General features: G+C 60.7%; 54 protein-coding genes and 1 tRNA gene (2 of these 55 running past the window's edge). 19 read left to right on the forward strand and 36 right to left on the reverse strand.

Features of this window, described 5'->3' with window-relative positions; all coding sequences use genetic code 11:
- Positions 1 to 27, forward strand: the 3' portion of a protein-coding gene (locus AB4874_RS12015) for a YitT family protein (protein ID WP_368392158.1). Its footprint begins 594 nt before the window's first position; only the last 27 of its 621 coding nucleotides appear in the window; its start codon lies off the left edge, out of view; it ends in the stop codon at positions 25 to 27.
- A gap of 69 nt (positions 28 to 96) precedes the next feature.
- On the forward strand, positions 97 to 1917 hold the full coding sequence (gene typA, locus AB4874_RS12020; protein WP_368392159.1) for a translational GTPase TypA: 1821 nt from the start codon (positions 97 to 99) through the stop codon (positions 1915 to 1917).
- Positions 1918 to 1991: 74 nt separating this feature from the next.
- Here typA and lpdA read toward each other — a convergent pair whose 3' ends face one another.
- The 5 genes from lpdA to AB4874_RS12045 all read right to left on the reverse strand — a co-directional run bounded on the left by lpdA (position 1992) and on the right by AB4874_RS12045 (position 9866).
- On the reverse strand, positions 1992 to 3386 hold the full coding sequence (gene lpdA, locus AB4874_RS12025; RefSeq protein ID WP_368392160.1) for a dihydrolipoyl dehydrogenase: 1395 nt from the start codon (positions 3384 to 3386) through the stop codon (positions 1992 to 1994).
- A gap of 36 nt (positions 3387 to 3422) precedes the next feature.
- Positions 3423 to 4007, reverse strand: a complete 585-nt coding sequence (locus AB4874_RS12030; RefSeq protein WP_295531287.1) for a DUF924 family protein — start codon at positions 4005 to 4007, stop codon at positions 3423 to 3425.
- A 66-nt stretch (positions 4008 to 4073) separates the two neighbouring features.
- The gene (locus AB4874_RS12035) at positions 4074 to 5372 is read right to left on the reverse strand and encodes an MFS transporter (RefSeq protein ID WP_295531290.1); all 1299 of its coding nucleotides are present in this window, start codon (positions 5370 to 5372) and stop codon (positions 4074 to 4076) included.
- Between the two features lie 91 nt (positions 5373 to 5463).
- A complete protein-coding gene (gene queA, locus AB4874_RS12040) occupies positions 5464 to 6525 on the reverse strand; it encodes a tRNA preQ1(34) S-adenosylmethionine ribosyltransferase-isomerase QueA (RefSeq protein ID WP_368392161.1) in 1062 nt (353 codons plus the stop codon).
- 5 nt (positions 6526 to 6530) lie between these two features.
- Positions 6531 to 9866 (reverse strand): YhdP family protein, encoded by a 3336-nt coding sequence (locus tag AB4874_RS12045; protein WP_368392162.1) that lies wholly within the window; start codon positions 9864 to 9866, stop codon positions 6531 to 6533.
- A 239-nt stretch (positions 9867 to 10105) separates the two neighbouring features.
- Here AB4874_RS12045 and AB4874_RS12050 point away from each other — a divergent pair, with 239 nt between their 5' ends.
- From AB4874_RS12050 to AB4874_RS12060, 3 genes are all read left to right on the forward strand, one after another.
- Positions 10106 to 10606: a peroxiredoxin gene (locus tag AB4874_RS12050; RefSeq protein WP_368392163.1), complete on the forward strand. Its 501-nt coding sequence runs from the start codon at positions 10106 to 10108 to the stop codon at positions 10604 to 10606.
- Positions 10607 to 10899: 293 nt separating this feature from the next.
- Entirely contained in the window at positions 10900 to 12216 is a 1317-nt protein-coding gene (locus AB4874_RS12055) for a M23 family metallopeptidase (RefSeq protein ID WP_295531301.1), read from the forward strand.
- Positions 12206 to 12739 (forward strand): bactofilin family protein, encoded by a 534-nt coding sequence (locus AB4874_RS12060; protein WP_295531333.1) that lies wholly within the window; start codon positions 12206 to 12208, stop codon positions 12737 to 12739. Before AB4874_RS12055 ends, AB4874_RS12060 begins: the two co-directional genes overlap by 11 nt.
- A 72-nt stretch (positions 12740 to 12811) precedes the next feature.
- Here AB4874_RS12060 and AB4874_RS12065 read toward each other — a convergent pair whose 3' ends face one another.
- The 7 genes from AB4874_RS12065 to AB4874_RS12095 form a co-directional block, all read right to left on the reverse strand.
- Positions 12812 to 13585, reverse strand: coding sequence for a DUF2189 domain-containing protein (locus tag AB4874_RS12065; protein WP_295531336.1), 774 nt, complete (start codon positions 13583 to 13585; stop codon positions 12812 to 12814).
- 103 nt (positions 13586 to 13688) lie between these two features.
- Positions 13689 to 14420: an SDR family NAD(P)-dependent oxidoreductase gene (locus tag AB4874_RS12070; protein WP_368392164.1), complete on the reverse strand. Its 732-nt coding sequence runs from the start codon at positions 14418 to 14420 to the stop codon at positions 13689 to 13691.
- A 52-nt stretch (positions 14421 to 14472) separates the two neighbouring features.
- Positions 14473 to 15021, reverse strand: coding sequence for an AAA family ATPase (locus AB4874_RS12075; protein ID WP_368392165.1), 549 nt, complete (start codon positions 15019 to 15021; stop codon positions 14473 to 14475).
- Positions 15022 to 15025: 4 nt separating this feature from the next.
- On the reverse strand, positions 15026 to 16153 hold the full coding sequence (gene prfB, locus AB4874_RS12080) for a peptide chain release factor 2 (RefSeq protein ID WP_295531345.1): 1128 nt from the start codon (positions 16151 to 16153) through the stop codon (positions 15026 to 15028).
- A 287-nt stretch (positions 16154 to 16440) separates the two neighbouring features.
- Entirely contained in the window at positions 16441 to 19002 is a 2562-nt protein-coding gene (locus AB4874_RS12085) for a penicillin-binding protein 1A (protein WP_368392166.1), read from the reverse strand.
- Positions 19003 to 19168: 166 nt separating this feature from the next.
- Complete coding sequence (locus AB4874_RS12090; RefSeq protein WP_368392167.1) at positions 19169 to 20395, reverse strand: N-acetylmuramoyl-L-alanine amidase; 1227 nt, start codon at positions 20393 to 20395, stop codon at positions 19169 to 19171.
- 59 nt (positions 20396 to 20454) lie between these two features.
- Entirely contained in the window at positions 20455 to 21594 is a 1140-nt protein-coding gene (locus tag AB4874_RS12095) for a pyridoxal phosphate-dependent aminotransferase (protein WP_368392168.1), read from the reverse strand.
- Positions 21595 to 21753: 159 nt separating this feature from the next.
- Between AB4874_RS12095 and AB4874_RS12100 the strand changes: the two genes are divergently transcribed.
- The gene (locus AB4874_RS12100) at positions 21754 to 22518 is read left to right on the forward strand and encodes a DsbA family protein (RefSeq protein WP_368392169.1); all 765 of its coding nucleotides are present in this window, start codon (positions 21754 to 21756) and stop codon (positions 22516 to 22518) included.
- Between the two features lie 85 nt (positions 22519 to 22603).
- Here the strand turns inward: AB4874_RS12100 and ispG are convergent, their stop codons facing one another.
- The 3 genes from ispG to hemA form a co-directional block, all read right to left on the reverse strand.
- Complete coding sequence (ispG, locus tag AB4874_RS12105) at positions 22604 to 23725, reverse strand: flavodoxin-dependent (E)-4-hydroxy-3-methylbut-2-enyl-diphosphate synthase (protein WP_368392170.1); 1122 nt, start codon at positions 23723 to 23725, stop codon at positions 22604 to 22606.
- An 85-nt stretch (positions 23726 to 23810) separates the two neighbouring features.
- Positions 23811 to 25058, reverse strand: coding sequence for a helix-turn-helix domain-containing protein (locus AB4874_RS12110; RefSeq protein ID WP_295531361.1), 1248 nt, complete (start codon positions 25056 to 25058; stop codon positions 23811 to 23813).
- A gap of 110 nt (positions 25059 to 25168) precedes the next feature.
- Complete coding sequence (gene hemA / locus AB4874_RS12115) at positions 25169 to 26398, reverse strand: 5-aminolevulinate synthase (RefSeq protein WP_295531363.1); 1230 nt, start codon at positions 26396 to 26398, stop codon at positions 25169 to 25171.
- Positions 26399 to 26619: 221 nt separating this feature from the next.
- Between hemA and AB4874_RS12120 the strand changes: the two genes are divergently transcribed.
- Complete coding sequence (locus AB4874_RS12120; RefSeq protein ID WP_295531366.1) at positions 26620 to 27996, forward strand: dipeptidase; 1377 nt, start codon at positions 26620 to 26622, stop codon at positions 27994 to 27996.
- Positions 27997 to 28054: 58 nt separating this feature from the next.
- Here AB4874_RS12120 and AB4874_RS12125 read toward each other — a convergent pair whose 3' ends face one another.
- From AB4874_RS12125 to AB4874_RS12170, 10 genes are all read right to left on the reverse strand, one after another.
- Positions 28055 to 28321 (reverse strand): DUF1344 domain-containing protein, encoded by a 267-nt coding sequence (locus tag AB4874_RS12125; protein WP_295531369.1) that lies wholly within the window; start codon positions 28319 to 28321, stop codon positions 28055 to 28057.
- Positions 28322 to 28694: 373 nt separating this feature from the next.
- Positions 28695 to 29813, reverse strand: a complete 1119-nt coding sequence (gene proB / locus AB4874_RS12130; protein WP_368392171.1) for a glutamate 5-kinase — start codon at positions 29811 to 29813, stop codon at positions 28695 to 28697.
- Positions 29801 to 30826 carry a GTPase ObgE gene (obgE, locus tag AB4874_RS12135; protein ID WP_295531375.1) on the reverse strand — a complete coding sequence of 342 codons (1026 nt, stop codon included), beginning with the start codon at positions 30824 to 30826 and terminating at the stop codon, positions 29801 to 29803. Before obgE ends, proB begins: the two co-directional genes overlap by 13 nt.
- Positions 30827 to 31061: 235 nt before the next feature.
- Positions 31062 to 31598 carry a GNAT family N-acetyltransferase gene (locus tag AB4874_RS12140; RefSeq protein ID WP_368392172.1) on the reverse strand — a complete coding sequence of 179 codons (537 nt, stop codon included), beginning with the start codon at positions 31596 to 31598 and terminating at the stop codon, positions 31062 to 31064.
- A 193-nt stretch (positions 31599 to 31791) separates the two neighbouring features.
- On the reverse strand, positions 31792 to 32061 hold the full coding sequence (gene rpmA / locus AB4874_RS12145; RefSeq protein WP_295531381.1) for a 50S ribosomal protein L27: 270 nt from the start codon (positions 32059 to 32061) through the stop codon (positions 31792 to 31794).
- Positions 32062 to 32073: 12 nt separating this feature from the next.
- The gene (rplU, locus tag AB4874_RS12150) at positions 32074 to 32721 is read right to left on the reverse strand and encodes a 50S ribosomal protein L21 (protein WP_368392173.1); all 648 of its coding nucleotides are present in this window, start codon (positions 32719 to 32721) and stop codon (positions 32074 to 32076) included.
- 200 nt (positions 32722 to 32921) lie between these two features.
- Positions 32922 to 34022, reverse strand: coding sequence for a CaiB/BaiF CoA transferase family protein (locus tag AB4874_RS12155; RefSeq protein ID WP_368392174.1), 1101 nt, complete (start codon positions 34020 to 34022; stop codon positions 32922 to 32924).
- Between the two features lie 99 nt (positions 34023 to 34121).
- Positions 34122 to 35942 (reverse strand): ABC-F family ATP-binding cassette domain-containing protein, encoded by a 1821-nt coding sequence (locus tag AB4874_RS12160; protein ID WP_295531390.1) that lies wholly within the window; start codon positions 35940 to 35942, stop codon positions 34122 to 34124.
- A gap of 48 nt (positions 35943 to 35990) precedes the next feature.
- A complete protein-coding gene (locus tag AB4874_RS12165) occupies positions 35991 to 36719 on the reverse strand; it encodes a GNAT family N-acetyltransferase (protein ID WP_368392175.1) in 729 nt (242 codons plus the stop codon).
- A 69-nt stretch (positions 36720 to 36788) separates the two neighbouring features.
- On the reverse strand, positions 36789 to 37241 hold the full coding sequence (locus tag AB4874_RS12170; RefSeq protein ID WP_295531396.1) for an outer membrane protein assembly factor BamE: 453 nt from the start codon (positions 37239 to 37241) through the stop codon (positions 36789 to 36791).
- A 134-nt stretch (positions 37242 to 37375) separates the two neighbouring features.
- On the opposite strand from AB4874_RS12170, the gene AB4874_RS12175 reads away from it, so the two are divergent.
- The 8 genes from AB4874_RS12175 to AB4874_RS12210 all read left to right on the forward strand — a co-directional run bounded on the left by AB4874_RS12175 (position 37376) and on the right by AB4874_RS12210 (position 43070).
- Positions 37376 to 37951, forward strand: coding sequence for a YceD family protein (locus tag AB4874_RS12175; protein WP_368392176.1), 576 nt, complete (start codon positions 37376 to 37378; stop codon positions 37949 to 37951).
- A gap of 235 nt (positions 37952 to 38186) precedes the next feature.
- Entirely contained in the window at positions 38187 to 38393 is a 207-nt protein-coding gene (gene rpmF, locus AB4874_RS12180; RefSeq protein WP_038131392.1) for a 50S ribosomal protein L32, read from the forward strand.
- Between the two features lie 27 nt (positions 38394 to 38420).
- On the forward strand, positions 38421 to 39593 hold the full coding sequence (plsX, locus tag AB4874_RS12185) for a phosphate acyltransferase PlsX (RefSeq protein WP_438273475.1): 1173 nt from the start codon (positions 38421 to 38423) through the stop codon (positions 39591 to 39593).
- Positions 39590 to 40564 carry a beta-ketoacyl-ACP synthase III gene (locus tag AB4874_RS12190; RefSeq protein WP_368392178.1) on the forward strand — a complete coding sequence of 325 codons (975 nt, stop codon included), beginning with the start codon at positions 39590 to 39592 and terminating at the stop codon, positions 40562 to 40564. Before plsX ends, AB4874_RS12190 begins: the two co-directional genes overlap by 4 nt.
- A 112-nt stretch (positions 40565 to 40676) precedes the next feature.
- Complete coding sequence (gene ihfA, locus AB4874_RS12195) at positions 40677 to 40976, forward strand: integration host factor subunit alpha (protein ID WP_295531409.1); 300 nt, start codon at positions 40677 to 40679, stop codon at positions 40974 to 40976.
- An 11-nt stretch (positions 40977 to 40987) separates the two neighbouring features.
- Entirely contained in the window at positions 40988 to 41761 is a 774-nt protein-coding gene (locus AB4874_RS12200) for a MerR family transcriptional regulator (protein WP_368392179.1), read from the forward strand.
- A 90-nt stretch (positions 41762 to 41851) separates the two neighbouring features.
- Positions 41852 to 41929, forward strand: a tRNA-Pro gene (locus tag AB4874_RS12205).
- Between the two features lie 61 nt (positions 41930 to 41990).
- A complete protein-coding gene (locus AB4874_RS12210) occupies positions 41991 to 43070 on the forward strand; it encodes a 2'-deoxycytidine 5'-triphosphate deaminase (RefSeq protein ID WP_368392180.1) in 1080 nt (359 codons plus the stop codon).
- 6 nt (positions 43071 to 43076) lie between these two features.
- Here the strand turns inward: AB4874_RS12210 and AB4874_RS12215 are convergent, their stop codons facing one another.
- Positions 43077 to 44261, reverse strand: coding sequence for an FAD-dependent monooxygenase (locus AB4874_RS12215; RefSeq protein ID WP_368392181.1), 1185 nt, complete (start codon positions 44259 to 44261; stop codon positions 43077 to 43079).
- Positions 44262 to 44355: 94 nt separating this feature from the next.
- Positions 44356 to 44778, reverse strand: coding sequence for an RNA polymerase-binding protein DksA (gene dksA, locus AB4874_RS12220; protein ID WP_295531518.1), 423 nt, complete (start codon positions 44776 to 44778; stop codon positions 44356 to 44358).
- 237 nt (positions 44779 to 45015) lie between these two features.
- Here dksA and AB4874_RS12225 point away from each other — a divergent pair, with 237 nt between their 5' ends.
- The gene (locus AB4874_RS12225; protein WP_368392182.1) at positions 45016 to 45870 is read left to right on the forward strand and encodes an AAA family ATPase; all 855 of its coding nucleotides are present in this window, start codon (positions 45016 to 45018) and stop codon (positions 45868 to 45870) included.
- A 12-nt stretch (positions 45871 to 45882) separates the two neighbouring features.
- Here the strand turns inward: AB4874_RS12225 and AB4874_RS12230 are convergent, their stop codons facing one another.
- From AB4874_RS12230 to AB4874_RS12270, 9 genes are all read right to left on the reverse strand, one after another.
- Positions 45883 to 46089, reverse strand: a complete 207-nt coding sequence (locus AB4874_RS12230; protein WP_368392183.1) for a hypothetical protein — start codon at positions 46087 to 46089, stop codon at positions 45883 to 45885.
- Positions 46090 to 46103: 14 nt separating this feature from the next.
- Positions 46104 to 46760, reverse strand: a complete 657-nt coding sequence (gene scpB, locus AB4874_RS12235) for an SMC-Scp complex subunit ScpB (protein ID WP_295531427.1) — start codon at positions 46758 to 46760, stop codon at positions 46104 to 46106.
- On the reverse strand, positions 46757 to 47539 hold the full coding sequence (locus AB4874_RS12240; RefSeq protein ID WP_295531430.1) for a segregation and condensation protein A: 783 nt from the start codon (positions 47537 to 47539) through the stop codon (positions 46757 to 46759). Before AB4874_RS12240 ends, scpB begins: the two co-directional genes overlap by 4 nt.
- The gene (gene nagZ / locus AB4874_RS12245) at positions 47532 to 48533 is read right to left on the reverse strand and encodes a beta-N-acetylhexosaminidase (RefSeq protein ID WP_368392184.1); all 1002 of its coding nucleotides are present in this window, start codon (positions 48531 to 48533) and stop codon (positions 47532 to 47534) included. Before nagZ ends, AB4874_RS12240 begins: the two co-directional genes overlap by 8 nt.
- Entirely contained in the window at positions 48533 to 49576 is a 1044-nt protein-coding gene (locus tag AB4874_RS12250; protein ID WP_368392185.1) for an SPOR domain-containing protein, read from the reverse strand. Before AB4874_RS12250 ends, nagZ begins: the two co-directional genes overlap by 1 nt.
- A 56-nt stretch (positions 49577 to 49632) precedes the next feature.
- Positions 49633 to 51378, reverse strand: coding sequence for an arginine--tRNA ligase (argS, locus tag AB4874_RS12255; protein WP_368392186.1), 1746 nt, complete (start codon positions 51376 to 51378; stop codon positions 49633 to 49635).
- A gap of 245 nt (positions 51379 to 51623) precedes the next feature.
- On the reverse strand, positions 51624 to 51938 hold the full coding sequence (locus tag AB4874_RS12260) for a hypothetical protein (RefSeq protein WP_295531442.1): 315 nt from the start codon (positions 51936 to 51938) through the stop codon (positions 51624 to 51626).
- Between the two features lie 153 nt (positions 51939 to 52091).
- Positions 52092 to 52208, reverse strand: a complete 117-nt coding sequence (locus tag AB4874_RS12265; protein ID WP_295531445.1) for a lipoprotein — start codon at positions 52206 to 52208, stop codon at positions 52092 to 52094.
- A gap of 10 nt (positions 52209 to 52218) precedes the next feature.
- A complete protein-coding gene (locus AB4874_RS12270) occupies positions 52219 to 54042 on the reverse strand; it encodes an extracellular solute-binding protein (RefSeq protein ID WP_368392187.1) in 1824 nt (607 codons plus the stop codon).
- Positions 54043 to 54353: 311 nt separating this feature from the next.
- Here AB4874_RS12270 and AB4874_RS12275 point away from each other — a divergent pair, with 311 nt between their 5' ends.
- The 3 genes from AB4874_RS12275 to AB4874_RS12285 form a co-directional block, all read left to right on the forward strand.
- Positions 54354 to 55127, forward strand: coding sequence for a 3-hydroxybutyrate dehydrogenase (locus tag AB4874_RS12275; RefSeq protein WP_368392188.1), 774 nt, complete (start codon positions 54354 to 54356; stop codon positions 55125 to 55127).
- Positions 55128 to 55235: 108 nt separating this feature from the next.
- Positions 55236 to 56753, forward strand: a complete 1518-nt coding sequence (locus AB4874_RS12280) for a class I adenylate-forming enzyme family protein (protein ID WP_368392189.1) — start codon at positions 55236 to 55238, stop codon at positions 56751 to 56753.
- Positions 56753 to 57318 carry the 5' portion of a DsbA family oxidoreductase gene (locus AB4874_RS12285; protein WP_368392190.1) on the forward strand. The gene runs 82 nt beyond the window's last position, so the window shows 566 of its 648 coding nt (coding positions 1-566); the start codon lies at positions 56753 to 56755; the stop codon falls past the right edge of the window. Before AB4874_RS12280 ends, AB4874_RS12285 begins: the two co-directional genes overlap by 1 nt.

Genomic DNA, 57318 nt, shown 5'->3' on the forward strand with positions numbered 1-57318 from the left:
CGGCGCGATTGGTATGTCGCGAACTGATCACCGGGACTAGCCAAGCCAACGCTTTTCCCTTATGGGCGGGGCAACTCTGAAAACAGGCGGTTTCTCATGGACCTTCGCAATATTGCGATCATTGCACACGTTGACCACGGCAAGACGACTCTGGTTGACCAACTTCTGCGCCAATCCGGCGCGTTTCGGGAAAATCAGGCTGTCGCGGAACGCGCGATGGACAGCAACGATATCGAACGCGAACGCGGTATCACCATTCTCGCCAAGGCGACCTCGGTGGAATGGAAAGGCACGCGCATCAATATCGTCGACACTCCCGGCCACGCCGATTTCGGCGGCGAGGTGGAGCGTATCCTCAGCATGGTGGACGGGGTTTGTCTGCTGGTGGACGCGGCCGAAGGCCCGATGCCGCAAACCAAATTCGTGACCTCCAAGGCGCTGGCGCTGGGTCTCAAGCCGATCGTCGTTCTCAACAAGGTGGACAAGCCCGCCGCTGAACCCGATCGCGCGCTGGATGAAGTGTTTGATCTATTCGCCAACCTCGGCGCAGATGATCAGCAGCTGGATTTCCCCCATGTCTATGCTTCGGGCATCGGCGGCTGGGCGGATCTGGAACTCGACGGGCCGCGCAAGAATCTCGATGCTCTGTTTGATCTGATCGTGAAACATGTCGAGGCGCCCAAGCAACTGGCCAACGAAGACAAACCGTTCCGCATGCTGGCGACCACGCTGGGCGCGGACCCGTTCATCGGGCGCATCCTGACCGGGCGCGTTGAGGCAGGACGCCTGAAAGTCGGTGATACGCTTAAGGCGCTGTCGCGCGAAGGCGACAAGATTGAGCAATTCCGTTGCACGAAAATCCTCGCCTTCCGTGGTCTTGGTCAACAACCCATCGACGAGGCCGTGGCTGGCGATATCGTGACCGTGGCGGGCATGTCCAAAGCCACTGTGGCCGATACGCTTTGCGCGCTTGAGGTCGAAGACGCGATCTTCTCGCAACCCATCGATCCGCCCACCATCTCAGTGACGTTTGGCATCAATGACAGCCCGCTCGCTGGCAAGGACGGCTCGAAAGTGCAATCGCGCGTGATCCGTGAACGCCTGATGAAAGAGGCCGAAACCAACGTCGCGATCAAGATCGAAGACACACCCGGTGGCGAGGCGTTCGTCGTTTCGGGACGTGGCGAATTGCAGATGGGCGTCTTGATCGAAAACATGCGCCGCGAAGGGTTCGAACTGTCGATCTCGCGCCCGCGGGTGATTTTCCGCGAGGAAGACGGCCAGCGACTGGAGCCGATCGAAGAGGTCATCGTTGATGTTGATGACGAATATTCCGGCGTCGTGATCGAAAAGCTGACCTCGTCGCGCAAGGGCGAGTTGACCGAGATGCGCCCCGCTGGCGTCGGCAAGACCCGCATCGTGGCACTGGTGCCTTCGCGCGGTCTGATCGGCTATCAGGGCGAGTTCATGACCGATACGCGCGGCAATGGCGTGCTCAACCGCATTTTCCATTCCTGGGCACCTTACAAGGGTCAGATCGACGGGCGTCGTCAGGGCGTGCTGATCTCGATGGATAACGGGATTTCGGTGGCCTACGCGCTGTGGAACCTCGAAGAACGCGGCAAGATGTTCATCGGCGCACAAGAGCAGGTCTATACCGGCATGATCATTGGCGAGCATTCGCGCGACAACGATCTTGAGGTGAACCCGCTCAAGGGCAAGAAACTGACCAACGTGCGCGCAAGTGGCACCGATGAGGCCGTGCGCCTGACCACGCCGGTGCGTCTCAGCCTTGAAGAGGCAATCGCCTATATCAACGATGACGAACTGGTCGAAGTAACGCCCAAGGCGATCCGCCTGCGCAAGCGCCACCTTGACCCGCATGAGCGCAAACGCGCCACGCGCGCCGGGGCGTAACGCCCCTGCCAATGGGACATGAAAAAGGGGCGCTTGCGAGCGCCCCTTTTTGCTATTTCGCGATGCGATCTGCCTTAGAAATGCAGCGCGCGCCCATAGGCATCCAGCACCGATTCATGCATCATCTCGGACAGCGTCGGGTGCGGGAAGACGGTGTTCATCAGGTCTTCTTCGGTGGTCTCAAGTTGGCGGCCGATCACATAGCCCTGAATCAACTCGGTCACCTCAGCGCCAATCATATGCGCGCCCAGCAACTCGCCGGTCTTGGCATCAAACACGGTTTTCACCAAGCCCTCGGGTTCGCCCAATGCAATCGCCTTGCCGTTGCCGATGAACGGGAAACGTCCGACCTTGACCTCAAAGCCCGCCTCTTTGGCTTTGGCCTCGGTCATGCCGACGCTCGCCACTTGCGGCTGGCAATAGGTGCAACCTGCAATCGAGCCGGGCTTAATCGGATGGGCGTGTTTGCCCGCGATCAATTCGGCCACCATCACGCCCTCATGGCTGGCCTTGTGCGCAAGCCAAGGCGCGCCCGCGATGTCACCAATCGCATAAACCCCGTCCACGCCGGTGCGGCAGAACTCATCCACGATCACATGGGTGCGGTCGATTTTAACGCCCGCGTCTTCCAGCCCCAGATCCTCGACATTGCCCACGATGCCAACGGCGGAAATCACGGTGTCGACCTCAAGCGTCTCGGTCTTGCCGCCCGATTCCAGCGTCGCGATCACCTTGTCGGCCTTGCGATCCAGCTTGGTCACGGTGGTCTTTTCGCGGATCTTCATGCCCTGTTTCTCGAACTGCTTTTTCGCGAATTTCGAGATTTCCTCATCCTCGACCGGAAGCACGCGATCCATCACTTCGACGACCGTCGTGTCAGCGCCCAAAGTATTGAAGAAGCTTGCAAATTCGATGCCAATCGCGCCCGAACCGATGACCAGAAGTTTCTTGGGCTGATGGGGTGGTTGCAGCGCGTGCTTATAGGACCAAACGCGTTTGCCATCGGCCTCAAGCCCCGGCAAGTTACGCGCACGCGCGCCCGTCGCCAGAATGATATTCTTTGACGTGAGCTCCTCGGTGCCCTTATCGGTCTTGACCGATACCTTGCCCGGGCCCGCCAGCTTGCCCACGCCCATCACAACGTCGATCTTGTTCTTCTTCATCAGATGCGACACGCCAGAGGAAAGCTGCTTGGCCACCCCACGAGACCGCTTGACCACCGCATCCAGTTCATAGCCGATCTTCTCTGCGCTCAGCCCGAAATCCTTGGCGCGTTCCATCAAGTGAAACACCTCGGCCGAGCGCAACAGCGCCTTGGTAGGGATACAGCCCCAGTTGAGACAAATCCCGCCGATATGCTCGCGCTCGACAATGGCCACCTTGAGACCCAGTTGTGCCCCCCGGATGGCACTGACATAGCCCCCCGGCCCTGACCCTATCACGATCATATCGTAGCTTTTCGATGCCATGTCTTCTCTCCGGATAGAAATTAGTTTGACGCTAAACTATTTTGAATTTGCGTTCAACTCATCCTGTTCTGACAGCGCTTTGCGATAGCCCCCTTCGCGCATATAGGCCGCCTCTTCTGGGGTGGTTTCACGGTTCAATGCGTCATTGCGCCATGGAAAGCGCCCAAAGCGTTCGATGACGGATCGATGCGCGCGTGCGTGGCGCAGATTGTCGGTGCCGCGCAATCGATCGGTAAAAAAGACAATTGCGCGATCTTGATCCGCGAGATCTTCGGAATGCATGAAGGGCAGGTAAAAGAACTGCTGCAAAGGAGGGGGGATTTTCAAATCAAACCCCTCAGAGATTGCGCGGCCCGCATGTTGGCGCGCCTCTGGATCGGTGGCAAAACTGCGCGCATCGTCGCGAAACATATTTCGGGGAAACTGGTCGAGCAGCAAGATCAGCGCCAGTGCCCCGCGCGGTGTTTGTGCCCAATCCGTCAGTGCGCCCTGTGCAGCCACCTGCCAAAGCGGCGCGTAGCGACATCGAATGGTGGCATCGGTTTCTTCGCTCGATGCATACCAATTCGCTTGCCCGACATCGCGCGTCCAGAACGTAACGATCTCTTCAACACGGTCCATCTTGGCCCTCCCCCTGACGTTACTTGGGATAATGGTAGGGCAAGGAGGCGTTTGATCAAAGCGCTGTCAGGCGGCGGCATCCTTCACGTTTTGCGTAGCCGCCTCTGCCGCGGCCTCGTCGGCAGCCGCCTCTGCCTCTTCCTGCGCGACCTCCAGCACGGCCTCAACCGCGACCGCCGTGGCCGTGGGCGAGAGCACCGCATAGGCGCCGGTATCGGCAGGAGACAGCGACACGCGCCGCGTCATCCGCCAGCCCGCATACCCCGCAATCGCAAAAAACAGCACCCCGATATAAAGGAAAAACCCGCCCGGTCCGACGATCCCCATCAACCAACCCGTCACAATAGGCCCACTGACCGCGCCCAGCCCGTTGACGAACATCAACCCCGCCGAGGCCGAGGCCATATCCGAGTAATCCAGATAATCATTGGTATAAGCGATCAGCAGCGAATAAAGCGGGTTCGCAACGCCACCAATCAGAGCCGCCGCAAACAAAAGCACGAAAAACGGCGGATTGAACAATAAAACAACGCCCGTCATCACGCCGCCGATCAGCGCCGCACCTGCGATCAAAACACGACGATCCATCCGGTCCGAGGCCCAGCCGATCGGGTATTGCAGCACCATGCCCCCGACATAAATCGCGGCGACAAATTCCGATATCTCGCGCACGGTTAGCCCCGCCGCCGTGCCCCAGACCGAAGCCATCCCGAACATGGCCGAAAATACGCCCCCCAGCAGGAAAATTCCGATCACCCCAAGCGGTGAAGTCTCCCAGAGCCGCTTGTAGGTCATGCGCTGGATCGTCTCGAAACTGGGTGCGGGCGAGGCCGACAGCAGGATCGGCGTGAAGGAAATCGACACCAGCACCGAGGGGATCACAAACAGCAGATAGCCCGCCGGATCGCCGACGTTCAGCAAGCCTTGCGCGACGACGATTCCAAGCATCTGCATGATCATATACAGCGAAAGCGCTTGGCCGCGCGTCTCATTGGTGGCGCCTGCGTTCAGCCAGCTTTCCGCGGTGATATACACCCCCGAAAACGAGAACCCGATCAGCACCCGCATCACCATCCAGGCCGGCCAGGACGGCCAGGCGGCATACAGCACCAGAACCGCAGAGATCAGTGACCCAAGGGCTGCAAACACCCGCACATGCCCCACTCGCGCGATCAGACCCGGCACCATACGCGAGCCAAACAGGAAGCCCGCGAAATAGGCCGACATGACCAGCGACATATAGAACGTATCGATGCCCTCGATCCGGCCACGAATACCGAGCAACGTGCCCTGCATCCCGTTGCCCACCATCAACAGCAAAATCCCCAAAAGCAGGGGCCAGGTTTGGCGCAGCACTGTCAACATGATGGTCCCTCGGGGTTTGGCGGAAAAGATGCACACATCCAGCAGCGGCATCTAGGGCTGCATCGCTTAAAAAACAGGCCCGATTGCGACATTATGGGATCAGAAGCGACGAATCTCCGTAAGAGAAAAAACGATAACCATTTTTTACCGCATGATCATAGATCGAACGGATCCGATCTTGGCCCATTAACGCGGATACCAGCATCAGAAGTGTCGATTTTGGTAAATGGAAGTTGGTCATCAAAGCGTCGGTGATGCGAAATGCAAATCCGGGATAGATAAAAATGTCGGTGGCGTCGCGAAATGCAACGATATGGCCGGGTGCCCCGCCCGGGGCGCGTGCCGCCGATTCGATCAGGCGCAAGGCGGTGGTGCCAACGGGTATGATGCGCCCGCCCGCGGCTTTGGTGGCGTTGATTTCGGCGGCGGCCTGCGCGCTGACCTCGCCCCACTCAGAATGCATCTTGTGGGTGGTCACGTCATCGACCTTCACCGGCAGGAACGTGCCCGCGCCGACATGCAGGGTCACTTCGGTAAATTCCACACCTTTCGCGGCCAGCGCTTCAAGCAACTCTTGGGTGAAATGCAAGCTCGCCGTCGGGGCGGCCACCGCCCCGGAATGACGCGCAAAAACCGTTTGATAATCGGATTTGTCGGCCTCGTCAGGGGCGCGCAGCGCAGCGATATAGGGCGGCAGAGGCATCGCGCCCGCCTGCGCCAAAGCGACGTCGAAATCCTCACCCTCAAGATTGAAGCTCAGACGCAACTGCCCCTCCGTGATCGCAACTACATCCGCAGACAGCGCGCTGGAAAACACAATCCGCTCGCCTGGTTTGACCTTGCGCAGGGGCTTGGCCAGCGCCGCCCATTCGCCCCCCGGCGCAGGCTCCAAAAGCGTAACCTCAATCTTGGCACTGACCTCGCCTTGCGCGGATTGACGGGTGCGCGACCCGGTCAGGCGCGCCGGGATCACCTTGGTATTGTTCAAGACCAACCGATCACTTGGGCGGAAAATATCCACCAGATCAAAGACATGGCGGTCTGAAATTGCATCCCCTTCGGCCAATAACAAACGCGCCGAATCCCGCGGACGCGCCGGTCGGGTTGCAATCAGCCCCTCGGGCAAATCAAAGTCGAAATCCGCAAGCTGCATTCGGTTCACTCATTCAAGACCGGTGGTGGCGCGGCGCGAAACAACTCTCGCGAGGCCCCCGGTGCCAACAGGGACAGCGGATTGATCGAGACCTTGGGCTGGGTCGCACTGCCCGCCAAGGAATAGGAAAATCCAAACAGCCCTTCGCCTTTCTTGGCAAATATCTGCCCGATCCCGTTGATCAGATAAAAGGGTGAGATCACACCCTTCATATCCAGCTTCCCGGATTGCGGATAATAATTGCCCACCATCGTCACCCCCATCGAGACCCCGACAGCCGAGCCCCTTGTGACGCTGACCCCTTTGGGCGTCAAGCGGAAGGACGCGTCAACGGTGTTGAACAAAATCCCCTCGCCCCCAAGCTGCTCGAGCAGCCCGACGCCCGAAGCCGCCGACAAAAGCGACGCCAGAACCGGCGCATCTTTGACCCGCAGATCCTTGATCTGGGCCTGTCCCTGATAGCTTTTCTGTCCCAGCGGGGTCAGCACCATGACGCCCTGCCCGCCGCGCGCCGTGCGATAGATACCGGCAGCCGCCAGCACCGCACCCGCATCATTGGTCTGCAAACGCACCGCCGCGCGCCCGCTTTTGTCCGGTACAACAACCCCCGCAATCGGGCTGGCACCGTTGATGCGCGCCTGAAACGGCCCCGTAAGGCTCGGTTTGGTCGTGAAATTACCGCGAAACCCGGTCAGCGCGATACCATCGCTCACCTGCACGTTATCCAGCGCCACCGAGATTTTCGAGCTGCCCGCACCCGCGCCCGCTCCACCTGAACCAAAATCGGCTTTGCTCAGATCAAGGCGGCCGGAATGCACCTCGACATTCAGCGCCCGCCCTGCCCCTTGACCCACCAGATCGGCATTGCCGGCAAACCAATTCCCGATACGCAGGCTCGGGAAGCGGGCGCGCACCAAGGCCCCACCTTTGTTGAGGTCCACGGACCCTTTTGCCGCCAGCCCCGGCGCATCCAGCGACAGGGCGCTGATCTCTGCTGGCTGACCCAGCGTGCCCGACAGCGCCAATTTGCCCCGCGAAGACGCGCCTTTGGACCAGCCGATTTGCGGGATCGACAGGGCGATCCCTTTGAGATCGCTGCTTAGCGTGAATTTCGTCGGCGCATCTTTCGTCAGATCAAGCGCGATCGACCCCCAGCCCGTCCCGCGCACCATCCCAGAGGGCAAACCAACACCAAAGGCCTGCAAGGCCGCGGGCGTGATCTCGATGAACCCTTTGACGTTCGAATGACCCTTGCCCGCAGGCCCAAAGCGTTGATCCCACGCCGCATCAAAACGTGCGCCCGACAGCGAGCCCTTTCCCGAAATCACCATCCCCGCATTGTCGGCATGCAGGGTCAGTTTGTCAGCGCGCAAAGGACGCCCCGGCACCAGAGTATCGCTGTTCACCTCGGTCAGGCGCGCGGTGACGTCAAAACCGATCTCATCGGCGGGCACATTAGGTTTGAGCGGCAGTTTGATCACCGAGCGCGCCTCGGCCCAACCTTTGGCGATATCGGTGCCCATTCCGGCCTTTTTGAGAAATTCGAAGGGCGGCTGATCCAACAGTGACAGTGCCGCCGGGATTGGCGAGCGCGTTATCAGTGTCACCACCGCAGGCGCGGGTTTGATGCGGATATCGGGTACCACAAGCTGAGTATCGGCCACCTCGATGCGCCCCCCCGACGGGGCGGTGATATGCCCCTCCTCAACCTTGAGCGCCTGACGCGAGCCAATGATCGTGGCATAGCCGCGCCCTTGTTGCACCGGGGGCAACGTGCGCACCACGCGCACATCGGCCCCTCGAAATTCATAGTTCAGCGCCACGCGCGGCTCCACACCGGGTTGCAAGCGCACCGCCGCGCGCACCCGGCGCAACTGGCCCGTGACGACGTTCTCTGCGACCCAATCGCGGGTTTGGGGCACCAGCGCGGGCGGCCACAGACGCAGCAAGCTAGGCTGGTCGATCTGGTCAATCCCGGCATCCAGCGAAACACGCCAGCCCTTGTCGCTTGCCGCTGCAAACCCCTTGGCCGAGATTTTCGTCTTATCATCGGTCAGTTCAAGCTGGCCGAGATCCATGCGAAACGGGTTGAGCGAAAGTTTGAAATCAGCAGCACCTTGCGAGAACCGGGCTGGGGTCTCAAACAGGCCTTCGGGATCAAGTTGCAAATCCGAAATGGCAATCTGACCCAGCAACGACTGCGGCAGACCGTTTTTCAGATCGCGCAAATAGGCCTGTCCGCTGGCGCGCAACCGCACCGCTCGGCTGTCAATGGCAAGATCGGACAGCGCGATGCGTTGTTGGGCTCGATCGTAGTTCAGATACAGCTTGCCCGAGCGAATCTCGATCGGCTGCACGCCGGGCGCGGGTTTGATCGCCCCCTTGCCAATCTCTAGCATCGCGTTGAGCCCGGTCAGCGTGCCCGTGCTATCCAACCCCGAGCGCAGCGCCCCCGAAATCGGCGCATCCAACACGCCAAGCGCGGCCAAAGCGGGGGATTGCACCGCCAGATCGCGCGCAGGCAGGCCGGTCACGGCAGCCCCAAAACTGGCCTCAAGCCCTTGTTTCTGTGTGGTCATCGAAATCGCGACCTGGGCTGGTTTCTGCTTTGCCGTGGGGCCGGTATCGCCCAGATCAAAGCCAAGGGTGACCGAAATTTCCTGTGCGTTCTGCACCAGCTTGACGTTGCCCTGCGAGACCCGCCACAGCCGATCAAGCCGTTCATCCATCATCCGCAACTGCAGATCTTCGGCGGAAATCGTGCGCAGATTGCGCAACGCGGGCACGTCAAACACCTGCTCGAAGGCCTCGACGCCATCTGACACACTGGTAGCGGATAGCGATCCAAACATCTCGCCACCGCCCAGATCCAAATCGAGACGCCCGTCCGGCAGACGATGTAGCGACAGGCTTGCGCCGCGAATGGTGAAAGAGCGCGGCTCGATTTTGCCCCGCAGCAATGGCTGCGTCCAAAGCGTGGCGCGTAATTCAGGAAGCACGGCGATGGGCAGCCCCGAGGGCCGCTCGAGTTGAACCATCCGGGCGCGCAGCCTTGGGCGCAGCCCTTCGGTCACCACAAGGTCGATCCCACCCGAGATCGAGATTTTAAGCCGTCCCTGAAGCGCAGCATTGGCGCGCGTTTCCAGCTGCGACACCATCCATTGCGGCACCGAAATCGGGCGATGGGTCACAACGAGATAGGCGAAAAGTGCGGCGATCGCCAAGAAGGGTCCGATCAGCAACAGGGTCAGGCCAAACTTACCGCGACGCCGACCATAAGACGGGCTTTCTAGTTTATCTTCAATAGATTGCGCAGCATTCTTAATGTCGCCATCAGACATAGCCACCCCTGACGCGCGCCCTTCCGGCGCCCGTGACAACTCCGCTTTGCGGGAGTGGGGCTTGTCTTGCTCCATTGCCATTCTTCAGGGCATCTCCTTGGCGTCCTCCTGAGTGAACCGCGCGCTACGTGCGGTCACCGGCGAACGTGTTCGGCTTGCCCCACCTTCCTGCCTCGTGCTTAATCATCCCTTAAGCTTGGCTCAAAAGTAAGCCCCAACATGCATCGGAGGATCAAGACGTGATCAAACTTGGCGAAAAAGCGCCTGATTTCACCCTTCCCGCAACCGGTGGCGCGGCCTTTGAGGGTGCGAAATTGATCACGCCCGAGGGAAATTTGACGCTGTCACAGGCGCGCCCCGCCAAGGTGGTTGTGTATTTCTACCCCAAGGATAACACGCCCGGCTGCACCACGGAGGCGCTGGATTTCACGCGATTGGCGGGCGAGTTTGCCGCCGCTGGCGCGGTGGTCATCGGCATCTCAAAAGACAGCCTCAAAAAGCATGAGAATTTTTGCTCCAAACATGATCTCGGGATCTATCTTGCCTCTGATGATGACGCGCAGACCTGTGAAACCTACGGGGTTTGGGCCGAAAAATCCATGTATGGCAAATGCTTCTGGGGCATTCTTCGCGCAACATTCCTGATTGATGGCACCGGAAATGTCGCACAGATCTGGCCCAAGGTCAGCGTTAAGGGCCATGCCCAAGAAGTCCTAGACGCTGTGCGCGCCGCGACCTGAGGCACTGCAAGTGCCGGGCCAACTGCTTTCGCGCAAACGTGACAAACCTGTGAGTTCAAACGAAAAAACGAGCCAAAGCGTGCCGTTGTTTCGGCAGAAAACCGCCGATCTCGGGCGCGTGAGGGAACTGCGACCCGATCTCCGTGCAAAAACGGTTGCCCGAACCTGCCCCCCTTGTTACTCCCTCATGCAGACCGGCAGTGTGCGTTATCCACAGGGCGGAGGAGCCCTTTGCTGTCCCCGTTCGCGGCCCTCGGGCCATCCATGCACGAAAACAAGACAGGATCGACGGCTTGCCCAGACGCATTCTCGACCGCCTGAACTCGCGCCTTGAGCGCTGGCTGCCCGAACAGCGGCTGTTCCTGAAATCAGACAGCGCGACCCGGTTTGTGCGGTTGCGACCGCTGACGCAGGCAAGTGTTTTGGCGATTGGCGCTGGGCTGTTCTCTTGGGCCACGCTTGCAAGTTCGATGCTCTTTATCGAGGGCATTTCTTCGGGCGGGGCTGCGCAAAACGAGAAAATCGCGAAAGCCGCTTTTGAGCGCCGTCTTGATACGCTGTCGCAAGAACGCGACGCGCGCGCCGCCGAGGCACTGGCCGCGCAGGATCGTTTTCAAACGGCGATGACGCAGGTGTCACAGATGCAATCGGCGCTGCTCTCGTCAGAAGAGCGCAAGCGCGAATTGGAAACCGGGATTGGCGTGATCCAGTCCACTCTGCGCCGCACCATGGACGAACGTGACGAAGCGCGCACCAAATTGGCCAAGGTCGAAGGTGTGGGCTCCGCTGGTGGCGCCACGCAAGCGGCCCGCGCGCAAGATATGGCGAAAACGGTCGACTTCCTGAGCGCTGCCTTGGGCCAGACCGCGCAGGAACGCGACAGTGCAACGGCCGATGCCAAGACCGCGCAGCTCGCGGTGGACCGCATCGCGATGCAAAAACGCCTGATGGAAGAGCGCAACGACGAGATTTTCACAACGCTTGAGGGGGCTGTGAAAATCTCGATGGAGCCTTTGGACAAGGTCTTCAAACAAGCGGGGATGGACCCCGAACATGTGCTGGCGCAAATCAAGCGCGGCTATTCGGGCACGGGCGGACCACTGACCACGATCTCTTTGTCCTCCAAGGGCACGGCGGATCTGGGTGGCGACACCGCGCGCGCCGAGGATATTCTGCGCAAGCTTGACGATATGAACATGTATCGCATCGCCGTGGACAAGCTGCCCTTCGCGATGCCGGTCAAATCGCATTTCCGCTTTTCGTCGCCCTTTGGCTGGCGCTGGGGCAAGATGCATGAGGGCGTCGATATGGCTGCGCCCACTGGCACGCCGGTCTATGCCCCCGCTGACGGAGTTGTGATCGCAGCAGAGTGGGAGCGCGGTTATGGCAATCTTATCAAGATCCGCCACGAATTCGGGATCACGACCCGCTATGGCCACCTATCCAAAATCCGTGTGAAGGTGGGTCAAAAGGTGTCGCAAGGTGAGAGAATTGCTGATATGGGATCAACCGGGCACTCTACCGGTCCGCATCTGCACTACGAGATCCGGATCAGTGGCAAAGCAATCAATCCGATGACCTTCATCAAGGCTGGCAAGAATGTTTTCTAAAAGCAAAATCCATGAATCCGGCGCAAAACCCGGTACCGAAACTGACAAGCAAGCTGCAGCGGGCACTGCGCCGCCGCCGCGTCCTTCGTCAAGCGAGTATACCCCCTCGTCCTCACCGCGCGTAAAACTTGCGCCTTCGGTGTTGTCTGCGGATCTGACCGTAACGGGCAACCTCAAAACCAGCGGCGATATTCAAGTCGAGGGAGTGGTTGAGGGTGATATCCGCGCGCATCTGCTGACCGTGGGCGAAACCGCCACGATCAAGGGTGAAATCATTGCCGATGACGTTGTCGTCAATGGTCGTGTGGTGGGCCGCGTACGCGGTCTGAAAGTGCGTTTGACCTCGACCGCACGGGTCGAAGGCGACATCATCCACAAAACCATCGCGATCGAAAGTGGTGCGCATTTTGAAGGTTCGGTTCAGCGTCAAGACGACCCGCTGCAAACCGGCCAAGGCACGCCCAAGCTGGCCCCGCCTCGGGCTGAGCCCGCGCCGGCCCCCGGTGCTCCGGACACGAAATAAGCGCCTCCTTTTACGGAACGCAAAAAGGGCAGCTCTCGGGCTGCCCTTTGTCATTTCTGTATTCAGTTTCGGTTAGCTGGTGAGGTGGCGATACATGTGCCAACTGGCATGGCCCAACACCGGCAGCACGACGAGCAGCCCCAAGAACATCGGGATCATGCCAATGAACAGGCTGCCCGCGATCACGATCCCCCAGACCCCCATCGAAACCGGATTGGCCGCAACAGCACGCATCGAGGTCAGGATCGCGGTGATGATGTCGATTTCGCGCTCCATCAAAAGCGGCAAGCCGACCACGGTGAAGGAAAACAGCACCAGCGCAAAGCCCGCACCAATCAACGAGCCAACCGCCAGCATCACCAACCCCTGCCCCGAAAACAGAATCTCGGGCGAGGAGCTGACATTGGTAAATGCCGACAGCCCCATGAACAGTGCGAAGGTGGTATGCGCCACAAAGACCCAGAACATGAACATCATCAGGATCAACATCGCCATCGAGGGGATCTGCCGATCCTTTTGCGAGATGCAGCACGAGATGACCTGGCCCCAGATCAGCGGCTCTCCCGCTTCGATCCGGCGGCTGATTTCATACAGCCCAATCGCGGCAAAGGGTGCAAGCAGCGGAAACCCCAGCGCGAACGGGATCAGCCACCATTCCTGTCCTTCCGCGGCAAACACGAACCACAGAATAATCCCGCCCAGAACGTAGAATCCCGAAAACGCCAACCCAAACACTGGCGCGCGCATGAAATCACGCAGACCTGCGCGCAAAATCTGTGGAATTTCGGACACCGAGACATCGCGGAATTGCGGCAACTCTGATGGCTCAGACATCACTTCGTGCATTTCTCTCTCCCTGATTACGCGCGCTCTCTCCCAAAAGCGCGTGGCATCAGGTTGCGTCACGAAGCCGTGATCTGTCGAGAAAAATCAACGCTGCAACGCGGCATTACATCCGCGCGGTCAGCCAGAGCGAGAGCCGATAAGGAAGGCGGCGCAACATCTTGAGCCCCCAGGTCAGGCGGCGCGGAAAATGCGTCTCAAATTTGCGCCCTGCCAGCCCGTCGGCGATCCGGCGCGCGGCGGCATCGGGTTCGATCATGAAGGGCATGTCGAAGTCATTCTTCTCGGTCAGGCGCGTATTCACGAACCCCGGAGAGATCAGCCGCACGTCGATCTCGGGCGCAAATTCCACGCGCAGGGATTCGACAAGATTGATCACCGCTGCCTTGGAAGCCGAGTAAAGCTGCCCCTTTGGCAACCCGAAATAGCCCGCAACCGAGCCGAAAATCACCAATTGCCCGCCCTCACGCAGCAAGCCTTTGGCGGCTTGGGCAAACCACAGCGTGCCCAGAAGATTGACCTCAACCAGCTTGCGCGCGCTGTCGCGTTCGATCTGGCTGACATAGCCGGGATCATACATCGCGGCTGTGGTGATCATCCCATCCAGCGGCCCGCCCAACAGGATTTCGCCGCGCGCATCATCCAGACTTTCAGGGTCGGAAATGTCGAAGGGCACAACCTCACCCTGCCCCAATTCCCTTGCGAGCGTCTTGAGCGGATCGACCGAACGCCCCGACAGCACCAGCCGCGCCCCGCGCCCTGCCAATTCGCGCGCAAGCGCCTGCCCGATACCCGAACTCGCGCCGACGATCCAAATCCGTTTTCCGTTGAAATCCATGCCCGCCGCTCCTTTGGTTGCAAAAGGTTACGCGCAAAGGCAGCGCTTGGTTTCATTGTAAGCTTTGCAAGCACGCACCAACAAGGTGATCCAGATCATCCGCCCCAGACAAATAGAGCACCGGTTCGGTTCGACCCGCCAACCATTCGCGATGACGCGCCAGCGAGCGGCCCGAGAAATAGGGCTCGTCATAGCTCGCAGCCCATTTCAGAAAGGCGGAATGATTGTGATGCATATCGCCCCCCGGTTTGATCCGATCGCCGAATTTGAGCGTCTCGCGCTTGCGGATGCGCGCCAGACGGGTCGGGGTGGGCGCGGTGAGAAAAATGATGGCATCAAGGCCGCCCAAGGCCAAATCACCCCACCCATCCAAGGACCCAGACAGCACCCAGCCGCCATCTGTCCCTTGGCCCAGTTGATCAGCGGCGATCAGGGCCAGCCGCTCTTGGACCGGGCGTTTTTGGGTAAAAGGCGGCTCGGTGGGGGCCCAGAAATAACTGTCCGTATCGAGATGGGGCACCTTAAGCGCCTTCGCGAGCGCCCGCCCCAGCGACGAGGTGCCCGATCCTGCGGCGCCGGTGATATGAACCCGCGCCGCCATGCGATCAATCCTCTGCCTGCGCGTCGGCGCGGCTTTTTCCCTCGACCCCCAGCGCAAGGGTCGCGGCCATGAACCCGTCCAGATCGCCGTCCAGCACCCCTTGAGAATCCGAGGTCTCGTAATTGGTGCGCAAGTCTTTGACCATCTGATAGGGCTGCAAGACGTAAGACCGGATCTGGTTGCCCCAACCCGCATCGCCCTTGTTTTCATGCGCCTCGTTGATGGCGGCGTTGCGGCGGTCCATCTCCATCTGATAGAGCCGCGATTTCAACGCTTTCATCGCGATGTCCCGGTTTTGGTGCTGCGATTTTTCCGAAGAAGTCACCACGATTCCGGTCGGGATGTGGGTGATGCGCACCGCCGAGTCGGTGGTGTTGACGTGCTGCCCGCCCGCACCCGACGAGCGATAGGTGTCAATGCGGATATCGTTGGGCGCAACCTCGATCTCGATATTGTCGTCCACCACCGGATAGACCCAGACCGAGCTGAACGAGGTATGCCGGCGCGCGGCGGAATCATAGGGGCTGATGCGCACCAGACGATGCACACCGCTTTCCGATTTCAGCCAGCCATAGGCATTGGGCCCGGTGATTTTATAGGTCGCGGATTTGATGCCTGCCTCTTCGCCTGCGGTTTCCGATTGCAGATCGACCTCGTAGCCCTTTTTCTCGGCCCAGCGGACATACATCCGCGCCAACATCGAGGCCCAGTCACAGCTTTCCGTGCCCCCGGCTCCCGAGTGGATCTCGAGGAAGGTGTCATTGCCATCCGCCTCGCCATCCAAAAGCGCCTCAAGCTCTTTTTTGTCGGCCTCTTCTTTCAGGGCGCGCAGCGATTTCTCCGCCTCGGCGATGATCTCGTCATCGCCCTCCATCTCGCCCATCTCGATCAGCTCGATATTGTCGGTCAGCTCTTGGTCGATGCGCGAATAGGTTTCGAATTTATCCAACAATTGCTGGCGATCGCGCATCAACTTTTGTGCGCGCGCCTGATCGTCCCACAGGCTGGGATCCTCGATCATCGCGTTGAATTCCTCAATCCGGTGCGGCGCGGTTTCCAAGTCCATGCGCTGGCCCAACAGGCTCAGCGATTTGCGGATCGCATCGGCGATATTTTGCGTCTCGGCGCGCATGAGTCATCCTTTGAAAAGTCTTGGCGCGGTGATACGAAATCAGAGCCGCGCCCGCAAGCGGGCTGAGTGCGCGCGATGATGGCACAGTCACGCGGCCTTGGTTGCGGACCCTGCAAAACCCGCGCGAATCTGCGCTCCGCGGCGTTTGCCATAGTGCAGGCTCCCACCGATCATCAGCGCGAACACCGTGATCCACATCGCCTCGCTAACAGCGTCAACACGAAGGGTCGAACGCCATAACGAATATGGGCATTTCGCGCAGTCCCCTTTTCGCGCGCTGTCGCGGCTTAATACAGCCCGCCCGCGCTCAGCGTGCCGAAATCGGCCTTTTTCGGAATGACCTTGGTCTTGCCCGTCGAAGTGGTGATGGTCTGGCTTGCCTCTTCGCTTTGGCCCGGGGCAAAGAGCGGCAGGTTCACGCCCATGCCAAACCCGCCATCCACAACCAGTGCGCCCAGCCCCGACATATCCTGCCCGGGGCGCAGATATTCGGCCTGCACGAACTCACCCGTTGCGCTGTCTGACAAGCGCTCGCCGGTGTAGCGATTGAACTTCACCCAAGTGCCCCCCGGGGGAACCTTGAAATTGGTGCCGCCGAAATCCTTGACCGCCTCTTTCATGAACTCGTTGAACACCGGCACACACAGCGTGCCGCCATAGGCATGCGCCCCAAGCGAGCGCGGGTTGTCATAGCCCATGTAGCACGAGGCCACGATGTTGGATGTAAAGCCGGTGAACCAAACATCTTTGGCGTCATTCGTGGTGCCCGTCTTGCCGGCGACCGGCACCGGCAAGTTCACGCCCTTGCCAGAGCCGCGTTTGATCACACCCTGCATCAGCGAGATCATCTGATAGGCGGTGATCGGGTCGATGATCTGTTCGCGATGGCTGGTGATCTGCGGTCCGCGCCCCTCGGGGAGGTTCGGATCATCGCAGGTATCGCAGGTGCGCGTGTCATGGCGATAAATCGTGCGCCCGTAGCGGTCTTGCACCCGGTCGACCAAGGTCGGTTCCACCCGTTCGCCGCCATTGGCAAACATCGCATAGGCCGAGATCAGACGGAACATCGTGGTTTCCTGCGCGCCCAAAGCATTGGCCAAGAATTCGCGCATATCGTCATAAACGCCAAATTTTTCGGCATAGGCGGCAATCGTATCCATGCCGATTTCCTGCGCGATGCGAATCGTCATCAGGTTGCGCGAGTGTTCCAGCCCGGTGCGCATCGGCGTGGGGCCGTAATAGCGGTTCGAGGCGTTTTTCGGGCGCCACATCCCCTGCGGCGTGTTCACCTCGATCGGGGCGTCAATCACGATCGTCTCGGGCGAGAAGCCGCTATCAAGAGCAGCCGCATAGACGAAGGGTTTGAAGTTTGATCCCGGCTGGCGTTCGGCCTGCGTGGCGCGGTTAAACACCGAAGACTGATACGAGAACCCGCCCTGCATCGCCAGCACGCGTCCGGTATTCACATCCATCGCCATGAACGCGCCCTCGACCTTGGGCACTTGGCGCAGCGTCCAGCGAATGAACGAGCCGTCACTGTCTTTGGTCATTGCGCGCACTTCGACGACATCGCCGGTTTCCAGCAGATCTTGCGCCTTTTTCGCGCGCGGACCCAGCTTGCCATCCGCGTTCAATTTGCGTGCCCAAGTGACATCTTCGGGCGGAATCCAGTGGCCGTCTGCGTCTTCTTTGATGCCTTCGATCCCGATGCGCGCAGAATTGCCCTCAAAGCCCAGAACAACCGCAGGATGCCAGCCGGCAACATCGCGGGGCGCTTTAACGGTGGGCACATCGGCCAAAGCGGCGCGCCACGCGGCTTCATCGCCCAGCTTGTCTTGCGCGATCTTTGCGCCCGTGCCGCGCCAGATACCAAGGCCGCGATCATAATCTTCAAGCGCGCGCTGCAACGCCTTGCCCGCAAGGGCCTGCAAATCGGGGTTCACTGTCGCGCGGATCGTCAGACCGCCGCCGAAAAATTCCTCGCGCCCAAAGCTTTTCGACAACTGGCGGCGAATTTCATCGGTGAAGTAGTCGCGCGGTGGAAGTTGCTCGCGAAACGGCGGGTAGTCGCCATTTTGCACAGACTTGAGCGGCGAGGCCTGTTCTTTATCCAGCATGGCCTTGTCGATCCGGCCATCCTCATACATCCGGCGCAGCACATAGTTGCGCCGCAGTGTGGCCTTTTGCAAATCACGCACCGGGTGCAGCGCCGCAGGGGCCTTGGGCAGAGCCGCCAGATAGGCCGCCTCGCCGGGCGTCAATTGCGACAGGGTCTTGTCGAAATAAGTCTGCGCCGCAGCCGCCACCCCGTAAGAGTTCTGACCCAGATAAATTTCGTTGAGATACAGTTCGAGAATGCGATCCTTGCTCAGGACCTGCTCGATGCGCGAGGACAGGATCAGTTCTTTGATCTTGCGCTCAATCTTGCGATCTGAAGACAGCAGCAGGTTCTTGGTGAGCTGTTGCGTGATCGTCGAGGCACCGCGCACATCACGCCCGCCCGTCTTCACCGCCGTAATCACCGCCGAGGCGATGCCGAGCGGATCAAAACCAGAGTGATAGTAGAAATTCTTATCCTCGGCCGAAATGAACGCGCCTTTGACCAGATCGGGAATATCTTGGCTGGGCACGAACAGGCGGCGCTGCTCGGCGAATTCGTCGATCAGGCGGCCATTGCCGTTGTAAATGCGCGAGATCGTCTTGGGGCGGTATTGCGCCAACTGGTCGGTGCTGGGCAGATCGCGGGAATAGATCCAAAAGATCGCCCCGATTGTGAGGGCAGCAAAAACCAGCCCGGTCACAACCCAGGAAAACACGCCACCAATGGAGCTAAGAATGAATCGGACCAAGAGATATCCCTCGCAAGGGGCGCCGATCGCCCCGGTTTGCCCTGCCTATACATCGCGATTACGTGAGGGTCAAAGTAATGCGCCATCACGCAATCGGGAAGTGGCGCTACGTTCAAATCTTTGCGGCATGCGCGGATGACCGCGCGTCACGCCGCGTTTTGCGCCGCTATTGGCGTAACAATTTCGCCTCGGCGGCATCAGATTGCGCCCAGGCCAACACCCCGCGCGTGATCGCATCCACCATGCGCGCGCGCCAATCGGGATCACGCAGACGCTTGCGATCTGCCGCCGAGGACAAAAACCCCAGCTCAATCAGGACCGACGGAATATCGGGCGATTTCAGAACCGAGAAATTTGCACCCTGCACGGGATGTTTGTGCATCTTGAGCCCCTCGGTCTTGATCGCGCCCGCCAAGACCTGCGCCACGCGCACCGAGCGCGGCTGGGTCTCGCGCCGGGCCAGATCGACAAGGATATGGGCCACCTGATCGCCCTGCCCCTCCAGATCGACGCCCGCCAGAATATCGTCGCGATCATGGCGTGCGACCAGTTTGCGCGTGGCCTCATCCTCGGCGTGATCGGCGAGGCGGTAAATCGTGGCCCCCGTCGCGACCCCCTCGGCAATCGAATCTGCATGTAGCGAAATGAACAGATCCGCCCCCGTCGCACGCGCCACCGTGACGCGCGTTTCCAGCGGCACGAACACATCCTGATCGCGCGTCATCACCACCGTCATCCCCGCGCGGCGCAGCTTGTCACGCAATTGGCGCGCAAACCCCAGAACGATATCGGCCTCACGCAGGCCCCCATCCTGCGCGCCCGGATCAAGACCGCCGTGACCGGGATCAAGCACGATTTTCAGCGGTCGTGACCCATCCTGACGGCGATGAGGGGTGGCAACCTCGGCGGGCTGGGGCAAGCCCCAAAGCGCGCTGTCTGCTGCGCCCTGCTTGGCCTTGAAATCCGCCGCCGGGACCGCGCGCAGCGAAAGACGAATTTGCGGCGTGTCGCCGCTGCGTTCCTCGGCCGAGACCAGCACCATCGGGCGCGACAATTCCGCGACCATGCGCGACCAGCCGGGGCGAAACGCGCCCCAGCGCAGATCGGTGATGGTGCTGACCTTGCCCAGTAGCGCGCGTGGATCATGGCCGGTAAAATTCACTTCGCGAAAATCGACCACCAGCCGGTAAGGATCGGCCAACAGATAGGCGCGATAGGGCACTGGCTGGCTGATCCCAAGCGCAATATCGGTCTGCCCGCCGCCCTGATGGATCGAAGAGCGTGCAGGGTCCAACTGCGCCAGCGCCGACAGCCCCGGCGCAGGCGTTTGCGCAAAGCTCGGACCCGCAAGCGCGAAAACCGCCGCGAGAAGAATAAGAATATGCCTGATCATGCCTGCCGCCCCGCCTTTTGCGCGCTACTATAACGAGGCGGCGCGCGCGGGGCAAAGCCTCAGCGCGCGGCCATGAACACCGCCAGACGTTTCAACCCTTCGGCGATCCGCTCGGGCGCTTGGGCATAGGACAGCCGGATCGTGCCCGCCCCCCGCTCGGCGTCAAAATCCATCCCCGGCGTGACCGCGACGCCTGCTTTTTCCAAGATCTCAGCGGCAAAAACGGCGCTGTCATCGGTCAGCGCGGACACATCGGCATAGATGTAAAACGCCCCATCGGGCGGCGCGATGCGCGAGAACCCCATCTTGGGCAATTCCTCTAGCATCATCGCACGATTTTGCGCATAGGCGGCGCGGTTCTGCTCTAGCTCGTCAAGGCTTTCGAGCGCCCCAAGCGCGGCAATCTGTGAGGCATGGGGCGCACAGATAAACATATGCTGGGCAAGCCGTTCAACGGTGCGCAGATGGCTTTGCGGCACGACCATCCAGCCCACGCGCCAGCCCGTCATCGAGAAATATTTCGAGAAACTGTTGATCACGAACACTTCGTCGGAAATTTCCAGCGCCGAGACCGCGCGGGCGTCATATTGTAGCCCGTGATAGATCTCATCGGACACGAATGCGATGTTGCGCGCGGCGCAATGGGTCATCAGCGCCGCCAATTCATCCGCGCCCAACATCGTGCCTGACGGGTTACCCGGCGAGGCCACGATCAGCCCGGCCAGATCGTCGGGTATTTCGCTTGGCGTGGGCTGATAGCGGTTTTGCACCTCGGTCGGGATGCTCACCGGTTCAATCGACAGCCCCTTGAGGATCTGGCGATAGCTGGGATAGCCCGGCGCGCCCAGCCCTACCTTGTCGCCCGCATCAAACAGCGCCGTAAACGCCAGCAAAAACGCCCCCGACGAACCCGAGGTGATCACCACCCGCGCCGGATCCAGATCAAGCCCATACCAACGCTTATACAGCGCCGCGATCCCCGCACGCAGCTCTGGCAGGCCAAGCGCCACGGTGTAGCCCATCGCCTCTTGTTCCAGCGCCTGCGCCAAACGTCGACGCGCGGCGGCCGGTGCGGGCGTAGCGGGCTGACCGACCTCCATATGCACAATGTCGCGCCCTGCAGCTTCGGCCTCAGCCGCCAGCCGCATCACATCCATTGCAAGAAACGGCTCGACCTGTCCGCGTTTCGACCGGCGCATGATTGCTTCTCCCGACTTTGTGACCAACCGGGGCGGGTTAGGCCCTGCGCCGCGCCCCGTCAATGCGCTGTGGCGTCCCGTCGCTGTCACTAACCCTTGAACCCAGACCCGCAAAAGGCCAGTTTGACGCCCAATAGCACCGAACAAAGGAAACGCCCGATGCTTCGCACCCTTTTGGCCGCCACGGCCTTTGCAGCGCTTGCCAGCGCCGCCCCTGCGCAGGACTTTGATTTTTCAAAGATGTCCGATCCCCAAAAAGCGCAGTTCGGCGATGCGGTGCGTGACTATTTGATGGCGAATCCGCAGGTTCTGGTCGAGGCGATCAACGAGCTGGAAACCAAACAGCGCGCCGAGCAGGCAGATAATGATGCGCAGTTGATCGCGACCAACTCCAAGGACATTTTCAACGACGGCTATAGCTGGGTTGGCGGCAATCCGAATGGCGATATCACCATCGTGGAATTCACCGATTACAAATGCACCTACTGCAAAAAAGCGTTTAGTGAGGTCAATGATCTGCTGACGCATGACGAGAAAATCAAGTTTATTATCAAAGAGTTCCCGATCCTAGGGCAGCAATCCGAATTGGGCTCGCGCTTTGCAGTGGCGGTGCAGCAGATTAATGGCGATGCAGCTTACGAAAAGGTGCACAACGCGCTGATGGCATTTCGCGGCAATATCACCGTGGAAAGCCTTGTAAAACTGGCCAAGGATCAGGGTCTTGATGCCGATCCGATCCTGAAGCGGATGAACGAAGAACCGGTTAGCGCCGTGCTGCGCGCCAATTACCAACTTGCGCAGCGCATGGCGATTTCGGGCACGCCGGCCTTCGTGATCGGCGAACAGTTGCTGCGCGGCTATGCGCCCGAAGCGGCGATGGCGCAGATCGTGGCCGAAGAGCGCAAGGCAAAAGCCGCCAAATAAGCGCGGCATGAAAACGGGGGGCCACGCCCCCCGGATGCCAGATCAGAATCCGCTGGCCCAAGGGTCTGCGGTTTTTTCGTGCGCCCTACTCGGCCGCATCCTGCGCGGCGTCTAACTCGGCGGCGCGTTTTTCGACCAGTTCGACGATATGTTCAATCATCTGGTCGTTGGACAGCTTGTGGCTTTGTTTGCCCGCGAGATAGACCATCCCCGAGCCAGCCCCGCCCCCGGTGAAGCCCATATCGGTCATCAGCGCCTCACCCGGACCATTCACCACGCAGCCAATGATCGACAGGCTCATCGGTTGCTTGATGTGCTCCAGACGTTGCTCAAGCGCCTCGACGGTCTTGATCACATCAAAACCCTGACGCGCGCAAGACGGGCACGAGATGATCTGCACGCCACGGGTACGCAGGCCAAGCGATTTCAGAATCTCGAATCCGACTTTAACCTCTTCAACCGGATCGGCGGACAGGGAAACGCGCAGCGTGTCGCCAATGCCCATCCACAGCAGATTGCCAAGACCAATCGCCGATTTCACAGTGCCCGAGACCAACCCGCCTGCCTCGGTAATGCCAAGGTGGATCGGCGCGTCGGTCGCCTCGGCCAGACCTTGATAGGCGGCAGCGGCAAGGAACACATCCGAGGCTTTCACCGAGATCTTGAACTCGTGAAAATCGTTATCTTCCAGAAGCTTGATATGATCTAGGCCGCTTTCTACCATCGCTTCGGGGCATGGCTCGCCGTATTTTTCCAACAAGTGCTTTTCCAGGCTACCGGCATTCACGCCGATGCGGATCGAACAGCCGTGATCCTTGGCCGCCTTCACCACCTCGCGCACGCGGCTGGCATCGCCGATATTGCCCGGATTGATGCGCAGACAGGCCGCGCCTGCCTCGGCGGCCTCAATCGCGCGTTTGTAGTGGAAATGGATGTCAGCCACGATCGGAACTGGGCTCTCGCGGCAAATCTCGCGCAGCGCACGAGTGCTGGATTCATCTGGCGTCGAGACGCGCACGATATCAGCGCCCACATCAACGCAGCGCAGGATTTGATCGAGCGTCGCGCGCACATCCGAGCTATCGGTATTGGTCATCGTCTGCACCGAGATCGGCGCATCGCCCCCCACGGGCACGTTGCCAACCATGATCTGACGGGATTTACGGCGGTAGATATTGCGCCACGGGCGCACCGGGTTGAGAGACATCGCCCCCTCCTTCGCGGATTTCGCCCTAGACATAGGCCAAGCCCTGCGCGGACGCAACGTCTGGACCCCAATTGTGAGCGGCTAGTTACTGCTGTGCAGCGTCGGGCTGAGCGCCAACCGGGCCAGCATCGGCCACGGCGATCATCTTGGCCAGATCCTTGTCTTGGCCAAGATCGGCGACCGGATAGCTGTCATCCAGATTGCTCGGCGAGAGGGTGATATTCTTGGTCACCTCGCCGCGCTTGCCAACCGGGCCATGGGTCACGCCGTTAACGGCAAAATAGATCGCGCCGGATTCGCCCGTGCGCATGCTGGGCGCTTCGGCCAGCTTGGGCAGCACAAACCGCTCGCCCGCATCCATGACCTTCTCAAAGATCGTTGCGCCATCGGCAGATTTGATGCGCACCCAGGACGGGCGCACCGCCATCACGACGACTTCCGGCGCATCGGCCCCAAGCGCCTTGGCCACCGCCGATTGAATGCTGCTTTTGTTACCCGTCGCGCTGGCAAATTGGGTCGGATCGCCGCCAATGATATTTGGTGTCAGATCGGGGGCAATCGCCCCTGCCGCGTGATGTAGCACGCTGCCATCTTTGGCATTGGGGTCGATCGAGGCAATCGGACCATCGCGCGAAATCAGCACCGGCGCGTCAAGCGCTACGGGGCGATAGATGCGGTCGCTCGCCTCGGGTTTTGGCATGTTGGGCAATGTGTCGTTCTGCGCAAGCTGCGTGTCCTGCGTCACCGAATCAAGCGGATCAAGATCGGCAACCACCCCAGGGGCCTGATCGACCGGGGACAGCTGCACGCGCTGCACCTCTTGCAAGACGGTCCAGCCGCCATAACCAATGCCACCCGCGATCAGTGCCAGCACCAAAAGCGAGCCCACGGCACGTGGTTCGACATGGGCCCAAAAGGCCTTTTTCTTGGGAATGAAGGTGGCGTTAGGATTGGCCAGCGCATGCGCCACATCGGTCGGGTGGCGCTGCGGTTTGGGGCCAGAGGCTGCGGCAGCCATGCCATGGATCGGCTCATAGCCCGATTCTGCGGAAAAGCGTTGGAACGCCCATTCCGGATCAAGACCAAGATAGCGGGCGTAGGAGCGAACATAGCCTGCGATAAACGAGGGCGTATCGAACGCCTCAACATCACAGCTTTCGATGGCGGCGATATAGGCGGCCTTGATGCGCAACTCGCGCTGCACATCCAGCAAAGACTTGGCCAGCGTCGCACGCTCGCCTCGCATTACATCGCCCAAACGCAGTTCAAAATCATCAAAGCCTTTCGGCTTATCACCGTCCTGCGTCGAAGGTGTGGCCCTTCGCCCGATCATGCTGCCCGTCCCTGCCTCAAGTTTCTGCCCGTCTCGATTCGCGGCGTATAGCCATTTCGATTAGGAAAGACCTATCACAAGCAAGAGAGCCGCGCACGCGCAGAAATCGGTTAAGCTGAGGCTTCGGCGCGATTTAGCTCACAGTGCGACCAGAGTTTATCGATGCCCTTGACCAATCCGTCGATCATCCCAAGGTCGTGCACCGGCGAGGGGGTAAAGCGCAAACGCTCGGTCCCGCGTGGCACTGTGGGGAAGTTGATCGGCTGCACATAGACGCCGAATTCCTCCAGCAGCATATCTGACAGCGCCTTGGTATGTTTGGGATCGCCAATGATCACTGGCACGATATGGCTGCCATGATCAATGATCGGCATACCCATCGCTTTGAGACGCATTTTCAGCACTTTGGCGTGAAGCTGCTGCATATCGCGCAGTTCTTGCCCACCTGCGGTCTTGAGGAACGCGATCGAGGCCGCAGCGCCCGCAGCAATGGCCGGCGGGATTGAGGTGGTAAAAATGAAGCCCGGCGCATAGGAGCGCACCGCATCCACCATCTTGGCGCTGGTCGCGATATAGCCGCCAAACACGCCAAAGGCCTTGCCCAGCGTGCCGTTGAAAATATCGATGCGATCCATCTCGCCCAACTGCTCGGCAATACCGGCACCGCGCGCGCCATACATGCCCACCGCATGGACCTCATCCAGATAGGTCAGCGCGCCGAATTCCTCGGCCAGATCACAAATCTCGGAAATCGGCCCGAAATCGCCATCCATCGAATAGACCGATTCAAACGCGATCAGCTTGGGAGCGGCCGGGTCATCGGCGGCCAGCAATTCGCGCAGATGCGCCACGTCATTGTGGCGGAAGATCCGCTTGGAGCCACCATTGCGCTTGATCCCCTCGATCATCGAGGCGTGGTTGAGCTCGTCCGAATAGATAATCAGACCGGGAAACAGCTTGGGCAGCGTCGAGAGCGTCGCGTCATTGGCGATATAGGCCGAGGAGAACACCAATGCCGACTCTTTGTGATGCAGGTCAGCAATCTCGGCTTCCAGACGGTTGTGATAGACCGTGGTGCCAGAAATGTTACGCGTGCCGCCCGAGCCAGCGCCAGTGGCGTCAAGCGCCTCATGCATGGCCGACAGAACGACGGGATGCTGGCCCATGCCCAGATAGTCGTTGCCACACCAGATGGTAATGTCTTTCTTGGTGCCATCTTCGCGCGTCCAGACCGCCTTGGGAAATGCGCCCTTCTCTCGCTCGATATCAATAAACACACGATAGCGACCCTCGGCGTGCAGTTTCCCAATCGCCTGATCGAGTGCGTTGTCATAATCCATCTTGCGCATCCCTTGCTATTCCGTTCGCTGGGGTTAGCCCTAGTCGGACTAAACAAGCGTTACTTTGACTGATGTCAAATTCCTCTCCCGAGGGGCAAAAATGTCTAAAAGATACGCAAAAAGCAAACATTCATTTTTCACAATTTGTCGCAGCTGGATGTCAGCCGCACTGGACAGTGCCGCGCCGCGCCTTACGCTATGGCAAAATAAAGGAGGTCCGAATGGGTCTGAACGACGTGCTAACTGAAATCGATACCGGTCTGGAACCCGCAATGACGCGGCTGTTTGAGCTGCTGCGAATTCGCTCTATCTCGACCGATCCCGCGTATAAATCCGAAACGAAGGACGCTGCGGACTGGCTGGTGAACGAATTGAATTCGCTGGGCTTTGAGGCAAGCTTGCGGCCAACCACCGGGCATCCGATGGTGGTGGCGCATCACCGTGGCGAGGGCCCGCGCCTGCTGTTTTATGGCCACTATGACGTGCAGCCCGTTGACCCGCTGGAGCTGTGGAACACCCCCCCGTTTGAGCCCGAAATTCAGGACACCCCAAATGGCCGGGTGATCCGGGGGCGTGGGGCATCCGATGACAAGGGACAGTTGATGACCTTCATCGAAGCCTGCCGTGCCTATAAGGCGGTGAATGGCACCCTGCCCGGCAATCTGACGATCTTCCTTGAGGGCGAAGAGGAATCAGGCTCGCCCTCGCTGATCCCGTTCATGAAAGAAAATGCCGAAGAGTTGACCTGCGATCTGGCGCTGATCTGTGACACCTCGATGGTCTCGCCCGGCGTGCCCTCGATTGCGGGTCAGTTGCGCGGAATGCTCAAGGATGAATTCACCCTGCGCGGGCCGCGCATCGATCTGCATTCGGGCCATTACGGTGGCCCCGCGCTCAACCCGCTGCGCGAAATTTCCAAGATCATCGCCAGCTTCCATGACGATCAAGGTCGTGTCGCGGTTGAAGGGTTTTATGACGGCGTGCACGAAGTTGCGCCCGAGCAGCTTGAAGCGTGGAAGACCTGCGGCTTTGACGAGCATGAGTATTTGTCCAGCGTCGGCATGACAAAGGCCCATGGCGAGGCGGGATATTCCGCGCTGGAACAGCAATGGGCGCGCCCGACGTTGGAAATCAACGGGCTTTGGGGCGGCTATCAGGGCGCGGGGTCGAAAACCGTGATTCCGGCTGAGGCACATTGCAAAATCACCTGCCGTCTTGTGGGCGATATGGACCCCGATCATGTGCGCAAAGTGCTGCGCGCCCATGTCGAAGCCCGCCTACCCACTGACGCCAAGATCACGTGGGACAATGATCTTGATGGTGCGCCGGCTGCGGTGATGAACACCGACCGCCCTGAATTCGAGCAGGCCCGTCAGGCGCTGTCAGAGGAGTGGAACCGCGAGGCCGTGATCACCGGCATGGGCGGCTCGATCCCGATTGCCTATTACTTCAAGTCGATCCTTGGGATGGACGCGATGCTGATCGGATTCGCCAATGACGATGACGCTATCCACTCGCCAAACGAGAAATATGATGTGAACAGCTTCCACAAAGGCATTCGGTCCTGGGCGCGCATCTTAGATCGCATCGCCTCTTGATCGCACACCAAAAAAACGGAGGCCGAGGGGCCTCCGTTTTCCAATTCCGGTGGGGAAATCAGCTTTTGGCGGGCGCGATTTTCAACGCCTCAAGGGTCTTGCCCTTGTGCCCAACGGTCACAGCGACTTTCTCGCCCAGTTTCAGCCGCTTCAGATTGACATGCTTGCCAGCCATGTAGCTGGTGCCATCCGCCATCGTGACGCTATGGGTTTTCATGTCGATCGACTTGATCGTGCCATCAACCATTTTCGAGCTGGCTGCCATCGCAACGGAACTGGTGGCAAGCGCAAGACCGACGGCTACGGGAAGAATGAAGGAACGCATATTTTGCTCCATTGAACGCCCCCGGATGTCGCGGGGCGAAGTTGAGAAACCGTCCTGGTCTGTCGCGTCTCTGGCGTTTTCGCCATCCGACAGCCCCTCGGCTTCACACGCTGATATAGCCTGCGCCCAAAGCGCGGTCAGCCGATAAAATCGTTCTATTCCAATCAGTTGAAGGCGCGTGATCGACGGAAGCGTCGGCGATGAATTCGCCGTGATTTATCCGCCCCAGAACCCGCGTGTAGGCGCATGGCCGCGCCCTGAGTCGAAGGATTTTCCAAGCGCGTCATTGCCTTAGCGCAACGCGAGAGATCACGCCAAATATGTGCAGAAATCACGCTTCGGAGACAGCGCCGTCACCACAATCGCGGCGCGCTTAGCCCACGACCATATCGTCGCGATGAATCAGCGCCGCGCGCGCCGGAGAGCCCAGAATCGCCTCGATCTCGCCCGAGCGATGGCCCGCAATCTGGCGCGCCTCTTCTGCAGTATAACGTACCAGCCCCTTGCCCAAAATCGCCCGGTCAGGCCCTGCTATGGTCACTGGTTCCCCGCGCCCGAAACGCCCAACGATCTTGGTCACCCCGGCAGGCAATAGCGATTTGCCCGAATGCAGCGCCGCGACCGCGCCCGCATCGACAAACAACTCGCCGCGCGACTTCATCGCGCCGATCCAGCGTTTGCGCGCCGCCTGCGGATCCCCCTCGGGCAGGAACCAAGTGCTGCGCGCCCCCGATTGCAGCGCAGACAGCGGGCGCTCGACAAAGCCCTCGCCAATCGCCAGCGCACAGCCCGCCGCAACGGCCGTCTTTGCCGCCATGAGTTTGGTTTTCATCCCGCCCTTGGAGAGGCCCGACACCGGATCGCCCGCCATCGCCTCGATCTCAGGGGTGATATGGGCGATCACGGGCAAATGGCGCGCGCTGGAATCGGTTTTCGGATTGGCGGTGTAAAGCCCGTCCACATCCGAGAGCAGCACCAGCTGATCGGCCCCAATCGTCACCGCAATCTGCGCCGCCAGACGGTCATTATCGCCAAAGCGGATTTCATCGGTGGCGACCGTGTCGTTTTCATTCACGATCGGCACCGTGCCAAGGCTCATCAAGGTTTCAAGCGTGGCGCGCGCATTCAGATAGCGCCGCCGATCTGCGGTATCCTCCAGCGTCACCAAGACCTGCGCCGTGATCACGCCATGGGGCCCAAGCGCCTGTTCATAGGCGCGCGCCAGCCGAATTTGCCCGACCGCTGCCGCGGCCTGACTTTGCTCGAGCGGCAATGCCCCCGTCCCCAGCCCCAGCACCCGCCGCCCCAGCGCAATCGAGCCAGATGACACGATCACCACCCCGGTGCCGCGCGCGCGCAATTCCGCCACGTCTTTGGCGAGGCCCTGTAACCACCCCTCGCGCAGGCCGTCCTGATCGACCAGCAAGGCCGATCCGATCTTGACGACAAGCCGCTTGGCGCAGCTGAGATTAGGCAGCGTCAGGGTCTCCAAGGCGTGTCCTCATGTGCACTGGGCTTGGCCGCCGCGATCTGCGCCCAGAGCGCGCGCAAGACTTGCTCCACGCCCTCTTTGGACACGCCCGACATCTCCATGACACGCCCTCCCGTTTCCGCCTGCAGCGCGGCCAGCCGCTCGGCGCGGGTATCGGGATCAAGCGCGTCAATTTTGTTGAGAACCGTCACGCGCGGACGATCAGCCAACTCGGGCGAATAGGCGGCCAATTCATCCGTGATCGTGCGCCAATCCTGCGCTACCGTTTCGGACGTGCCATCCACCAGATGCAACAAGACCGAGCAGCGCTCGACATGGCCAAGGAACTGATCGCCCAAGCCGCGCCCCTCGGACGCGCCCTCGATCAGACCGGGAATATCGGCGATGACAAATTCGCGCCCATCCACACCGACGACGCCCAGGTTGGGCACCAAAGTGGTAAAGGGATAATCCGCGATCTTGGGTTTGGCGTTGGACACAGAGGCCAGAAAGGTCGATTTTCCCGCATTGGGCATGCCCAGCAATCCCGCATCCGCGATCAGTTTGAGGCGCAGCCAGATCGTGCGCTCCACCCCCTCTTGACCCGGATTGGCCCGTTGCGGAGCGCGGTTGGTCGAGGATTTGAAATGCAGGTTCCCCCAGCCGCCATTGCCCCCCTTGGCCAGTAGCACGCGCTGTCCGACCTCGGTCATATCCGCGATCAGGGTCTCTTCGTCTTCATCCAGAATCTCGGTGCCCACTGGCACTTTCAGCACAACATCCGCGCCATCCTTGCCGGTGCGCTGGCTGCCCATCCCATGTTGACCGGTCTTGGCAAAGAAGTGCTGCTGATAGCGAAAATCGATCAGCGTGTTGAGCCCGTCAACCGCCTCGATCCAAACCGAGCCCCCTTTGCCGCCGTCGCCCCCATCGGGACCCCCAAATTCAATATATTTCTCGCGCCGGAACGAGACACAGCCCGCACCACCGCCGCCCGAGCGAATATAAACTTTGGCGAGATCTAGAAATTTCATCAGTGTGACCCTTGGCTCTGGCTAAGGCGCGGGGATACGCCGCCCAAGCGCGCAGATCAAGCGTTGCGTGGGGGCGCGGCCCCCACACCCCCGGAGTATTTCGTGCTAGATGAATGAAAATCGACCATTTCATCTAGCCAAAAATACTCCGGGGAGGTCCGGACGGGGCAGCGCCCCTCCGGCGGGTGGGGTTTGGGGAGGGCCGTCCCTCCCCAACACGCCTTCAAAATGCGCCTCACATTTTGCGCAAATAAGTCCAGGTCGGCACATGGCGCCCGCGCGCCAAAGACCAGCTTTCCGCATCGCCGAGGTAATCAAAGCCGCAATTGGTCAGCACCCGCGCCGAGGCCGGATCATCTTGAAACACTTCGGCAAACAGTGTGCGCGCCTTATGCGGATTTGCCTGTACCAGAGCGGCAACGGCTTGCGAGGCGATGCCGGTATTCCAAAACCCTGGCCCGACCCAATAGCCAACCTCGGACTGCCCGCCCTCAAGCCGGGTCAGCGAAACCACGCCCAGCAGTTCGGCGAGACCATGGGCCGACCCATCCAGCGCCCAGACATCTTCGACACGGTCCTCGGCTTGGGCGCGCGCGACGAAATTTTCGGCAGTGCCGGGGGGGAGCGGGTGGGGAATCGCACGCGTGCCTTCGGCCACGCGCTTATCCGCACAGTAAAACGCAATCAGCCCCGCATCCGAGCGGCGCAGAGGGCGCAACGTAAAGCGCTCTGCCTCGATCACCGGTTGGGTAGAAATCATTTCTTGATACATTGGCGTTCCTCCTCGAACGCTTAGGCCCTCGGGCTCCTCTTTCCCAAACACCAGATAGACTAGAAATAGGGCGCTGAGATGACAGTTTCACCCCCTCGCCCCTCTTTTCGCCCCAAAGTTGCAGAGCAAAAAATAAAGGAAAGGGGACCGGCCTCGCAGCCGATCCCCTTAATGTCATGCCGGGATTTTCGGCTTACTCGGCGGCTTCCTGTACGGGGAGAACCGAAATAAAGGTGCGCCCCTTGAGGCCCTTGCGGAAGGTAACCTTGCCTTCGCAAACGGCGAAGATGGTGTGGTCCTTGCCCATACCAACGCCCTCGCCCGGCCACCATTTGGTGCCGCGCTGACGCGCGATGATGTTGCCAGAAATTGCATCCTGACCACCGAACATTTTCACGCCAAGGCGGCGACCCGCAGAGTCGCGCCCGTTACGGGAGGAACCGCCTGCTTTTTTATGTGCCATGCTTGTCTCTCCTTATTTCGCGAGGTCTTGCGCCTGAGCGACCCATTCAGCCTTGACCTTGACGGCCTCAAAGGCTTCGGGATCAATCGCGGCGAGTTGAGCGAAGGTGGTAACACCCGCTTCGTTCAGCTTTTTCTCGGCAGCCGGGCCCAGACCGGTGATCACTTTGAGATCATCGGCTTCCATCACGGCAGCTTCCGCCTTGGGCGCAGCTTTCGCTTCGGCCTTGGGGGCAGATTTCTTGGCGGCGGGCTTGGCAGTAACAGCGGCCTCGCCTTTGGTGCCATGGGCTGCGCGACGTGCGATCGCGGTGCCGACAGCCTCTTTCACGCCCGATTTATCCGCGCCAGTGGCGAGAACATCGGTCACACGCAGCAACGTCAGTTGCTGACGGTGGCCACGGGTACGCTGCGAGGAGTGCTTCCGGCGGCGCTTGTGAAAGGTGATGACCTTGTCGGCCTTGATATTGTCGATGACTTCGGCTTGCACCGCAGCACCTGCCACGAGCGGCGTGCCGAGCTGGGGCTTGTCGCCGCCGACCATCAGAATCTCGTTGAACTGGACTTTATCGCCAGCTTCGGCTGCGAGCAGTTCCACGCGGAGCAGATCGCCCGCCTGAACTTTGTACTGCTTACCACCGGTCTTGAGGACCGCAAACATGGGTCTTTCCTTTTCATTCATCCGCGCCCTGTGGCACCCGGTTTCCCGGGGTTTCGTGGGCCAGATGGCCCGCCGTCGAACTGCGCGTTCCTTAGGGAACGAGTTGCAAAAACGAGTCCCGGCGGAAAGAAGCCTTCCCGCCGGGTCGTGCCCATATCGAGGATCGCCCCTCAACTGTCAAGGGAAATTCCGGGGTTTTCTCAACCCTGCCAGCGCGAAAGCGCCTGTTTTGGGGTTAGACGTTGTGGCGCGCCGCCTGCTTGCCCCGGTGTTGCCGAAAGACGCGGGGCGGGCGCGGGCTGGGCCGGTCCGTCTTGAATGAGATAGCTCGCACGATCAGCGTTTTGGGGATGGGCGCGCGCCTCGGCCAGCGAAAGCACCGGGGCGGCACAGCTATCGGTTTCGCGAAACACCTCCGCCCAGTCATCGCGTGGGCGCGTCGCGAATCGCGCAGCGATCTGGGCGCGCAGTTCTGGCCAGGTGTCGCGATTGTCGCGATTGGGCAGGTCATGCGCACGCAACCCAAGCCCGTCCAGCAGTTGCGCCCAGAATTGCGGCTCAAGTGCGCCGACCGCAATATGCCCGCCGCAGGCACAAAGATATGTCGTATAAAACGGCGCCGCCCCATCGAGCAGATTGGCGTAGCGCTGATCGACCCACGCGCCCTGCCCCGCCATGCCCGTGATCATCGCCATCAAATGCGCCACCCCATCGGTGATCGCGCAATCCACAACCTGTCCCTGACCGCTGGCGCGCGCATGATGCAGGGCCGCGAGCATCCCGAAGGCCAGATACATCCCGCCGCCGCCGAAATCCCCCAGCAGGTTGAGCGGAATCGCGGGTGTCTCGCTGGGACCAATCGCATGCAGCGCACCGCTGAGCGCGAGATAGGTGATGTCATGGCCAGCCGTGTGCGCCAGCGGACCCGTTTGCCCCCAGCCGGTCATGCGCCCGTAAACCAGAGCCGGATGATCGGGGAAGTCTTGCGGGCCAAGCCCGAGACGCTCCATCACGCCCGGGCGCATTCCTTCGATCAGCGCATCTGCGCGCTGGATCAGGGCACGCGCGGTGTCGCGGCCCTCATCTGATTTCAGATCAAGTTCGATGACATCGCGGCCGCGGTCCAGGATATCGACCGCGAGACCCAACACATGAGCCTCTGGCCCGCTGGAGCCGGGGCGCGCAATACGGATCACATCCGCGCCCATATCCGCCAGACACATCGCGGCGAAAGGCGTTGGGCCGAGGCCCGAGATTTCAACGATCCGCAGCCCGGCGAGCGGACCTGTCTTACTGCTCATGTTCGCCCCCGATGGCCGCGTGTGAGGGGCGCTGCCCCGCTGGCTGCGCCACCCCCCGGAGAATTTAGTGCCAGATGAAAGCCATAAGCGCGAGCGCAATCAGGCGTCTTGCGCCTTTTGCTCCAGAGTCATCCAGTCTTCTTCGGCGGCGGCGAGGGCCTGTTGGCGTTCAAGCAGCGCCTCGGTGCCCTTTTTGAACTTGAGGGGTTCTTTTGTGAACAGATCGGGCTGGGCGAGAAAGGTTTCCAGCTTGGCGATTTCGGCCTCGATGCGTTCGATCTCGGCGGGCAGCGCGTCAAGGCGATGGCGTTCAGTAAAGCTGAGCGCTGCGGATTTCGCGGGCTTTGGCGCAGCAGGCGCGGGTTTGGACGTGCTGGCAGGTTTGCTTTCGGGCGCAGACGCGGCGGCAGTCAGGGATTTTTGCGTCTGATAATCGCTCCAGCCGCCCGCATAGACAGTCGCGCGGCCATCACCTTCCATCACGATCGTGGTGCTTGCCACGCGGTCGATGAAATCGCGATCGTGGCTGACCAGCAGCACGGTGCCATCATACTCGCCCAGCAGATCTTGCAGCAGATCAAGCGTTTCGACATCCAGATCGTTGGTCGGTTCATCCAGAATCAGCAGGTTCGAGGGGCGCGCCATGATCCGCGCCAGCAACAGGCGGGCGCGTTCTCCGCCAGATAGCGCGCGAATGGGGCTGCGCGCTTGTTGTTCGTCAAACAGGAAGTCCTTGAGATAGGCCACAACGTGTTTGGGCGTGCCGCGCACCATCACCTGATCGGAATTGCCCTTTACCGCCATGTCAGGATCGTTCACCAGCCCGTCCCACAGCGTCTGCTCGGGGTTGAGCGTGGCGCGCGCCTGATCAAACACCGCCACATCCAGATTGGTGCCCAGCTTTACGGTGCCAGAATCGGGCGCGATTTCGCCAGTCAGCATTTTCAGCAACGTCGTTTTGCCCACGCCATTGGGGCCGACAAAGGCCACGCGATCCCCGCGCAGCACGCGCAAATCGAAATCTGCCACGATCTGTTTGTCGCCAAAGGATTTGCACAGGCCCGTGGCCTCGATCACGCGCTTGCCCGATTGCGGACCTGCGTCAAATTCCATTGCGGCGACGCCTTGGCGTTTGATCTGACCGGCACGTTCGGCGCGCAACTCTTGCAGCGCGCGGACCCGGCCCTGATTGCGTTTGCGCCGCGCCGAGATGCCCTCGACGGCCCATTTCGCCTCGGCCTTGATCTTGCGATTAAGCTTGTGGCGGGCGTCGTCTTCCTCGGCCCAGACCTTTTCGCGCCAATCCTCAAACGCCTCGAATCCCTGTTCGTTGCGTTTGACCTGGCCTCGGTCGATCCACAGCGTGGCGCGGCTGAGCGCGCGCAGGAAGGCGCGGTCGTGGGAAATCAGCACAAAGGCGCGCCGGGTTTCGCGTAGCTGTTGCTCAAGCCAGCCGATCGCCTCGATATCGAGGTGGTTGGTGGGCTCATCGAGCAGCATCAGTTCGGGCGACTCGGCCAGCAATTTTGCCAAGGCGGCGCGGCGGCGTTCCCCGCCCGATGCGGTCGCAACCGGGGTTTCGGGTAGGAACTTCAGCCCCTCAGCCGCCATCTCGACCTTGTAGGATTCGGCCGGGTCAAGGCCAGAGGCCGCAAACTCGCCCAAAGTCTCAAAACCTGACAGATCGGGTTCTTGCTCCATATAGCCGACCGTCACGCCGGGCGGGACCACGCGTGCGCCGCTATCGGGCTGCACCAGCCCGGCCATCACCTTCATCAAGGTGGATTTGCCAGAACCATTGCGCCCCACAAGCGCCACCCGGTCACCCGGCTGAACGATCATAGAGAGCCCGTCAAAGACAGGATTGCCGCCAAAGGTCAGCGAGATATCGGAGAGTTGAAGAAGGGGTGCGCGTGCCATGAGCGCCAGCTAAGGGGGCGCGCGCGAAAGGTCAATGGCGCGCACCGATTACATCAAGAGATTGCGCAATGCCTTGAGCCGGGGCGGCGGAATTTTGGCAGGCTCCAGCGCAGTAAAGACGTGACAGGTCTGCAAATCATGATCGATCACCGCATGATCCGAGGTCCAGCCCCCCATCCCGAGATAGGAGCGCAACAAGGGCGGCAAGGCTACGGGGCCATCCTGCGGCCCGGTTTGAGCGGGGGGGGCTGCGCTCAGGGCGATGCGTGCGGGGGCTTTCGGCAGGGGGCGCAGTGCGACGGGGCCAACTGCGTGGCGCGCGAGATGGGCGAAGGCCGCGTGATGGGCGTGCCAATCGGCGCCGGGAAATGAGGTGCAACCAAAGAGCAGCCGCACGCCGCGTGCCTCGGCCAGCCGGGTGATCGCCGCCCAGCCAAGACGCAGCACATCGGGGTCACGCAGACCGGGACACACACAAAATCGCCCAAGCTCCAACATCGGCATTCCAAGCTGGGCCAAGGGCGTCACATCATAGCTTTGCGCGGTATAGCAGTCCTGCAAGGCGGCCACATCTTCGAGCAGCAGCAGGCGAAACCCTGCCAGCAATGTGCCCGAGGCATCCTCGATCATCACATGGCTGGCGCGCGCATCAAAACGGTCCTGATCACAGCGCCCGGCGCGAAACACCTGCGCGCGCAAAGCCTGCAACGCGTCAAGGTCGGCCGCAGTTTGCGCCCGACGCACGCGTAAAGTGCCTTTGGAAAAGGACAGGTCCAATCGCCGCCCCCGCGCAGCCTTGATTACAGCGCGCAGCCTAGAGCAACCGGCTTGGCGTGCAAAGCGCTGTTAGTTCTTGCCCAGTAGCTGCCCGGCACTGACGCGCCCGATCGAGCCCATCAATTGACGGATAAATCCGATGCCTTTGACATTGCTTTCGGTCACACGGCGCGACAGCGTCACCACTTCGCCCTTCTCCATACCGAAGCGTTCGACATTGCTCACGACGCCCTTGTTGGTAAACGAGATCGCCACGACTTCGCGTTTGATCTCTTTGGGGGCGTGCCAAGTCACTGTTTTCCAGCGCGAACCGACGTAATACCAGCCAGACCCTTCAAGCAGTCCGGTTGAGCTGGGACGACCGATGGCGGCCGCAACATCGTCGCGGGTACTTTTGCCAACCGTGATCTGTGAGAGGTTTTCCTCAAGCGGCACATAGCCGTGATTGCGATAGATAGGCGAGCATGCCCCCATCAAAAAGGCCATACTCAAGGCCACAAACAGCGCTATCTTCCGCGTCATCCAACCGTTCCCCACCTGCACACCCTCTTGCCTCTGCGTCTTCGGGCTTTTATCGACGCTTACAGCATGACTGCGCCGCTCTCAAGCGCTCAACCGCCGCTGCTGCACTTAAGACCCCAAAGAAAGGTGCGACGATGACTCAATCCGACCCGCACGCCCCCGAGGCAATCTGGTCCCATCCACTGCGTCTGGCCGAATTGCCCGCGCGCAAAATCACGCGCTTTGATCTGGTGGCCGATGCCCCGACCCGTGCGGCAATTGCCAAATGGGCCGATATCGTGGGGGTTGAGGCGCTGCGCCTCAAAGGTGAATTGCGCCCCAACGGGCGCAGCGACTGGGAACTCAGCGCAACCCTGTCCGCCACGGTGGTTCAGGAATGTGTGATCTCGCTCGCTCCGGTCACCACGAAAATCCACGAGAAAGTCACACGCCGCTATCTGGCCCATATGGAGATGCCAAGCGAGGAAGAGGTCGAGATGCCCGAAGATGACAGCACCGAACCGCTGCCGGCATCGGTCAATCTGGCAGGCGTGGCGCTGGAGGCGTTGGAGCTGGCCCTGCCCCTGTATCCACGCGCGCCGGGCGCAAGCCTAAGCACGGCGAGTGTCACCGAACCGGGCGCAGAACCGCTGAGCGAAGAGCAGATCAAGCCGTTCGCCAATCTGCGTGCGCTGATGCAAAACCGCGATGAGGGCGATAAAAAGGGCTGATCGGGTCTGGCGATGCGCGCGGGTTCGGCCTTGTGCTAGGGGTCGCGCGCGGGGGTGAAAAAAAGCCCAAGAAAGGGGCTTGCGCACCCACAGAAACCGAGTATGTTCCCGGCCTCGTTCGAAGTTTGATTTCGGATCCGGAGCGACCTACGCGCCGATCGCGAAACCGCTGGAAAATCAAGGCAGTAATGCCGCTCACACGGGCCTATCCGCCCCAATAATCCGAGGTTGAGACATGGCTGTCCCTCAGAACCGAGTCACGCGCTCCCGCCGCAACATGCGTCGCGCACACGACTCTCTCGTCGCTGCAAATCCGGCAGAATGCCCGAACTGTGGTGAATTGAAGCGTCCCCATCACGTCTGCGCGTCCTGCGGCCATTACGATGATCGTGAGATCGTTGCGATGACCGAAGAGGTCGATCTCGACGACGACGCGGCGTAAGCCCGCTTGACCCGCGCCGCACACGTCATGCCAAACGCGCAAGACCAGCAGCAGACGGGCCTCAGCGATACGGCCGCGCAAGCGCAGGCCAACCCCCGTGGCAAAGCGCCAGCAGATGCTGGCGCTGTTGTCATTTCCATCGACGCGATGGGGGGGGATCTGGGACCGGAGGCAACTTTGGGAGGCGTGGCGATTGCGGCACGTCAAACCCCTGCCCTGCGCTTTATCGTGCACGGCCCCGAAGCCACGCTGAGCCCGTTGATCGCCAAATTCGCACTGCAAGACTGCGTTGATCTGCGTCATGCCGATCGCGCCGTCACGATGGAGGACAAGCCCGCGCAGGTCATGCGCTCGGGCAAGGATACCTCGATGTGGTCCGCCATCGAGTCGGTGCGCGAGCATGAGGCCGATGTCGCAGTGTCTTGCGGCAATACCGGCGCGCTGATGGCGATTTCGATGATCCGGCTGCGCAAGCTCAAGGGCGTGAACCGTCCGGCCATCGCCTCGTTCTGGCCCTCGCGCGGGCCGGCGGGGTGGAATGTCATGCTGGATATGGGCGCCGATGTTAAGGCAGATGCGCCCGATCTGCTGACCTATGCGCTGATGGGTACCTCTTATGCGCGCAACGCGCTGGGGCTGACGCGTCCGCGCGTCGGGCTGCTCAATGTCGGCACCGAAGAGCATAAGGGCCGCGCCGAGCTGAAAGAAGCCTATGAAATGATGGGGCGCGCGCAAGAGGCGGGCGGCTTCGAATTTGTCGGCTTCGTGGAGGGCAATCACCTGCCCGCCGATCGCGCTGACGTAATCGTGACCGATGGGTTTACCGGCAATATCGCGCTGAAAACCGGCGAAGGCACCGCAAAATTCGTCTCCGAATTGCTGCGTGAGGCGCTGACCTCATCGTTGCTGGCGAAGCTGGGCGCACTTTTGGCGATGGGGGCGCTCAAACGCCTGCGCGCCAAGGTCGATCCGCGCCGCGCCAATGGCGGTGTATTTCTGGGTCTCAATGGCACGGTGGTGAAATCGCACGGCTCTGCCGATGCGACCGGATTTGCCGCCGCGATCTCTTTGGCGGCACGACTGGCGCAATCCGGGTTTGGTGCCAAACTGGCGGCTCGGGTTGCTTTGGCCCTGCCAGAGGGCCAAGATAGCGCAACACAAGACGCACAGGCGTCGGAAATAAGCGAGAGCAGCCAATGACGATCAGATCCGTAGTGCGGGGCGTCGGCCATTATCTACCCGAACGTGTGGTCGAGAACGCCGAGTTCGAGGCAACGCTCGACACGACGGATGACTGGATTCGTTCGCGCACCGGGATTGAACGGCGCCATTTTGCAGCCGAGGGGGAAACCACCTCGCAGCTTGCGATCAAGGCTGCCCAAGCCGCGCTGGATGATGCGGGCATGAGCGTGGATCAGATCGACGCGATCATCGTCGCCACCTCGACCCCCGATCACACCTTTCCTGCCGTTGCGACGATGGTGCAGGCGGGACTCGGCTCCACCACCGGATTTGCCTATGACGTGCAAGCAGTCTGCGCGGGCTTTATCTTTGCACTGACCAACGCCAATGGGCTGATCCTGTCGGGTCAGGCCGAACGGGTGATGGTCATCGGTGCCGAGACATTTTCGCGCATCCTGGATTGGGAAGATCGTGGCACCTGCGTGCTGTTTGGCGATGGTGCGGGCGCGCTGATCCTTGAGGCGGCGCAGGGCACCGGCACCAAGGAAGATCGCGGGATTCTGTCATCCGATCTGCATTCGGACGGGCGCTATCGCGAGTTGCTCTATGTCGATGGCGGGGTGTCCACCACGGGGACGGCTGGCGTGTTGCGTATGCAGGGCAATCAAGTGTTTCGCCACGCTGTCGTGAAATTGGCACAAACCGCTGAAAACGCGTTGGAAAAGGCCGGGATGACGGCTGGAGATGTCGACTGGATCGTGCCCCATCAGGCCAATCTGCGCATCATCAAGGCGACCGCTGAAAAGATGGGTCTGGGCATGGATCACGTCGTGGTCACGGTGGCCGATCACGGCAATACCTCGGCGGCCTCGATCCCGCTGGCCCTGTCGGTGGGACGTCAACGCGGTCAAATTCACGAGGGTCAGGTGATCGTCGCCGAGGCGATCGGGGGCGGTCTGGCCTGGGGCTCGGTCGTGCTGCGCTGGTAAGCGCGCGCATTGGCGAAGCGGCGCGCATCAAGAGCGCGCCACAAGCCCTTGATATTGACTCGGGAATTCCCTTCGGTCACTGTGAGCAAAACCGTTGACCCAGGGGAACGATATGTCCAAGACTCTGACGCGTATGGATCTCAGCGAAGCGGTCTTCCGCGAGGTCGGCCTGTCACGCAACGAATCCGCGCAGCTCGTCGAAAGCGTGCTGCAACATATGTCGGATGCGCTGGTGCGCGGCGAGACGGTCAAGATCAGCTCGTTTGGCACATTTTCAGTGCGCGACAAGGCCCCACGGATGGGGCGCAATCCCAAGACCGGCGAAGAGGTTCCGATCAGCCCGCGCCGGGTGCTGTCGTTCCGCCCCTCGCATCTGATGAAAGACCGGGTGGCGTCTGGCAACGCGAAATAACGGACGGGCCGATGGGCAAATCCGCTGACGCGTTCAGAACCATTTCCGAAGTCTCCGACCTGTTGGAAACGCCGACCCATGTGCTGCGGTTCTGGGAAAGCAAATTCACGCAGGTGAAACCGGTCAAGCGTGCCGGCGGGCGGCGCTATTACCGCCCCGGCGATGTCGCGCTGCTGGGTGGGATTCGCCATCTGCTGCATGATGACGGGATGACGATTCGCAGCGTGCAGCAATTGCTGCGCGAAGAGGGCGTTCACCATGTCTCCGCCTTTTTTGAGGCGACACAAAGCGACACGGACGACGCGCCGCAAGCCGCAGACACGGCCGAAGATGTTGGCGCAAGTGCCTCTGTCACGCCCTTCCCCTCCGCGCCGCCAATCACACCCGAAGAGCGAGACGCCCAGCCCTCGCTGTTTGATGCGGGCGGTGAAGAGGCCCCGATCGCGCTGGATGTCGAGCCCGAGCCAGAGCCGATGCGCCCGGTGCATTCCTTGCAGATCACGCCAGCGGCACAACGGGCCAAACCTGTGCTGCCCGATTCAACACCCGATCTAACGCCAGCCCCGACACCCGAGTCCGAGGCACCGTTCGACGCCCGCACCGTGGCGATGAATGTCAGCCGCGCCGCCCTCGGCGTGCGCCTTGCCAAGATCGACAAATCCCGGTTGAGCGCGGCGGATTTGCGCGATCTGCGCATGTTGGCCCTGCGCGCCAAAGCCTTGCGGGCACGATTGAGCCAAACGCTCCAGCCCACCCCTGACAGCGCCCCCGATACGGGCGTTTAACGGTGGCGGAGATGGGTTTTTACGCGGCGAGAAAATTTCTTCGCATAACGTCTTGCACAGCCCGCCCGGTTGCCTCTATATGCCCCTCGTCGGGCTGTGGCGCAGCCTGGTTAGCGCGTCCGTCTGGGGGACGGAAGGTCGTGAGTTCGAATCTCGCCAGCCCGACCAATTCGACAAATGCCCACCCCTTCGCTGGGGTGGGCATTTGTGTATCGCGAGGAGCCAAGCAATGACCATCGGCGTTTTGCCCGACACGATGCTGCGCGAAATGATCGCGCGCGGCGAGATCACCGCCGAACCCGCGATCACATCCGAACAGATCCAACCCGCCAGCCTCGATTTGCGTCTGGGCACTGTGGCCTATCGCGTGCGTGCCTCATTCCTTGCGGGCAAAGGCGCGCGCGTCGAATCGCGTCTCGCGGAATTTGAGATGCATCGCATGGATCTCAGCGCAGGCGCGGTGCTGGAAAAGGGCTGCGTCTATCTGGTGCCGCTGATGGAAAGCCTTGCGCTGCCCGAGGGCCTGACCGCTGTGGCCAATGCCAAAAGCTCGACCGGGCGGCTTGATCTGCTGACGCGCCTGATCACCGATGAAGGGGTCGAGTTCGACCGAATCCCCGAGGGTTATCAAGGCCCGCTCTATGCCGAAATTTGCCCGCGCTCCTTCAGCGTTTTGGTACGTCCCGGCATGCGGCTCAATCAGATTCGGTTTCGCGCCGGGCAGGCCACGCTCAGCGATGCCGAGCTGAAGATCCTGCATCAGCAAGAACCGCTGGTCGATGGCGTGGCGGTTATCGATCACGGGCTGGGCTTCTCAGTGGATTTGCAGCCGCGTGAGGGCGATCTGGTGGGCTATCGCGCCAAGCCCCATACCGGGGTGATCGACCTTGATCGCATCGCGCATTACCCCGCCTCAGAGTTCTGGGAAGAGGTGCGCACGCGCGACGGCCGCATCATTCTGGACCCCGGTGCGTTCTATATCTTGGTCTCGCGTGAGGCCGTCACGATCCCGCCCGATCACGCCGCCGAAATGGCGCCCTATCTGGCGATGGTGGGTGAGTTTCGCGTGCATTACGCGGGCTTCTTCGACCCCGGTTTCGGGCATGGTCTGGCGGGCGGTCATGGCTCGCGCGGAGTGCTGGAGGTGCGCTGTCACGAGGCCCCGTTCGCGCTGGAACATGGGCAAGTCGTCGGACGGCTTGTCTATGAGCGCATGGCGCAAGAACCCGCGCAGCTTTACGGCGCAGGGATTGCGTCAAACTATCAGGGTCAGGGGCTCAAACTGGCCAAGCAATTCATGATGTCCTGACATGCGTTAGCCGCGGCGCGCCCCGGCCCCGTTTGTGACGTCATGCTCATAGATCCAGTCGAATCGAGCCACCAGTTTCTTAGGCGTAAAGCGAGACGCCGCGCGCATCGCCAGATGCCCAACCGTACGGGGCACGCCAGTCAGGTGATAATTACGCGCATTTTTGCTCGCCGCGTTGACGATACGCGCACAGCGATCATGGCGTGCCGCTTGATAAGCGGCAAACGCGACCTTATCGCTGTCATGCGTGGCCAGCGCCTCGGCCAAGACCCAGGCATCTTCCAGCGCCATCACCGCGCCCTGCGCCAGAAACGGTAAGGTCGGATGCGCGGCATCGCCCAGAATAGCGGCGTGTTTGCCATACCAATGCTCGGCCACAGGGTGGCGGAACAGACCCCACAGGTTCACTTGCTCAACTTGCTCCAGCCAGCCTTTGACGGTGGGGCAGAAATCCTCAAACGCCACACGCAGGTTGATCGGATCATCCTCAAGCGCCCAGCTCTCCTCGACCCAGGAATGACGCTCTTCGACGGCGACAATATTGCGCAGCCCCCCGCCCAGTGGATAACTGACCAAATGGCGCTTGGCCCCCATGAAAACCTGCACCACATTGGGCGCATCCGGCGCACAGGGAATCAGCGCACGCCACGCTACCTGATGGGTGAAGAACGGCGCGATCCGCCCGTTCAGCGCCTCGCGTAGCTTGGAATGCAGCCCATCCGCCCCGATCAAAAGATCGGCCTCATAGGTGGCCCCTTGCGCGGTTTGCAAACGCGGACGATCGCCGCTCAGATCGATACTGTCGATCTGTTGCAGCAGACGGATCTGCACGCCTGCGTCACGCGCGCCTTCCGCCAGCATCTCGATCAGGCGGGCACGGTGGATAAAATGATACTGCGCGCCGGGGCGCAGCCGCGCCAGATCAAGGCGCGCCACCTGCCCGCCCGTTTCGCCATCCACCAACTGAACGGCCTCAGCCGTTGGCCCGGCCTGCGCCAGCGCATCGCCCAGCCCAAGCGCGCGCAACACCCGCGCTCCATTGGGCGAGATTTGCAAGCCTGCGCCAACTTCACGGATCGCCTCGGCCTGTTCGAGTACCTCGACCTCGGCCCCACGCAAGGCCAGAGCGCGCGCCACGCTAAGCCCCGCGACCCCGCCTCCAAGCACCGTAACCTTGCGTCCGATCAGCATGTTATACCCTTTTAAACGCGTTCACCGGCACCCTGCGGCACCGGTGAGATACTGTCTTTGCGCAATGTCAAATCTGCAACGCAAATGCGCCAGATCAATCGTCGCGATGAACCCGCTCGCGGCGCTCGTGCCTTTCTTGAGCCTCAAGCGTCATCGTGGCGATCGGGCGCGCATCCAGACGTTTCAACGAGATCGGCTCTCCGGTTTTTTCGCAATAGCCATATTCGCCATTCTCGATCCGGCGCAACGCGGCGTCGATCTTGCTGACCAGTTTGCGCTGCCGATCACGGGTGCGCAGTTCCAGCGCACGATCGGTTTCTTCGCTGGCACGGTCGGCGATATCGGGCACGTTGCGTGCCGATTCGGCCAATCCTTCAAGCGTCTCTGCGGAAAGCTCGAGCAATTCGGTCTTCCACGCCTGCAATTTGCGGCGGAAATATTCCATCTGCCGTTCATTCATGAAGGGTTCATCTTCGGCCGGACGGTAATCATCCGGTAGGAAGGTCTCTGCTTTCATCGCGGCCCTCTTTTCCGTGCCGGGCGTGCCACTTTGATCAAAATTTGCCATGTGCCACCACTCCTCGGGCGCTCCAATACCCCATGAAGATAGGGTTGTCACGTCTCCATTCACAGCTTCTCGCGCTTTGTCTCTCAAAATCTACGCTGCACTTGCGGCAGCAATTGGGCAGGGCTAGTTTGCGCCCCATTGGCGCAACATCCTTGCGCGCCTCCCCTCAGCCAAAGGCCGATCCCTGTGCAGTTCCAATCGACCGAAACCTATGTCGCCCCGCCAGATCTCAGCATTGCGGTGAATGCCGCCGTGGCGTTGCAACGCCCGCTTTTGGTCAAGGGAGAGCCCGGCACCGGCAAGACCGAACTGGCGCGTCAGGTGGCGGCGAGCCTTGGCATGGAGATGATCGAGTGGAACATCAAATCCACTACCAAGGCGCAGCAGGGCTTGTATGAATATGACGCCGTCAGCCGGTTGCGCGACAGCCAGCTCGGCCCGGGCCTTGGCGGCGAGCGCGTCAGTGACGTCAAAAACTACATCCGCAAGGGAAAGCTGTGGCAAGCGTTTGAGGCAGATCGCCGCGTCGTCTTGCTGATTGATGAGGTCGACAAAGCCGATATCGAGTTCCCCAACGACCTGCTGCAAGAGCTTGATAAGATGGAGTTTCATGTCTACGAGACAGGCGAAACCATCCGCGCCGCCCATCGCCCCGTGGTGATCATCACCTCAAACAATGAAAAAGAACTGCCCGACGCGTTTTTGCGCCGCTGTTTCTTTCATTACATCCGCTTTCCCGACCCCCAAGTGATGCGTCAGATCGTGGCCGTGCATTTTCCCGAAATCAAGGAACGCCTACTGGCCAAGGCGTTGACGCAGTTTTACGAAATCCGCGAAACGCCGGGCCTGAAAAAGAAACCTTCCACCTCGGAAGTTCTTGATTGGCTTAAACTTTTGCTCGCTGAAGATCTGGACCCGGAAGACCTCAAACGCGACGGGGTCAACCTGCTGCCCAAGCTGCATGGCGCGCTGCTCAAGAACGAGCAGGATGTGCACCTGTTTGAGCGCCTCGCCTTCATGGCGCGCCGTCAGGGGCGCTAAGCGCGGCTTGCGTTAAAACCGCCGGGTGATGCGCGCAGCCTTGCGCGCACGTTTTGTGGCGTCCCGCATTTGCTGGGACTGTGCACGCTCTTGCGGGGTCATCGACTTGGGCTGCTTGTTGCGATTTGAAACCATCGACATGCCTTTGTTGATCCCCCAATTGATCCCACGGCGCAGGAATATGCGGATGATCATATTGATAATCTGGTTGAGGTTCATAGGATAAGCCCTTTTTAATCCTCAAAAAGTTCGGATTGACCCGTTTGCAGACCCTCTTCGTCGTCATCCTCGGATGATGCGCCCGGAAGGGGGCGGTTGTCCAGCAAGCCCGCCGCGCGCAAGTCTTTGAGGCCGGGCAGATCGCGCGCACTTTCCAAGCTGAAATGGTCGAGGAACCCCTGCGTGACCACAAAGGTCACGGGCCGACCCGGAGTCATGCGACGCCGTCCAAAGCGAATCCATTCCATCTCAAGCAGCTGATCAATCGTGCCACGAGACACCGCAACGCCCCGAATTTCCTCGATTTCCGCGCGGGTGACGGGCTGGTGATAGGCAATGATCGCGAGCGTTTCGATGGCGGCGCGGCTGAGTTTACGCTCTTCGACCGTTTCCTTTTGCATCAAAAACGACAGATCGGGCGCGGTGCGCATGGCCCAGGCCTCGCCCACTTTAACGACCCGCACGCCGCGCCCTTCATAGCGTTTGCGCAGATGCACCAGCGCCTCGGCAGGGTCGCAGCCATGGGGCATACGCTCTTCCAACTCCTTGATGCGCACCGGTTCAGCGCTGGCAAACAACACCGCTTCGACCATGCGCTCCTGCTCGCCCATCGGAGGCGCTGCAAATAAGGATTTGTCTTTTTCTTCTGGTGCTTGAGAGGCGTTATTCATGTTCTTTTCCGAATCGAAATGGGGTGAAACGTCTCGGATTGCCGGATCTCGATCTGACCTTGTTTCGCCATCTCCAACGAGGCTGCAAACGTCGCCGCCGTGGCCGATCTGCGCCGCTTTGGATCACTCTCCCAACTCTCGGGGAGAAAGCTGGTCAAATCCGCCCAATCGCCCGCAAACCCGATAAGGTTACGCAACCGATCCAGCGCCTCCTCCATCGTGTAAACATTCGTGCGATCAAAGGCATAGGGGCGAAACTCATCGCGCGTTCTGATCCGGGCATAGGCCTGCATCAGGTCCATCAGCGAGGCGGTATAGGTCACTTTGCGCAGGCGCGCGACCTCTTCGCTGATCCCGCGCGCGAAAGTATCGCGCCCCAGCCGGTCACGCGCCATCAGCTGCGCTGCGGATTCGCGCATTGCTTGCAGGCGCTCCAACTGAAAGGCCAGATGAGCGGCCATTTCCTCGGCGCTCGGGCCCTCAGCCGTCGGGTCAGGCGGCAACAGAAGTCGCGACTTCAGAAAGGCCAGCCAGGCCGCCATCACCAAATAATCTGCGGCAAGTTCGATCCGTAACGCCTTGGCCTGCTCTACAAATTTCAGATATTGCTCGGCCAGTTGCAGCACCGAAATCTTGCGCAGATCGACCTTTTGCGTGCGTGAGAGATTGAGCAGCAAATCAAGCGGGCCTTCGAACCCGTCGACATCAATGATCAGCGCTTCGGCCTGAAGCCGGTCCGCCACGCTCTGGGCTTGAAAAAGGTTCTCGGGTTCAGCCATTCCCACCGCCGCTCATCAATGCTTCAAACTCAGCATCGAGAGCCGCCATGTCAACAGACTGTGGCAAAATACGCCGATCCAGCGCTGCCTCGGCGCGCGTTTGCGCCGCTGCACTCATCACAGGGGCGGCCAGCGCCACCTCTTGCATCGCGCCCATGTCGCCATTGCAATGCAACACCAGATCACAGCCCGCAGCGAGTGCCGCACGCGTGCGCGCCCCCGGCCCGCCCGAAAGCGCCTCCATCCCGATATCATCGCTCATCAGCAGACCGTCAAAGCCGATCTCGTCGCGGATCAACCCGATCAAACGCGGGCTTTGCGTCGCCGGGGCACTATCAAGCGCGCTAAAGCGGATATGGGCCGTCATGCCCATCGGCAGATCGGCCAGCGCGACGAAGGGTGCGAAATCGGTTGCGCGCAGATCGTCAAGATCGGCCGCCACCTCGGGGAGGTGTTTATGGCTGTCCGCGACGGCACGGCCATGACCGGGGATGTGTTTGATCACCGGCAGAACCCCGCCCGCCAGCAGCCCGTCAGCCGTGGCGCGCGCATTGGCGACCACCTGATCGACAGTGTTGCCCAGACAGCGGTTGCGCAGAAACGTATGGGTCTCGGGGGCGGCCAGATCGCAGGTCGGTGCGCAATTCACGTCGATGCCAACCGCACGCAGCTCATCCGCCATGATGCGTGCGCGCAGCCAGAAACTACGCGGCGCGTTTTCGCCCGCCAGAACCGCCTGTTCGAGCGGGGGCAGCCATTCGCGCCAATGGGGCGCGCGCAGGCGTTGCACACGCCCACCTTCTTGATCAATCAGCACGGGCGCGTCACGCCCAACGGCTGCGCGTAAAGATGAAGTAAGCTGCGCAACCTGTTGAGGTTCTTCAATATTTCGCGCAAAAAGGATAAAGCCCCAAGGATCGGCTTCGCGGAAAAAATCACGCTCTTCCCGCGTCAGGGATGGCCCTTCACAGCCAAATATGACCGCGCCACCCATCAGCGCGCAACCGTTGGAATGCAGTTTTGCTGCTCGGCCTGCAGGGCCACGCAGAACTGGCGTGCCTCGGTCACATCGCTAAAACCGACAACCCGCAGGCGGTAGAAATCGCGCCCCCCCGAAGCGGCCTTCTGGATCACGCGCTGCTTGCCCTCCATCAAGGCCCCAAAGCGTTGCGCAGCACTGTCCCAAGCCGCCTTGGCATCGGCAGCCGTGTCAAACGCGCCAAGCTGCACCAGCCGCGTGCCGGCGCTCAGCGAGGCGGGGTCAAGATCGGTGACTTTGCTTTCCGCCGCCTGCCCGCTCATCGATCGGGTGACTGCCTGTTCCAGCGCCGCGGCAAGCAGGCTGTCGCGCGCGGGCTTGGGCAAGGGGCGCGGCGAGACGGCGACGCCGGGCACCGAAGCCGGGATCACATCGGGCGTTGCCTGCAGGGCGACCTCTTGAGGGCGCAGTTCCGGGATTTCGGGGCTCGCAGCGCCGGGCTCGACAGGAATATCAAGCTTGGGCGTGGGGGCATCTTCGGTTGCGGGCAGCGCAACTGCGGCCTGAATAAGCGCATCCTCAGAAGCGGCCAGCGACGGCCCTTGTTGCGCAGGTCCCGCCATCGGCGCATCAGCGGCCCCGATCTGCTGGGTCATCTCGCCCATCGGCAAATCTTCATTGCTGAGCCCTTCGGGCGCGGGCGCAAGAACCACGCGATCGGGGGCCGGCGCGGCAGAGCCGGTACCTGCCACATCATTCACCGCCAAACCCGTATGACGCGCCAATTCTCCGCCCGGATCTTCGGGGGCAATCCGCGCAGGCCCGTCGATTGCACGGATCACCGGCACACCGTTCAGATCGCGCATCGCCAGCTTATAGCCCCAAACCACCAACCCCATGATCATTACAACCGAGGTCGCCGCCCCCGCCAGATTGACCCAGCGCGACATCGCGCGCCCGTTGCGCGGTGCCATTTCCGGATCAGTAGGATGTGTTTGATACGGCACCTGTGCGCCATAGCCATAGGCCCCGCCATTGCGGTCGTCGTAAGCTGCCATGCTCATCGCCTCGCCGCCGGTTGCCCGGCTGTTACTGCCTGTCCCGGCGGCGTGCTTTAGCGCATCTCTTCAGCCGGGGTCACGCCAAGAATAGCAAGACCTGAGGAAATAACAACGGCACAGGCACGCGCGAGGGCGATTTTCGCCGACGATGCGGCCTCATCGCCCTCTTGCAGGAAGCGCAGGGACGCATCGTCATGGCCGCGGTTCCAAAGGCTGTGCAGATCCGACGCCAGATCGTAGAGATAAAACGCTACGCGATGGGGTTCGTTCGCGCGCGCGGCGACCTCGACCAGACGCGGCCATTCGGCAATCTTTTTGACCAGTGAGAGCTCTGCCACGTGCAAGTCGGTGGAAAGTTCCGCCTTGGCCAAGCGCGCATCTGACATATCCCAACCAGCCTCGGCAGCCTTGCGCAGCACCGAACAGACCCGCGCATGGGCGTATTGCACGTAGAAAACCGGGTTGTCCTTGGATTGCTCAAGCACTTTGGCGAAATCGAAATCCAGCGGCGCATCGTTTTTGCGCGTAAGCATGTGGAACCGGGTCACGTCCGCGCCCGCCTGCTCGACTACATCGCGCAGGGTCACGAAGGTGCCCGCGCGTTTGGACATCTTGAAGGGTTCGCCATTCTTGAACAGCTTCACCAACTGGATCAGCTTGATATCAAGCGTCACACGCCCCTCGGACAGTGCTGCAACGGCCGCTTTCATCCGTTTGACATAGCCACCGTGATCGGCGCCAAACACGTCGATCAGCAGATCGAAGCCACGTTCGATCTTGGTCCAGTGATAGGCAATATCGGGAGCAAAATAGGTCCAAGCCCCATCCGATTTCTTAACCGGACGGTCCACGTCATCGCCAAACTGCGTCGAGCGGAACAGCGTTTGCTCACGCTCCTCCCAATCCTCGGGCAGCTTGCCTTTCGGGGGCTCGAGCACGCCTTCATAGATCAGGCCGAGATCTTGCAAGCGCTTGAGCGCTGCCTCGATCTGGCCCGTGCCATAAAGCGATTTCTCGGAATAAAAGACATCCATTTTCACGCCCAGAGACGCCAGATCGCCGCGGATCATTTCCATCATCGCTTCGGTCGCGAAACCGCGCAAATCGACCAGCCAGACCTCCTCGGGCTTATCCAGCAGATCGCGACCGTATTTCGCCTTGATCGCCTCGCCCACCGGGATCAGGTAATCGCCCGGATAAAGCCCCTCGCGGATTTCCGGTTCAAGACCGCAGGCCTCGCGATACCGCTCGTAAGCGGAACGCGCCAGCACATCGACCTGCGCGCCACCATCGTTGATGTAATATTCGCGCGTGACATCATAGCCCGCGAAATCCAAGAGGCTCGCCAAGGCATCGCCAAACACCGCGCCGCGCGTATGCCCGACATGCATCGGGCCCGTCGGGTTGGCCGAGACATATTCGACATTGACCTTGACGCCCTGCCCCAGATCCGAGCGCCCATAGGCAGCGCCCGTCTGCACGACATTGCGCGTCAAATCAGACCAAAGCGTGGGCGCAAGACGCAGGTTGATAAAGCCCGGCCCAGCCACATCGGCACTCAGAATGCGCGCATCCGCAACCAGCTTGGCCGCAAGCGCGTCGGCAATCTCGCGGGGTTTGCGGTTGGCAGGCTTGGCCAGCACCATTGCGGCATTGCTCGCCATATCGCCATGCAGCGCATCGCGCGGCGGCTCTACAGCAACATTGGCAAAATCGAGCCCCTCAGGCAGAGCGCCCTCAGCAACCATCACATCAAGTGCCGCGATCACCGCTGCACGAATATCGGAAAACAGGTTCATATCATTCGTCCTTGCTTGCGTTCTCCCCTGCCAGAGCCCGCGCATAAGGTCAATGGCAGCGGGCGCACCGCCCGGATGCAAGTCTCATCCACCCAACGATATTGCGCCAACGCAAGATACGCCCGCCCTCCCCATTTCCAAATTCTCGAAATATCCCGGGGGGCCCGGAACGGGCGGGGGCAGCGCCCCCTTTCTTACCCGTTAATTGTCGCCATCCGGCGACGGGGGCAGCGCCCTATATGCGCTCAATCGTCACCGAAATGCTTGTCGTCGTCGGATTCATCCTCGCCCTCAGAGACGTATTTCGCCGAAAGCAGGATCGAGTGGCTGTCATGGGTCGGGTCCATCACCACATCAGATGGCAATTCGCCGCGCAGCCATTCGACCACCTCTTCGCGCGCTTCCACCGGCTCCTGCTCGGTCAGCTCGGCAATATAGCGCAGGAAGGCGCGCTGATCGCCGTCGATCTCATCCAGCGCCGCTTCCTCCGCCTCGGGCCAGCGATCCATGATCGCCTCGTAAAACGCAGCCCAGTTTTCCTCAATGTGATGCCATTTCATAGCGAGCTCTCCTCGTGGTCACGCATCTTATGCAGACGCGCCTCCTTCATGACAAAGGATCGCGCGCCCTTGGTTTCAAGGCAAAAGGAATTTTGACCTTAGGGGGTTCCGTCACGGCAATGTTAAATTGCCTGATTTGACGCTTGGGCGCGCCTACAACCAGCCCTGCACCTGACGTGCCCCTCCGGAAATATCATCTCCAACGCCCGCAACTGTATTGCACCCTGCCAATGCCGCTGCCAGCGCGGCCAGAAGGATCAGCTTTTGCATCGTCCTGCTCCTATTGTCCTGTTTTGTTATTATACCACCAAACATCGGGCGCAAAGCCCGGCCAAGCTCCGTATAGCGGCGTTTTGTCCGGGTAGTGAAGCGCCTTGATATGGGCAATGCGATCTTTGGGCGCATACCAGATCGGGATGACATAACGCCCCGCCGTGAGGATACGATCCAGCGCGCGGGTGGCAGCGACGAAATCCTCGTGACTGCGCGCGTTTAGCATGGTGTCGATCATCGCCTCGGCGGCGGGAGACTTCATGCCCATCCAGTTGCGCGTGCCTTGTTCGGTGACGCCTTTATGGCCCCAATACAGCATCTGCTCATTGCCCGGAGACAGCGACAGAGCGCGCCAATACCACGCCATATCAAAATCATAGGCGTTGGTGCGCTGGGTATATTGCGCATCATCAATCACCGTGACCTTCGGGAATATCCCAAGACGTTTGAGCGATTGGGTATAGATATCGACAATGCTTTGCTGCTGCGCCGCGCCTTGTTGCAACACGATCTCAAAGCTAAAGGGCTGCCCGTCTTTCTTCAGCACACCACTATCGTCAACCTTCCAGCCTGCCTCATTGAGTAGCTTCGCCGCGTCGCGCATATTCTTGCGGTTGCGCGTGCTGCCATCGCTTTGAGGCAGGGAATAGCCCTCGATGACACCGGGCAGCAGCGTGTCTTTGAACGGCGCAAGCAGGTCGAGAACCTTGCCGCTTGCAGCGTCATGCGTCATGCCCAGTTCGGAATTTGAGAAATAGGACGCGATCCGCGGCTCGGCCCCGCCATTGATCGTCTTGTTGATGAACTCGAAATTGAACGCATCAATCAGCGCCTGACGCACCCGCCAATCGGCAAAAAGCGGGTTGCGGGTGTTCATCACCAACCCCTTGATCCCCGAGGGGCGACCGTTGGGGATTTCCGATTTCACGACCTCCCCCGAGGCCACCGCCGGAAAGTCGTAATTGCGCGCCCAATCGGCGGCGTTGTCCTCGATATAGCTGTCGGTCGCGCCGCCCTTGAACGCCTCAAACACCACACCGCCATCGCCGAAATAATCATAGCGCAGCGTGTCGAAATTGTTGCGCCCCTTATTGAAGCCCAGATCGCGCCCCCAATAGTCGGGATTGCGCTTGAGGGTGATGTATTTCCCCTGATCGACCTTTTCGATCACATAAGGGCCCGACCCAATCGGCGCGAGATCGGTGGTGTTGGCGAAATCACGCCCCTCCCACTGCTTTTTCTCCAGCACCGGGCGCATCCCCATAAGCAGCGCCAACTCGCGATCGGGTTCGGTAAAGGTGAATTTCACCGAGCGTGGCCCGGTCTGCTCCATCTTGGCAACCTTTGACCAGGCGGTCTGGTAGCGCGGATGGCCCTGCGTGCCCAGCGTCTTATAGCTCCACATCACGTCCGCGACGGTGACCGGATTGCCGTCGGAAAATTTCGCCTCAGGGCGCAGGGTAAATTCGACCCAAGTGCGCGCCTCATCGGTTTTAATGGACTGCGCGAGCAACCCATAGAGCGTGAAGGGCTCATCCATCGAGCGCCCCATCAGCGATTCGGAAACATAGCGCGCGATTCCCTCGGCGGGGCGACCGTTCAAGATCCAGGGGTTGAGCGAATCAAAACTGCCCGCCACCCCGAATCGATAGGTGCCCCCTTTGGGCGCATCGGGGTTGGCATAGGGCAAATGGTCGAATCCCGGCGCCAGTGCGGGGGCCCCATACATCGCAATCGCATCTTGCGACTCAGCAACAGCATTTTGCGCAAGGATTGGGCTGAACCCCAAGGCTAGCACGCCTAAAGCGCGGAAAAACACCGATCTCGCCATCGAAACAATCCCTCTTCTGCCCGTATTTTATGTCGCCAAGCTAGCGAGACGATTGAAAGGGCGCAAACTTTTCCCTTGGAGAGAGGCGCTGCATTGCTTATAAGAGACTCACTGCTCGATAGGTTTCTTGCCTGTATGAAACCTGCCTCATGACTTGACGCCCGCCTTGTGCGGGCGTTTTTTTAACATCCCTCAAATTTCCGTAATCGCAGGCTATCGCGATCACATCCTTTTGCGCGCGCCGCATGGTATTCGCCCGCAGCGCACGCCATGATCGCGGCGAAATCCAGAATCACTACGCAGGAGGGGATATGTCGCTTCAGGGAAAAACCGCCGTCATCACCGGGTCGAATTCGGGAATCGGGCTTGGAGTCGCGCGCGAATTGGCACGCGCGGGCGCCGATGTCGTGCTAAATTCGTTCACGGATCGCCCAGAGGATCACCAGCTTGCCACCGATCTGGGCGCGGAGTTTGGCGTCACGGCGCGTTATATCCAAGCCGATCTGTCCAATGGCGACCAGGCGCGCGCGCTGATCGAACAGGCCGGGCGTTGCGATATTCTGGTCAACAATGCCGGTATCCAGCATGTCGCCCCGATCGAGTCCTTCCCGGTCGCGACATGGGATCGCATCATCGCGATCATGCTCACCTCGGTCTTTCACACCACTGCCGTCGCGCTGCCGATGATGCGCAAGGCCGGCTGGGGACGCGTGGTGAATATCTCATCTGCGCACGGTCTGACCGCCTCGCCCTATAAATCGGCCTATGTGTCGGCCAAGCATGGCGTTGTCGGCTTTACCAAGGTCACGGCGCTGGAAACAGCCAAGGAAGACATCACCGCGAACGCGATTTGCCCGGGCTATGTAAAAACCCCGCTGGTCGAGGCGCAAATCCCTGATACGGCCAAAGAATACAACATGACCGAGCAAGAGGTGATCGAGCAAGTGATCCTCGCGCGCCAGCCCTCCAAGCAATTCGCCACGACCGAGCAAGTGGGCGGCACGGCCGTGTTCCTGTGCTCGGATGCAGCGGCACAGATCACCGGCACCACGATCTCGATCGATGGCGGCTGGACGGCGCTTTAGGCAAAGAGCGGCTGGGGGACGCTAACAGCCTCCCCCGGGATATTTGCGCAAATGCGAAGGGGCTATTTCGCACTTGTTCGACCTGCATCTGCGCCCTAGCTAGGCGCCATGACATCTGAAATCTTTTCTCCGGCTTTGCCACCACCGCCGCACGCGTTCAATATGGCGGCGCATGTTCTGGCCGCGGGTGCGCTGACGCCCGACAAGCTTGCGATGCAGATCGTGGGGCCTTCGGGGGCGCAGCGCTGGTCTTATGCGCGTCTGATTGCGGCGGTGCGCGGCGCGGGCACGTTGCTGTTACAGGCAGGTTTAGTGCCCGGTGATCGGCTGGTGTTGCGGCTGGGAAACGGGCCGGAGTTTCCGGTGGCGTTTCTGGGCGCGATTGCGGCGGGTCTGGTGCCGGTGCCCAGTTCGGCGCAATTGACGCGGGATGAGATCACCAAGCTCGCGCGCGATCTCGATCCGGCGGCGGTGATTGCCTCGCAGGGGGTCGCGCTGCCCGATCATCCGGCGCGGGTGATTGACGCGCAAACGTTGCGCAAAGCGCCCGACGCCCCGCCTTGCGATTTTGCGATGGGCGATCCCAATCGGCTTGCCTATATGATTTTCACCTCAGGCACCGGTGGTCAGGCGCGTGCGGTGATGCATGCCCATCGCGCGATCTGGGCGCGCCAGATGATGTTTGACGGCTGGTATGGCTTGGGCAAACAAGACCGACTGATGCATGCGGGCGCGTTCAACTGGACCTATACGCTGGGCACCGGGCTAATGGACCCGTGGACCGTGGGCGCGACCGCGTTGATCCCGGCTGAGGGCGTTGAACCGCGCAGCCTGCCGCTGTTGATAAAGCGCTTTGATGCAACGATTTTCGCCGCAGCGCCGGGGATTTATCGCCAGATTTTCAAGCATCACGACCATCTCGATTTACCGCATCTACGCCACGGACTAAGCGCCGGAGAGGCTTTGCCAGAGTCCACCCGCGCGGCATGGAATGAAGCAACCGGCACCAAGATTTACGAGGCGTTGGGCATGTCGGAATGCTCGACCTTCATCTCGGGCAGCCCCGCGCGCCCTGCCCCGCCCGGCACGACAGGCTATGCCCAAACCGGCCGCCACATCGCGGTTTTGAATGAGCAAGGCCAGCCGGTTGCGCGCGGCACGCCGGGCATGTTGGCGATTCATGACAGCGATCCAGGGCTGTATTTGGGCTATTGGAATGCACCGGAGGAAAGCGCTGCACGGCGTGTGGGCGCTTGGTTTCTGACGGGCGACACGGTTGCGATGGCCGAGGATGGCGCGATCACCTATCTTGGGCGCAGCTATGATATGCTCAATGCGGGCGGGTTTCGTGTCTCACCCCTTGAGATCGAAGAGGCGATGGCAGGATGCCCGGATGCGGGCGAGGTCGCCGCCATCGAGATTGACCTGCGCGCCGATGTCAGTGTGATCGCGCTGGCCTATACCGGCAGCGCCACGCACGATCAGCTGGCAACGCATGCCCAAACCTGTCTGGCGCGCTATAAGCAACCCCGCCTGTTTCGCCATTTCGACAGTTTGCCCCGCAATCGTAACGCCAAATTGCTGCGCAAAGAGATCCGCGCTATCTGGACGCAAGGAGATATATGATGATCCCGCTTGATATTTTCGCCGATCCGGTGTGCCCGTGGTGTTTGATTGGCAAGGCCCGGCTCGATAACGCGCTGGTGGCGCGTCCCGGACATCCGTTCGTGATCAGCTGGCAGCCGTTTCAACTGAACCCGACCATGCCAACCGAGGGCATGTCGCGCGCCGATTACCTGCAGGCCAAGTTCGGCCAAGACGGCGCGGTGAAAATGCATGTGCAACTTCTGGAAATCGCGCAGGCCGAGGGGATTGATTTCCACCCCGAGCGTGTGACCCATCAGCCCAATACGCGCGACGCGCATCGCCTGCTCTATTGGGCGGGGATTGAGCATGCCCAAGGCGCAGTGATGGAAGCGCTGTTGAGCGCGCATTGGCGCGAGGGGCGCGATATTTCCGATTCCGCGACGCTGTGTGAGATCGCGCGCGCAGCGGGAATGGATGGCGATTTGACAGCGCGGTTGCTGGCGTCAGATGCCGATCTCGACACCATTGCCAACAAAGAATCCCACGCCCGCCAACGCGGTATTTCTGCAGTGCCCACCTTTATCGTGGCCGAACGTCACGTCGT

The sequence above is a fragment of the Thioclava arctica genome (assembly GCF_040892615.1).
Classification (GTDB): domain Bacteria; phylum Pseudomonadota; class Alphaproteobacteria; order Rhodobacterales; family Rhodobacteraceae; genus Thioclava; species Thioclava arctica.

Bases quoted from the DNA above. Each gene is read 5' to 3' on its own strand.
- rpmF (WP_038131392.1), top strand. From the start codon at position 38,187: ATGGCTGTCCCTCAGAACCGAGTCACGCGCTCCCGCCGCAACATGCGT.
- AB4874_RS12250 (WP_368392185.1), bottom strand. From the start codon at position 49,576: ATGGCAGCTTACGACGACCGCAATGGCGGGGCCTATGGCTATGGCGCA.
- plsX (WP_438273475.1), top strand. From the start codon at position 38,421: ATGCCAAACGCGCAAGACCAGCAGCAGACGGGCCTCAGCGATACGGCC.
- AB4874_RS12120 (WP_295531366.1), top strand. From the start codon at position 26,620: ATGGGTCTGAACGACGTGCTAACTGAAATCGATACCGGTCTGGAACCC.
- AB4874_RS12125 (WP_295531369.1), bottom strand. From the start codon at position 28,321: ATGCGTTCCTTCATTCTTCCCGTAGCCGTCGGTCTTGCGCTTGCCACC.
- prfB (WP_295531345.1), bottom strand. From the start codon at position 16,153: ATGCGCGCCGAGACGCAAAATATCGCCGATGCGATCCGCAAATCGCTG.
- AB4874_RS12035 (WP_295531290.1), bottom strand. From the start codon at position 5,372: ATGTTGACAGTGCTGCGCCAAACCTGGCCCCTGCTTTTGGGGATTTTG.
- AB4874_RS12065 (WP_295531336.1), bottom strand. From the start codon at position 13,585: ATGCACGAAGTGATGTCTGAGCCATCAGAGTTGCCGCAATTCCGCGAT.
- AB4874_RS12100 (WP_368392169.1), top strand. From the start codon at position 21,754: ATGCTTCGCACCCTTTTGGCCGCCACGGCCTTTGCAGCGCTTGCCAGC.
- AB4874_RS12140 (WP_368392172.1), bottom strand. From the start codon at position 31,598: ATGTATCAAGAAATGATTTCTACCCAACCGGTGATCGAGGCAGAGCGC.
- AB4874_RS12045 (WP_368392162.1), bottom strand. From the start codon at position 9,866: ATGTCTGATGGCGACATTAAGAATGCTGCGCAATCTATTGAAGATAAA.
- AB4874_RS12170 (WP_295531396.1), bottom strand. From the start codon at position 37,241: ATGACGCGGAAGATAGCGCTGTTTGTGGCCTTGAGTATGGCCTTTTTG.
- ispG (WP_368392170.1), bottom strand. From the start codon at position 23,725: ATGTCTCTCAACCCGGTGCGCCCGTGGCGCAATATCTACCGCCGTAAA.
- queA (WP_368392161.1), bottom strand. From the start codon at position 6,525: ATGCAGCTTGCGGATTTCGACTTTGATTTGCCCGAGGGGCTGATTGCA.
- AB4874_RS12175 (WP_368392176.1), top strand. From the start codon at position 37,376: ATGACTCAATCCGACCCGCACGCCCCCGAGGCAATCTGGTCCCATCCA.
- obgE (WP_295531375.1), bottom strand. From the start codon at position 30,826: ATGAAATTTCTAGATCTCGCCAAAGTTTATATTCGCTCGGGCGGCGGT.
- ihfA (WP_295531409.1), top strand. From the start codon at position 40,677: ATGTCCAAGACTCTGACGCGTATGGATCTCAGCGAAGCGGTCTTCCGC.
- AB4874_RS12215 (WP_368392181.1), bottom strand. From the start codon at position 44,261: ATGCTGATCGGACGCAAGGTTACGGTGCTTGGAGGCGGGGTCGCGGGG.
- AB4874_RS12260 (WP_295531442.1), bottom strand. From the start codon at position 51,938: ATGAAATGGCATCACATTGAGGAAAACTGGGCTGCGTTTTACGAGGCG.
- rpmA (WP_295531381.1), bottom strand. From the start codon at position 32,061: ATGGCACATAAAAAAGCAGGCGGTTCCTCCCGTAACGGGCGCGACTCT.
- lpdA (WP_368392160.1), bottom strand. From the start codon at position 3,386: ATGGCATCGAAAAGCTACGATATGATCGTGATAGGGTCAGGGCCGGGG.
- AB4874_RS12095 (WP_368392168.1), bottom strand. From the start codon at position 21,594: ATGCGCCGGTCGAAACGCGGACAGGTCGAGCCGTTTCTTGCAATGGAT.
- AB4874_RS12280 (WP_368392189.1), top strand. From the start codon at position 55,236: ATGACATCTGAAATCTTTTCTCCGGCTTTGCCACCACCGCCGCACGCG.
- AB4874_RS12210 (WP_368392180.1), top strand. From the start codon at position 41,991: ATGACCATCGGCGTTTTGCCCGACACGATGCTGCGCGAAATGATCGCG.
- AB4874_RS12110 (WP_295531361.1), bottom strand. From the start codon at position 25,058: ATGATCGGGCGAAGGGCCACACCTTCGACGCAGGACGGTGATAAGCCG.
- AB4874_RS12240 (WP_295531430.1), bottom strand. From the start codon at position 47,539: ATGGCTGAACCCGAGAACCTTTTTCAAGCCCAGAGCGTGGCGGACCGG.
- scpB (WP_295531427.1), bottom strand. From the start codon at position 46,760: ATGAATAACGCCTCTCAAGCACCAGAAGAAAAAGACAAATCCTTATTT.
- nagZ (WP_368392184.1), bottom strand. From the start codon at position 48,533: ATGGGTGGCGCGGTCATATTTGGCTGTGAAGGGCCATCCCTGACGCGG.
- AB4874_RS12275 (WP_368392188.1), top strand. From the start codon at position 54,354: ATGTCGCTTCAGGGAAAAACCGCCGTCATCACCGGGTCGAATTCGGGA.
- hemA (WP_295531363.1), bottom strand. From the start codon at position 26,398: ATGGATTATGACAACGCACTCGATCAGGCGATTGGGAAACTGCACGCC.
- typA (WP_368392159.1), top strand. From the start codon at position 97: ATGGACCTTCGCAATATTGCGATCATTGCACACGTTGACCACGGCAAG.
- AB4874_RS12270 (WP_368392187.1), bottom strand. From the start codon at position 54,042: ATGGCGAGATCGGTGTTTTTCCGCGCTTTAGGCGTGCTAGCCTTGGGG.
- AB4874_RS12060 (WP_295531333.1), top strand. From the start codon at position 12,206: ATGTTTTCTAAAAGCAAAATCCATGAATCCGGCGCAAAACCCGGTACC.
- argS (WP_368392186.1), bottom strand. From the start codon at position 51,378: ATGAACCTGTTTTCCGATATTCGTGCAGCGGTGATCGCGGCACTTGAT.
- AB4874_RS12265 (WP_295531445.1), bottom strand. From the start codon at position 52,208: ATGCAAAAGCTGATCCTTCTGGCCGCGCTGGCAGCGGCATTGGCAGGG.
- AB4874_RS12155 (WP_368392174.1), bottom strand. From the start codon at position 34,022: ATGAGCAGTAAGACAGGTCCGCTCGCCGGGCTGCGGATCGTTGAAATC.
- AB4874_RS12160 (WP_295531390.1), bottom strand. From the start codon at position 35,942: ATGGCACGCGCACCCCTTCTTCAACTCTCCGATATCTCGCTGACCTTT.
- AB4874_RS12190 (WP_368392178.1), top strand. From the start codon at position 39,590: ATGACGATCAGATCCGTAGTGCGGGGCGTCGGCCATTATCTACCCGAA.
- AB4874_RS12200 (WP_368392179.1), top strand. From the start codon at position 40,988: ATGGGCAAATCCGCTGACGCGTTCAGAACCATTTCCGAAGTCTCCGAC.
- AB4874_RS12030 (WP_295531287.1), bottom strand. From the start codon at position 4,007: ATGGACCGTGTTGAAGAGATCGTTACGTTCTGGACGCGCGATGTCGGG.
- AB4874_RS12070 (WP_368392164.1), bottom strand. From the start codon at position 14,420: ATGGATTTCAACGGAAAACGGATTTGGATCGTCGGCGCGAGTTCGGGT.
- AB4874_RS12075 (WP_368392165.1), bottom strand. From the start codon at position 15,021: ATGGCGGCGCGGGTTCATATCACCGGCGCCGCAGGATCGGGCACCTCG.
- dksA (WP_295531518.1), bottom strand. From the start codon at position 44,778: ATGAAAGCAGAGACCTTCCTACCGGATGATTACCGTCCGGCCGAAGAT.
- AB4874_RS12090 (WP_368392167.1), bottom strand. From the start codon at position 20,395: ATGATCAGGCATATTCTTATTCTTCTCGCGGCGGTTTTCGCGCTTGCG.
- AB4874_RS12230 (WP_368392183.1), bottom strand. From the start codon at position 46,089: ATGAACCTCAACCAGATTATCAATATGATCATCCGCATATTCCTGCGC.
- rplU (WP_368392173.1), bottom strand. From the start codon at position 32,721: ATGTTTGCGGTCCTCAAGACCGGTGGTAAGCAGTACAAAGTTCAGGCG.